Below are 56,539 nucleotides of genomic sequence, written 5' to 3'. Positions count from 1 at the left end.
GCGGCCATCCGGCGCGATGGTCACCCCATGATCGAACCCGCGCAGTTCCTCGGCCATCGCCTGCGCGAACACGGCATCGTCCTCGACCAGCAGAATGTTAAGGCTCATCACGGTCTCACTCGGGCAAGCCTCCGTCCTATCGTGGATCGTCGCGCGTACAAGCGTCTTGCGGGCTCAGCCGGAGGTTACAACGCCGTCCGTCGCCTAGCGAGAGCGTCGCATTGGTTCACGCGAAGGCACGAAGGCGCGAAGAGATGAGAAGAATGGGTTCACGCGGAGACGCGGAGACGCGGAGAGTTCTCCCGGACCAACGGTCCCCTATCATCGCCGCAAGATGATGAACGACACGCCCGTACCGCCCGCAACACCTCCGCGTCTCCGCGTCTCCGCGTCTCCGCGCGAACAAACCTTCTCCACGCCTTCGCGCCTTCGCGTGAACACACCTTCTTAAACCCGCCCACCCGTTACGGCAGCAGGATCGTGCTCCCCGAAGTCTCACCCGCCTCGATCGCGCGATGGGCGGCGGCAGCCTCTTCGAGCGGAAAGGTCCGGCCGATCTCCGGCGTGACCGCGCCGTTGTCGAGCATCGCGAACAGGCGGGCGATGCCGGCCTGCCTTTCCTCAGACGTGACGTAATAATCGAACAGCGTCGGCCGCGTTACGAAAAGCGAGCCTTTCCGCGCGAGGACGCCGATGTTGACACCGTCGACCACGCCGCCTGCATTGCCGTAGCTGACGATCAGGCCACGCTTCGCCGCGCTGTCGAGCGACGCCTCCCAAGTCGCGCGACCGACACCATCGAGGACAACCGGCACGCCCTTGCCATCGGTGATCTCGCGAACGCGCGCGGCAATGTCGTCGGACTTGTGGAGGATGACGTGATCGGCGCCAGCCTTGCGGGTGCGTGCCGCCTTATCCTCGCTGCCAACGCTGGCGATGACGGTCGCGCCGATCGCCTTCAGCCAGCCGACCAGGATGTGGCCGACTCCGCCCGCCGCCGCGTGGACGAGGACGGTCTGGCCCGCCTGGACCTTGGCGCAGCGCTCGACCAGGAACTCGGCGGTGCAGCCCTTGAGCAGGATCGCCGCGGCGGTCTGGTCGTCGAGCGTATCGGGCAGCTTGAACAGCTGGTTCGCGGGTACGTTGCGCTCGGTCGCGTAGGCGCCGCGCGAGGGGCCGAAGGTGCCGACCCGATCGCCGGGCGCGAAATCGGTGACGCCCTCGCCGACCGCCATCACCACGCCCGCCGCCTCGCTGCCGAGCCCCGAGGGCAGGTCGACCGGGTACACGCCGCTGCGGTGGTACGTGTCGATATAGTTCAGCCCGACCGCGGTGTTGCGCATCCACACCTCGCCCTTGCCCGGCGGCGGCAATTCGACGTCGCGCCACTGGATGACCTCGGGGCCGCCGGTCTTCTCGATGAATGCCACTCTCGCCATGCCGGCCTCCTGATGAATTTCCCGGTCAACCTACGGCATGCGTTTCGGGTTGCAACCGATCTCCGGCGAGCCCATTCCTTGGCAAGACAAGATGCGGAGAGGCACGATGAAAAGCTATTTGCAGCAGTATATTGACGGCGCTTGGGTCGATAGCGAGGGCGGCACCGTCTATCAGGTGATCGACCCGTCGACGGAGCAGCCCTGTACCGAGATCACGCTGGGCACCGCCGCCGACGTCGACAAGGCCGTAGCTGCAGCCCGCTCGGCGTTCGAGAACTGGAGCCAGACGAGCGTGCAGGAGCGGCTCGACGTGCTCGGCCGGATCATGACCGAATACAAGGCGCGGATGCCGGATCTCGCCAAGGCGATGTCGCAGGAAATGGGCGCACCGATGGCACTCGCCTCAATGGCGCAGGCACCGACCGGGCTCGCGCACTTCTCGGCGACCGCGAAGGCGCTGGCGGCGTTCGAGTTCTCGGAGGTCATCGGCAAGGCGACCGTCGTGCACGAGCCGCTCGGCGTCGTCGCGATGATCACGCCGTGGAACTGGCCACTGAACCAGATTTGCGCGAAGGTCGCCCCTGCCCTCGCGGCGGGCGACACGATGATCCTGAAGCCGTCCGAGGAAGCGCCGTCGTGCGCGGTGATCCTCGCGGAGATCATGGATGCGGCGGGCGTTCCGGCGGGGGTGTTCAACCTCGTTAACGGTGACGGTCCAGGCGTCGGCGCGGCGCTGTGCGCGCACCGCGACGTCGACATGGTGAGCTTCACCGGCTCGACGCGCGCCGGGATCGCGGTCGCGTTGGCGGCGGCCCCTACCGTGAAGCGCGTGCATCAGGAGCTTGGCGGCAAGGCGGCGAACCTCGTGCTCGAAGGCTCCGACCTCGCGACCGTCCTGCCACCGACAGTGGCGGGCGTACTCGCCAATTCCGGCCAGAGCTGCATCGCGCCGACCCGACTGCTCGTGCATGCGAGCCAGGTCGCGGAGGCGACGGCGATCGTGAAGTCGATGATGGAGCAGACCAAGGTCGGCGATCCCGCCGAGATGGGCCAGCACATCGGCCCGGTCGTCAACAAGGCGCAGTTCGACAAGATCCAGGGGCTGATCCAGTCCGCGATCGACGAAGGCGCGACGCTGGTGACGGGTGGTGTCGGGCGGCCCGACGGACGCAACGCTGGCTATTACATTCAGCCGACGCTGTTCACCGACGTGCGGCCCGACATGCGGATCGCGCAGGAGGAAACGTTCGGGCCTGTCGCGACGATTACGTCGTACGCCGATCAGGACGAGGGCATCCGCATCGCCAACGCGACCGAATACGGGCTGTCGGCGACGATCTCGGGTGATCCGGCAGCGGCAGCGAAGGTCGCACCGAGATTGCGCGCGGGGCTGGTGACGATCAACTCGTGGAGCCCGGACATCGGCGCGCCGTTCGGGGGGTACAAGCATTCGGGGAATGGTCGTGAGAACGGGCGCTATGGGCTGACCGACTTCATGGAGGTGAAGACGATCACCGGCCTGCCGGGTGACACCCGCCAAGGGAAGCCGGCCGAAGCTGGGGCTTAAGGATCAGGAGGGGAATGCCAGCTCCTGGGGGCTCGTCAGGCACGAGCCCCTCCCCGTCATCCTGACGAAAGTCAGGACCCAGAGCCACGAAGGTTGCCTGTCGTAACCCTGGGTCCTGACGTTCGTCAGGATGACGGACGGGGTGACGGGCGCGCCAGCCTAGTCGAGGTTCGGCCGAAGCCAGCGTTCGGCGGTCTTTAGGTCCGCACCACGTCGTGCCGCGTAGTCCTCGAGCTGATCTCGACCAACGCGCGCTACACCGAAATACTCCGCCTGCGGGTGGCCGAAATAGAACCCCGACACCGCTGCGGTCGGGAACATAGCGAAACTCTCCGTCAGTTCGAGGCCGGTCGCAGTCTCGGCATCGAGCAGGTCGAACAGGATCGGCTTGAGGCTGTGGTCGGGGCATGCGGGGTAGCCCGGCGCGGGGCGGATGCCGCGATACTGCTCCTTGATCATCGCTTCGTTGGTGAGTTGCTCGTCCGGCGCATAGCCCCAGAGATCGGTGCGGACATGCTTGTGGAGGCGTTCGGCGAAGGCTTCGGCGAAGCGGTCGGCGAGCGCCTTCAGCAGGATGTCGTTGTAATCGTCGTTGTCCGCCTTGAAGCGCGCGATGTGCGGGTCGATGCCGTGGATGCCGACCGCGAAGCCGCCGAACCAGTCGTTCTCAGTATCGACGAAATCGGCGAGACACATGTTCGCGCGCCCCTCGCGCTTGGCGATCTGCTGACGCAGCATGGGGAGCCTTACCTCCTTCTGCTCCCTCTCCCCTGCGGGGAGAGGGTCGGGGTGAGGGGCTGTTCCGGGCGCTGCACTGCTTGGCTGCCCCTCACCCCAGCCCTCTCCCCGCAGGGGAGAGGGAGCAGTCACGACCACATCATCACCCTCGCGCCGCGCGGGCCACAACCCAGCTACCCCGCGCGGGGTCAGCCACTTCTTCGCGACGATCGTGTCGAGCATCGCCTGCGCATCCGCATACAGCGAACTCGCGCTCTCGCCGACGACCTCGTCGGTCAGGATCGCCGGGAAATTCCCTGCCAGTTCCCACGCGCGGAAGAACGGCGTCCAGTCGATATAGTCGCGCAGGTCCGACAGGTCCCAGTCCGCGAACACATGCACGCCCGGCTTCACCGGCGCAGGCGGCTTCATCGCGAAGTCCGCCACGAACCCGCGAGCGCGAGCCGTCTCCAGCGGCAAAAGCTCACTCTGTCCCTTGTTCGCGCGCGAGATCCGTACCGCCTCATATTCGTCCGCGGTCTTCGTCACGAACTCGTCGCGGATCGTGTCCGACACCAGCGTCGACGCAACACCCACCGCACGGCTCGCATCGAGCACATGCACGACTGGCCCGTCATACGCCGGCGCAATCCGTAGCGCGGTATGCACCTTCGAGGTCGTCGCGCCGCCGATCAGCAGCGGCATCGTCATGCCCGCGCGCTTCATCTCCTCGGCGACCGTCACCATCTCGTCGAGGCTCGGCGTGATGAGCCCGGACAGCCCGATCATGTCCGCGTCGTTCTCGTTTGCGGATTCGAGGATCTTCGACCACGGCACCATCACGCCGAGATCGACCACGTCGAAGCCGTTGCACTGGAGCACCACGCCGACGATGTTCTTGCCGATGTCATGCACGTCGCCCTTGACGGTCGCCATGATGATCTTGCCCTTGCCGCGCGCGCCGGGCTCCTTCGCCGCCTCGATATACGGCAGCAGATGCGCGACCGCCTTCTTCATCACGCGCGCCGACTTCACGACCTGCGGCAGGAACATCTTGCCCGATCCGAACAGGTCGCCGACCACGTTCATGCCGTCCATCAGCGGTCCTTCGATGACCTCGATCGGGCGGCCGCCATTGCCCGCGATGATCAGCCGTGCTTCCTCGGTATCCTCGACGACGTGGAGGTCGATGCCTTTCACGAGCGCATATTCGAGCCGCTTGTTGACGCCCAGCGAGCGCCATTCCGCCGCCGCCTTCTCCGCGACCACGTCGGTGCCGCGATAGCGTTCGGCGAGCGCAACCAGCCGATCGCCCGCCTCGGGATCGGTGTTGAGCACGACGTCCTCGACCGCCTGGCGCAGCTCGGGATCGATGTCGTCGTAGATGTCGAGCTGGCCGGCGTTGACGATCGCCATGTCCATGCCCGCGGGGATCGCGTAATACAGGAACACGCTGTGCATCGCGCGCCGCACCGGCTCGTTGCCGCGGAACGAGAAGCTGAAGTTCGAGAGCCCGCCCGAGATATGGACGTGCGGGCAGCGTGCCTTGATCTCCTTGCACGCCTCGATGAAGTCGACGCCGTAGTTGTTGTGCTCCTCGATCCCCGTCGCGACCGCGAACACGTTGGGATCGAAGATGATGTCCTCGGGCGGGAAGCCGATCCCGACGAGCAGCTTGTACGCGCGCTCGCAGATCTCGACCTTCCGGTCCTTGGTATCCGCCTGCCCGACCTCGTCGAACGCCATCACGACGACGGCCGCACCGTACGCCATGCACTTGCGTGCCTGCGCCAGGAACTGCTCCTCGCCCTCCTTCATGCTGATCGAATTGACGATCGGCTTGCCGCTGACGCACTTCAGCCCGGCCTCGATCACGCTCCATTTCGAGCTGTCGACCATGAACGGGATGCGCGCGATGTCGGGTTCGGCGGCGATCAGTTTCAGGAACGTCGTCATCGCGTGATGCGCGTCGAGCAGCCCCTCGTCCATGTTGACGTCGAGCACCTGCGCGCCGCTCTCGACCTGCTGGCGTGCGACCTCGACCGCGGCGGGATAGTCGCCCGCCATGATCAGCTTCTTGAAGCGCGCCGAGCCGGTGACGTTGGTGCGCTCTCCGATGTTGACGAAAGAGGTGGAGGAGGAGGTGGTCATCGGATTCACTTTTTGAGAAGCTTTGCAAGGAGATCTATTCGCGATGGTCCGCTACTCACAAACGACTCACGGACTGCTGCCAATGCCGCAGTATCGCGCATGGCATCCAGCAGTTCGAGCAACCTTAACTCGGCGGCAGGATCTTCGTGGTTGACGGCGTCGACAAAGCTTTCGATCGCGACATAAAGATCACGATTTCCGTCAATTACGAGTTTGGTGATCTCACTGAAAATCTCATGCTTCTTTGGAGATCCCGTCCGCCAGAATTCGACCAACCTGCCCGCGATAGCTGCATAGCTAACACGACGTGCAGCAGCGATCGTCGCAATGCGTGCCAGCATCATTGCCAAGAGTGCGACGCCAATTGCAGCAAGAATTTTCCAGAAAACGTCCTCCACGGTCAGGCGGCCATCGTGAACGGTTCGAGACCAGCGAGCTTGGTCCGCACTTCAGGCCGCGCCACCGCACGCGGCTCAAGCCCGCGCACACCATCCGCCATCGCCTTGATATGCGCTGGGGTCGACCCGCAGCAGCCGCCGAGCACGTTGACCTGCTTGGCCACCGCCCACTCGCCGACCAACCCGGCCGTCGTCGCCGGCTGCTCGTCATACTCGCCGAGTTCATTCGGAAGCCCCGCGTTCGGATACACCATGATCAACGTGTCCGCGATCGCCGACAACGTCTTAACGTGCGGCCGCAACTGCTCCGCACCGAACGAGCAGTTGAGCCCGATCGTGATCGGTTTGGCGTGCCGCACCGCATGCCAGAACGCCTCGACCGTATGCCCCGACAGGTTGCGCCCGCTGAGATCGGTCAACGTCATCGACATCATGATCGGCACGTCGCGCCCGAGCGCGTCGCCCGCCTCGATCGCTGCCATGATCCCCGCCTTGGCGTTGAGCGTATCGAATACCGTCTCGATCAGGATGAAGTCGACGCCGACCCCCTCGCCGCCTTCGAGCAGCGCATCGATCTGCTCGCGGTACACGCCCTTGAGATAATCGAAGTCGATCTCGCGGAAGCCCGGATCGTTGACGTCGGGCGACAGCGACAGCGTCTTGTTGGTAGGCCCGATCGCGCCAGCGACGAAGCGCGGGCGGCCGTCTTTCGCCTGATATTCATTGGCGAGCGCGCGCGCGATCCGCGCGGACTCGACGTTGATCTCGCGCACGAGATGCTCGGCGCCATAGTCCGCCTGCGAAATGACGTTCGCGCTGAAGGTGTTGGTCGAGACGATGTCCGACCCCGCCTCGAGATATTCGCGCGTGATCGTCTCGGGGACGTCCGGCTTGGTGATCGCCAGGATGTCGTTGTTGCCCTTCTGGTCGTGGCTCAGGCCGAGCGACCCTGCATAGGCGGCCTCGTCGAGCTTCCAGTTCTGGATCTCGGTGCCGAACGCGCCGTCGGTGATCAGGATGCGCTTGGCGGCTTCCGCGTTGAAACGTTCACGTGGTGTCATCATCAATCTCCTCCCCTCCCGCTCGCGGGAGGGGTCGGGGGAGGGAAGTGCCGCAAACGAGACGGTCGGGTTGGGCCAGCCCCTCCCCTAACCCCTCCCGCAGGCGGGAGGGGAATTACGCCGCGGCGACCCTGTCGACCGGCTTCGCCCGCACGCCGAGCATGTGGCAGATCGCGTAGGCCAGTTCCGCGCGGTTGAGCGTGTAGAAGTGGAAATCCTTCACGCCGCCCGCGTACAGCCGCCGGCACATCTCGGCCGCGATCGTCGCCGCGACGAGCTGCCGTGCCGAGGGGTGATCGTCGAGCCCCTCGAACAGCCGGTCCATCCACGCCGGGATCTCAGCGCCACACAGCCCCGCGAATTTCCGCGTCTGCGCGACGTTCGACACCGGCAGGATCCCCGGCAGGATCTGCGCGGTGATGCCAGCCGCCGCAACCCGGTCGCGGAACCGGAAATACGCTTCGGGCGAGAAGAAGAACTGCGTGATCGCGCGGGTCGCACCGGCATCGATCTTGCGCTTCAGATTGTCGATGTCGGCATCATGCCCACCCGATTCCGGATGGCATTCGGGATACGCCGCGACCGAAATCTCGAACGGGTGCAGTTTCCGCAAACCAGCGACCAGGGCCGCCGCGTTCTCATAACCGCCGGGATGCGCCTGATACGGCTGGCCCAGCGTCGGCATGTCGCCGCGTAGCGCAACGATGTGCCGCACGCCCGCCGCCCAATATTCCTCGGCGACCTGGTCGATCTCCGCCTTGGTCGCCTCGACGCAGGTCAGGTGCGCGGCGGCGTTCATCGACGTCTCGCGCTGGATTCGCGCCACCGTCGCATGCGTCCGCTCCCGCGTCGATCCGCCAGCGCCGTACGTCACCGACACGAAATCGGGGCCGAGCGGCTCCAGCGTGCGGATCGCGTCCCAGAGCTGCGCATCCATCTTCTCGCTCTTCGGCGGGAAGAACTCGAAGCTGATGCCGACATCGCCCGCCAGATCCGCGAAGAGCGGTTCTTCGAGCGCGCAGCGCGCTTCGGCCAGTTGGGGGATCGAAATGTTCGTCATGCCGCCTTCACCTCACGCAAGCTCGTGCCGATCTTCCGACCGAGCCATAATTTCACCGTCAACTCACCGCCCTCGAGCGTTTCCACGCGCGCCGTCTGCAGGCCCGCCGCCTCGAACCACGCCGCCATCTGCTCGTCCGCGAACCCGAGACGCGTATGCGCATCGCGCAACCGCAGTTCCTCGCGGTCGTGACTCGCAAAGTCGGCGATCAGCAACCGTCCGCCGGGCGCGAGCACCCGCGCCGCCTCGCTCACCGCAGCGCCAGGCTGCTGCGCGAAGTGCAACACGTGATGCAGGATCGCGACGTCCGCTGCGGCATCCGCCATCGGCAGCGCGTACAGATCGGCCTGCCGGAGTTCGGCGTGAGTCATGTCGTGCAGCTTGGCACGCGCGAGCCGCAGCATCTCCGAACTGCGATCGATCCCGAGCGCGACCGTAGCGCGACCGCCGAACAGTTCGAGCATCCGCCCGGTGCCCGTACCGATGTCGATCAGTGTGCCGACCGGCGCATCGCCGAGCACGGCCGCCATAGCCGCCTCGACCTCGCTGTCGGCGACGTGAAGCGACCGGATCGCGTCCCATTCGTCGGCATGCCCTTCGAACCACGCCGCTGCACTCGCCGCCCGGTCCGCACGCACCGCCGCAAGCCGTGCCGCATCCGCGACCGCCCAATGGTCCGGCTCGGCCTTCGCCCATACATCGAGCGCACCCGCGACCGGCTCGACCACGTCCGGAGACCCGAGCGCGACGAACACCCAGCTGCCTTCCTTGCGACGTTCGGCAAGGCCGGCATCGCACAGGATCTTCACATGGCGCGAAACGCGAGGCTGGCTCTGGCCGAGCACCTGCGCGAGCTCGCCGACCGACAGCTCCATCCGCCGCAACAGCGCAAGGATCCGCAACCGGGTCGCGTCCGCCAAAGCACGGAAGATTTCGAGCGCCATCGTCATACGAGGACATATAAAGAATTCTTTATATGAGGTCAACGCGGGCGTGTGCGTCTCGAACATTACCGATCGGCACCCGCGACTTATCGCATCGCGGCCGATCGTGACGGATCGGAAACGCTTCGTCCGCGTTCGATTGCGCTATGGGCTGGGCATTCCCCGGTCCACAAGACGACATCCACGGGAGTAGATACCTATGAAGAAGTTCCTGATCCCCGCCCTGGCGCTTACCGCCGGTCTCGCCGCCTGCAGCAACAATGCGCAGGACCAGACCGCACAGGCTGCCAACGCAATCGCCGCCGATGCGAGCGCGACCACCGCCAATGCCGTCGACGACGTCAGCGCCGCCAGCGATCGCGCGCTGGGTTCTGCCGAGCGCTCGCTCGACAACGCCGGTGCCCGCATCGACAACTCGACCGACCATCTCGACGCCAAGGCCGACCACGCCGGCGACCGGATCGAAGCCGGTGCAGACCGGGCAGGCGCGTCGATCAGCAACGGTGCGGACCGTGCGGCCGACGCGACCGGTAACGCGCTGACCCGCGCCGGCAATGCGATCAAGGACTAACATCTGAATGGACCGCCGCCCGCCTCCCCTCGTCATCTCAGTGAAAGCTGGGATCTCCCGCTTCGTTTCCCAGCGACCTAAGCGGACAGATGCCAGCATTCGCCGGCATGGCGTGCTAGGTTTGGCGGCGGTCCTGCTCCCTGCTTTGCTCGCGGCGTGTTCGCCCGCGAGCGAACCCGGCGCGGTCACCGCCGACGAAGCGCACCAGTTGAACGAAGCCGCCGCGATGCTCGATGCGAACAGCGTCGACCTGAATGCGGTCGCCGCCGCTCCTGAAGATACCGAACTCCCCTCGAATCAAAGCGATCAGACCCGATGACCCTCCGCCGCCTCGGCTCGACCGATCTAAAGATCGCCCCCCTCGTCCTCGGCGGCAACGTGTTCGGCTGGACTGCCGACCGCGCCGCCAGCTTCGCCGTGCTCGATGCATTCGTCGCGGGCGGCGGCACGATGATCGACACCGCGGACGTGTATTCGGCTTGGGTCGATGGCCATCAGGGCGGCGAATCCGAGAGCATGATCGGCGAATGGCTGAAGGCCAGCGGCAAGCGCGACGGCGTGTTGATCGCGACCAAGGTCGGCATGCTCCCCGGCGAAGGCGGCGAGAAGCTCGCCCCCGCGCGCATCGCCGCCGCTGCCGAAGCCTCGCTCAAGCGTCTCGGGACCGATCGCATCGACCTGTATTATGCGCACCAGGACGACGACACGCAGACGCAGGAGGCTGTCCTCGAAGCATTCGGCAAACTGGTCGATGCGGGGAAAGTCCGCGTGATCGGCGCGTCGAACTTCCACGCCGCTCGCCTCAAGTCCGCGGTCGAGGCTGCCAAGACGTCGGACCTGCCACGCTATCATGTGCTCCAGCCCGAATATAACCTCGTCAGCCGCACCAAGTTCGAGGGCGAATTGCAGGATTACTGTGTCACCGAGAACATCGGCGTGCTGCCTTATTACGGGCTCGCCTCGGGTTTCCTCACCGGCAAGTACCGGACGAAGGACGACCTGGGCCAGAGCGTTCGCGGTGGTCGGATGGGCGAATTGCTCGAAGGTACCGGCAAGGCTGTCCTCGATGCGATGGACTCGGTCGTCGAGGCTACTGGCGCGACCCACGCGCAGGTCGCGCTGGCGTGGCTGATCGCGCAGCCGGGCGTCACCGCGCCGATTGCGAGCGCCACCAGCGTGAAGCAGGTCGAAGACCTGTTGCCTGCGATGACGCTGGAACTGTCGAAGGATCAGCTGGACGCGCTGATGGTCGCTGGCGCCTGACCACTTGATGCTCCCCCGCCAGGGGGAGGTGTCGCCGAAGGTGACGGAGGGGGAGGACCGGGGAACAGCGGTTTCGCCTTCCTCCCCCTCCGTCAGGCAAGCGCCTGCCACCTCCCCCTTGCGGGGGAGGATTGTTTAATCCCCGGCGAACGTAAGCGCGGACGTCTTTCGCTCCCGCTCGTTGATCAGCAGCGCCCGCCCGGCCGGCGCGACCGACCGTTGCGGGCAATCGTTGCGGAAACAGGCGCGGCAGCCGAGCCCGATCGGCATCGCCCTCCCCGCCAGATCGAAGCCGCTCGCCGCCGCCAGCACACCCGCCTGCGCCGCCGCGACGCCGAGGCCGATCGCGAACTCCGCGTGCACTGCGCCAAAGCGGCTGCCCTGCGGCGTCACGGTGCGCGCCATCGTCAGCCAGCGCGCGCCGTCCTCCAGTTCGACGAGCTGCACCATCAGGCTGCCGGGCCGGTCGAATGCATGATGCAACCGCCACAATGGGCAGCGCCCATCCGCCTCGACTAGCGCCGCGCCGCTGGCGCCGGGATAGCGCTTCGATGCCTGCCCCGCCCGATCGATGCGGATCATGAAGAAGGGCAAGCCGCGCGCGCCGACGCGCTGCAACGTCGTCAGCCGGTGCGCGACCTGTTCGAAGCCAGCGCCGAACCGGCGTTGCAGCAACTCGATATCGTACCCCGTCGTCTCGCATCCACGGAGGAACCGGGCGTAGGGCATCATCAGCGCGGCGGCGAAATAGCCGAGAAGGTGGCGGCGATAGAGCCGTTCCGCCGCGCGATCGGTGAACCCGGCGCCTTTCGCCAGCGCATCGATCTCCGCCTTCGCCTCGATCTGCCCGAGCTGAAACGCGACCGCGAACGTGCGCGAGGCCGGGTCGAGCATCTCGCTCAACTGCAACTGCCGCGCGTGCAGGTCGAGGCGGCGCAGCGTGTCGGGCAGCACGTCGGCAGGCAGCACCCGGATCGTCAGGCCGTGTTTGGCGCGCAACCGCTCGGCAATCGCGCCGTAAAGGTCGCCCGCACCGAGCCGCAATTCATCCGCGAGCGCTTCGGCCGCCGCATCAAGATCGGCGAAATGATTGCGCCAACGCTCGATCTCGCGACGGACGAGCGTGACCGGATCGTCGCCCGCCTCGATCACCGCGCCGCCGCCGATCCGATCGAACACGCGGGCGAACGCCGCCGCGCCGCCGGGCGCACTGGCGAGCCACTCCTCGACTTCGTTGCGGTCGATCTCGAGGTCGGCGAACATCGGATCGGCCAGCCGCCGCCGGATCGCATCCGCACCGCCGCCCGGTTCACCCGCCGCCAGCGAGCGCGGATCGAAGTCGAAGCTCTCGGCGAGCTTGATCAGCAACGTCGCGGAGATCGGCCTCTGGTTGCGCTCGACGAGGTTGAGATAGCTCGGGCTGATCGCGAGCATGTCGGCCATCGCCGCCTGCGTCAGCCCCGCCCCGCGCCGCAAGCGACGGATCGCATGCCCCGCCAGCAATTTCCGTTCCGCCACCAGCAAACCCTCCTGTCACGATGTTTACAGAACGACACGTGTTCCACAAGCTGGACGGACACCGCGACGTTGCGGCGGCGTGGGACGGTCTTCCAACGTGCCGGCTTCGAACGCTATTGCCTGTGCATCGCCTCTCTCGGCGCACGATCGGTGTAAAGAGAGAGACAGACGATCATCGAAGGAGGCAAGCCATGCAGACGACTACCGAACAACCCCGCGCCCGCGCCGTCTTCTCGACCAACGATTTCGCGCTGATGAAGGAGGTGCTCGGGGAGATGATCAGCAAGACGTCGATCGACGACGAGCGGCTGACGCGGATGAGTGCGCTGTACCACCGCCTCGGCCGGCTCGGCTAAACCGCTTCACACAGTTTCCTGGGGAGGAAAGGATCCCGCTGGTGGCTCGTCCATCGGCGGGTATTCCTGTTTAAAAGGACGGTGCGCTCCCGAAGCCCGTCATCCTGACGAAAGTCAGGATCCAGGGTAACGGGCGCTGGAGCTTGTGGCTCTGGATCCTGACTTTCGTCAGGATGACGGAGTGGGGGTGGCGGGTGCGTCCGCCTACCAGGGCACCGTCGAGTTCACGCCGGACTAAGCATCCCCTTGCGAAAGCCGCCCTTTCCAACCCAGTCCCCTCGTGTAGGACGGCGGGATGGCCAAGACACTGACCGCTCGCATCAAGGACGACATCGTCCTCTACGGCGCCCTCGCCGCCAATCTCGGGATCGGCGTGGCCAAATTCGTCGCGGCCGGAATGACCGGATCGTCGTCGATGCTGACCGAGGGCTTCCACTCGGTGGTCGACAGTGGCAACCAGGTGTTGCTGCTCTACGGCCAGAAAAAGGCCAAGCGCCCCGCCGACGAAGCGCACCCGTTCGGCTATGGTCGCGAGCTGTATTTCTGGGCGTTCGTCGTCGCGATCCTGATCTTCGCGATCGGCGCTGGCGTGTCGATCTTCGAGGGCTGGCGACATATCCGGCAGCCCGAACCGCTTACCAGCCCGACCATCAACTACGTCGTCCTCGCGATCTCGTTCGCGCTCGAGGGCAGCAGCTGGACGATCGCGGTGCGCGAATTCTCGAAGGCCAAGGGTGACATGGGCTGGTGGGCGGCAATCCACCGGTCGAAGGACCCCGCCGGTTTCATCGTGCTGTTCGAAGATTCCGCGGCGCTGGCGGGTCTCGTCATTGCCGGGATCGGCATCTGGGCGAGCCATGCGTTCAACGATCCGCGGATCGACGGCGCCGCCTCGATCGCGATCGGCCTGATCCTCGCGCTGGTCGCGGTGCTGCTCGCGCGCGAATCGAAGGGCCTCTTGATCGGCGAGCGTGCCGATCCGGCGGTGATCGCGACGATCCGCAAGATCGTGTCCGCGCATCCGGCGATCGTCTCGGTCAATCACGTCCGCACGATCCACACCGCGCCCGAGAGCATCTTCGCGGCGATCAGCGCGGACTTCGACGATTCGGTGACGATGGGCGACGGCGAGACGGTGATCGAGGCGATGGAGAGCGAATTGCGGGTGGCTATCCCGATGCTCTCGTCGATCTATATCCGTCCGGAGAAGCGCGAGAATGCGACGCTGACGTCGTCCGCTTCGCCTGCCCCGGCGACCGTACAAAATACCACGCAAATCTGATCTAAATCAGACTCATCACACTGGTAAGGCTCGACATTCCAAAATAATATTGGGGGATGAGACCGCTACTTCGGCTGATCGCCCTGTTCTGCCTGTGCCTGGGATACGCGCTTCCCGCACAGGCGGCCGTCACCATCACCTTCTGGAGCCACGAGCTTGGCAACAGCTTCCCGCACGCGTTCTTCACGTTGCGGGGCATACCCGACGCCGGCGGCCCGCCGGTCGACGCCAACGCCGGCTTCACCGCAAAATCGGTTTCGCCGGCGCTGTTGATGGGGCCCGTGCCAGGCAAGCTCGACATCGCCAGGCCGGGATATGTCGCGAGCAGCGATGCGCAATTCTCGGTCGTGATGAGCGACACGCAATACAACGCGGTACTGCGGCTGGTCGACGCCTGGAGCGAGGGCAAGCCCGACAGCGTCTACCGCCTTTCGGATCACAATTGCGTGACGTTCGTGAAGGAAGCAGCGCGGATCGTCGGGCTGTCGGGGCTCGACCAGCCCAAGCTGATGAAGAAGCCACGTTCGTACCTGAAGGCCGTTGGCGCCGCGAATGCCGGTCGCGTCATTCCGGTCGGGCTGCACGGGAAGGACTATCTCGCTAGCCTGCCGCCGATCTCACCGTCACAAGCAACCGCCTCCAACACAACGGCGGTCGTTGCCACGGCGGCACCAGTACCCGCCCACTAAGGCGCGGGTATCAGTTCGACCACGTCGAGGACCGACTCAAAATGCGGATAGGGGAGGACGACGCGCCACCGCCGCGTGCCGATCCGTTCGATCAAGCCGGCCATGTCGCGATTGGCGTCTCGACCATAGCGCATCGGGCGCTTTTCATCGCCAAGCTCCATCGTCCCCAGGAATATCGCGCGCGACGCGGTGTCGACGAAGACCGTGCCGACAGGGCGTTGCGATCCATCGACCTTGACCAGGCTGACGACATCGGTGTCGCCGTTCGAGTCTATCCGGCAAGCGAACCAGGCGGATGCGCTGTATGTCGGGCCGATCCCACCACGCGCGCCGAGCTTGAACGTGCGGCACTGATAACTTCCGGCGGGCGGCAGGGCGTCGGCGAGCGCATGGTCCGGATCGAACAATATCGGCTCGGCAGCAAGGTCCTTCGCGTCGACCTGTGCCAGCGCGTCCATCCATGCACCACGCCAGCCCCGCAAACGCGCGCGATCAGCGACCGTGGCGACACGCCGCCAGTCGGAGTCGCGATCGGTATCGAGCGGCGACACGGCGCCCGAGCCGATCAACGCCGCGCGCGATGCGCTCGAACAGTATCCGGCCAGTATGAGACAGGCCCCGGTGGCCAACCATGTCCGCTTCGTCGTCGACCGCGTGTGCATATCCGAAGCTAACCCTCTAACATGCCGTATTACAATCATATTCTCGCACCACGGGGCACCATCACGCTGCCGTCCAGCCGCCGTCCATCGACAAATTCGCGCCGGTGATAGCCTTGGCCTCGTCGCGACACAGGAACAGCGCGAACGCCGCGACCTGCTCGGGGGTGACGAACTCCTTGGTCGGTTGCGCGGCGAGCAGCACGTCGTTCATCACCTGGTCGCGCGTCAGCCCGCGGGCCGCCATCGTGTCGGGGATCTGGTTCTCGACCAGCGGCGTCCAGACATAGCCCGGCGAGATGCAGTTGACGGTGATGCCGTCGGTCGCGGTCTCCAGCGCGATCGTCTTGGTGAGCCCTGCGATCGCGTGCTTCGCCATCACGTAAGCCGACTTGTTCGGGCTCGCGACCAGCGAGTGCGCGGACGCGGTCGAGATGATCCGCCCCCAGCCCTTGGCGCGCATGTGCGGCACCGCGGCGCGCATCATGTGCCAGGCGGACGACAGGTTGATCGCGATAATCGCGTCGAACTTGTCGACCGGGAAATCGGCGATGCCCGCGACATGCTGGATGCCCGCGTTGTTGACGACGATGTCGAGGCTGCCGGTCTCGGCCGCTGCCCGCTCGACCATTGCGGCGATCTGGTCGGGCTTGGTCATGTCCGCCGGGTCGTAGAGCGCGATCGCGCCGCTGGTCTGCGCCAACGCCGCCCGCTCACGTTCGATCGCATCGGCATCGCCGAACCCGTTGAGCACCACTGCTGCGCCTTCGGCTGCAAACGCCTTGGCGTAGGCGAGCCCGATCCCCGACGTGGATCCGGTGATGACCGCGGTCTTGCCCTTCAGGAACATGCATACTCCCCCATCTTGGCGCAGCGTATTCTGCGGCCGTGCAACCCTAGCGCCACCTTGCGCATTTCGTTCCCGAGAAGAAACGAAAAGGGGCATATCCATGCGGCTCGACGATTACGATCCGAACATCAACGTCGAGGACCAGCGCGGGTCGGGCGGCGGAGGCGGCGGCTTTGGCGGCGGCGGTGGCGGCCTGCTGATGGGGCTGTTGCCGATGATCGGCAGCCGCTTCGGGTGCGGCGGGATAGTCGTGGTGCTGATCCTGATGGCAGTGTTTGGCGGCATGGGTGGCCTCGGCGGACTGCTCGGTGGCGGACAGACGTCGACACCGACAACGCAGAGCGGACCGCGCTCGGGCACCGATACCAAGTCGAGCTGTTCGCTGAACGCCGAAAGCAAGGCTGCCTGCAACGCCTTCAGCTCGGCCGACAATACCTGGGAGGCCATCTTCCAGAAGAACGGCCAGCGGTTCGAAGCACCGAAGCTGGTGTTCTTCGACGGCAATGGCCGCTCGGGTTGCGGTGCGGCGCAGTCGGCGATGGGGCCATTCTATTGCCCGACCGACCAGGGCATCTATCTCGACACCAGCTTTTTTAACGAACTGTCGACTCGCTTCAAGGCGAACGGCGACTTCGCGCAGGATTACGTGATCGCGCACGAGTTCGGCCATCACATCCAGAAGCTGCTCGGTACCAACGCGCAGGTCCAGCAGGCGCAGCGCCAGGCGAGCGAGACCGAGGGCAATGCGCTGTCGGTGCGGCTCGAACTGCAGGCGGATTGCTACGCCGGTGTGTGGGCGGCGGCGAACAAGACGCGGCTCGAGGCCGGGGATATCCAGGAGGGCATGACCGCGGCGCAGGCGATCGGCGACGATACGTTGCAGAAGCAGTCGCAGGGTCGCGTGGTACCGGACAGCTTTACGCACGGCACCTCGGCACAGCGCCAGTCGTGGCTGAAGCGCGGGTTGGACAGCGGCGATCCGCAGCAGTGCGACACGTTTTCGGGCGCGATCTGAGCTGACGCCGACTCGTTCCTTCCCCGCCAGGGGGAGGACTTCGGTAGGCGGCGCGCATTTGTAAAAGCCGTCACCCCAGCGAAAGCTGGGGTATACCTCGTGGTTCGCGACGCCCGCCCAACAGGGAGATCCCAGCTTTCGCTGGGATGACGGCGCGTTGTGACGGCAATCGCGAGCGTCGCGCCGACTTACTCCACCGTCACGCCCTTCCAGAACGCATAGCGATCCTTGATCTCGGCGGCCGCGGACTTGGGATCGGGATAATACCAGACCGCATCGACGTTCCGCTTCCCCTCGACGACGAGAGTCTTGTAGCTCGCCACACCTTTCCACGGGCAGTTCGAGTGCGTCGCGCTATCCTCCAGCAACGCCGGATCGACGCTGTCGGCGGGAAAATAATGATTGCCCTCGACGACGACGGTATCGTCCGCTCGTGCGATCTCGTGGCCATTCCAACTTGCAACCGGCATACTGATCTCCTTCAGGCGTGCCCCAGCCCCACCGCCTCATACGCCTCGGGCTTGAACCCGACCAGCAGCGTCTTGCCGGTATCGAGCACAGGCCGCTTGATCATCGACGGTTGCGTCAGCATCAGCGCGGTGGCCTTCCCGGCATCGAGATCCGCTCGGTCCGCTTCGGTAAGTTTGCGGAACGTCGTCCCCGCACGATTGAGCAGCACCTCCCAGCCAACCCGGCCGATCCAGTCGTCCAGATGCGCAGCGTCTATTCCGGCGGTCTTATAGTCGTGGAACGCATAGTACACGTCGTGCGCATCCAACCACGTCCGCGCCTTCTTGATCGTGTCGCAATTCTTGATGCCGAACATCGTGATCGTCAAAATAGCCTCCGAAGCAAAATTGGAATCAGTCCAGGCGCATCCGTTTGATAGCAAGCTACGGGACGCACATGCACCCGGTCCAGGACATGAAGCTCGCTCATACCCAAGAGGAGCGATCATGTCCTTCCGCGTTCAGGGGCTCGACCCCAACCAGTTCCGACACCTTTTCGGCGCCTCCGATGCAAGCCTCGCGCTTGTCGGCGCACGGCGATACGTGGTCGACGCCGAGCCCGGCTTTCCCGATCGCATCGCGGTGCGCGATCTGGAGATCGGCGAGACGGCGATCCTGATCAACTACGAACATCAGCCGGCCGACACGCCCTACCGCTCACGCCACGCGATCTTCGTGTCCGAGACCGAGACGGAACCGCTGGACCTGCTCGACGCGCTCCCCGAGGCGATCCGCATCCGGCCGATATCCCTGCGCGCCTTCGGATCCTACGACGAGATGATCGACGCAGACCTGGTCGCCGGCACGGACCTGATCCCGCTGATCGAGCGGTTCCTCGCGGTGCCGGACGTGGCGTATCTCCAGGCCCACTACGCCAAGCGCGGATGTTATGCGGCGCGCATCGTTCGCGCCTGACCTGCGCAAGCCGGTGGCGTGACCGGCTCGGGGCGTTTATCGGTGCGCCATGACGCATCCATTCTACGCGATCCATAGTCACGGGCTGATCCGGGTCGCCTCCGCTACGCCGCGCGCCTCGGTAGGGGATACCGGCGCCAATGCCGAGGCTACGATCGCCTTGGCACGCGAGGCAGATGCGAAGGGCGTCGACCTCGTCGTGTTCCCGGAGCTGAACCTCACCTCCTACGCGATCGACGATCTGCATCTCCAGACCGCGCAGCAACGCGCGACGCTGACCGCGATCGCGACGGTGGTCGAGGCGAGTGTTACCTTGCGGCCGGCGCTGCTGGTCGGCGCAGCGCTGGTGCGGAACGGGCGGCTGTATAACTGCGCGCTGGCGATCGCGCGCGGGCGCGTGCTCGGCGTGGTCCCGAAGACGTTCCTGCCGAATTACCGCGAGTTCTACGAGAAGCGGTGGTTCGCGAGTGGCGTGGGAATGACCGGACTGACGATCGACCTAAACGGTGAGGGCGTGCCGTTCGGGACCGACCTGATCTTCGCCGCGCGCGATCTGCCCGGCTTCGTGTTCCATGCCGAGATTTGCGAGGATTACTGGGCCCCTACCCCGCCCTCGACCGCGGGCGCGCTCGCGGGCGCGCTGATCTGCTGCAACCTGTCGGCGTCGAACATCGTCATCGGCAAGGCGCGCGATCGGGCGATGCTGGCGGCGGCGCAATCGGCCCGAGCGGTCTGCGCCTATGTCTATTCCGCCGCGGGGCCGGGTGAAAGCACTACAGAGGTTGCCTGGGACGGCCAGGGACTGGTTCACGAACTTGGCGAACAGATCGCGGAGTCGGCGCGGTTCTCGACCGAGCCCGAACTGGTCGTCGCCGACGTCGACTGCGAACGGATCACGCAGGAACGCCTACGGACCGGCACGTTCAACGATGCGGCCATGTTCGCCGGTAATCCCGAGACACGCTTCCGACGGATCGCGTTCGATCACGCGCCGGTAGTTGAGGACACTGGCCTCGAACGCGCCATTCGCCGCTTCCCGTTCGTGCCGAATGATCCGGCGCGGCGCGACGACGATTGCTACGAAGCGTTCAACATCCAGGTAGAGGCGCTGTCGAAGCGCCTCGTCTCAGCACACGCCGAGACGGTCGTGATCGGCGTATCCGGCGGGCTCGACTCGACCCACGCGCTGATCGTGGCGGCGAAGGCGATGGACCGCCTCGGCCGCCCCCGCAGCGCGATCCTCGGCTTCACGATGCCCGGCTTCGCAACTGGCGAAGGCACCAAGGCGAACGCGTGGGCGCTCATGCGCGCGCTCGGCATCACCGCCGAAGAGATCGACATCCGCCCCGCCGCCACGCGCATGCTGGAGGACATCGGCCACCCGTTCAGCGAAGGCGAGCCCGTCTACGACATCACCTTCGAGAACGTGCAGGCGGGTCTGCGCACCGACTATCTCTTCCGCCTCGCCAACCAGCGGCGCGGGATCGTACTTGGCACCGGCGATCTCAGCGAGATGGCACTCGGCTGGTGCACCTACGGGGTCGGCGACCAGATGAGCCACTATGCCGTGAACAGCGGCGTGCCGAAGACGCTGATCCAGTTCCTGATCCGCTGGTGCATCCGCACCGATCAGTATGATGCGGCGACCGACGCGATCCTCTCGACGATCCTGGCGCAAGAGATTTCGCCCGAGCTCGTTCCGGCGGGCGCGGATGGCGCGTTGCAGAGCACCGAGTCGATGATCGGGCCCTATGCGCTGAACGATTTCTTCGCGCATTACGTGATCCGTTATGGTCTCGCGCCATCGAAGATCGCCTTTCTCGCCTGGCACGCATGGCGCGATGCGAGCGTCGGCGCGTGGCCGGAGGACCTGCCGGCGGACGCGCACGTCGCCTACGACCTGCCGACGATCCGCCATTGGCTGGAGAAATTCCTCTTCCGCTTCTTCACGACCAGCCAGTTCAAGCGGTCGGCGATGCCCAACGGGCCGAAGGTCTCGGCAGGCGGCGCGCTATCGCCGCGTGGCGACTGGCGTGCGCCGTCGGATGGAACTGCCGAGATCTGGCTCGAGGAATTGCGGTCAAGCGTTCCGTAAGGTCAGCCGCGCCGCCTTGCATAAATCGCCCATCCGGCGCATTATGAAAATCCTATGACAGTGGCTCCACCGGATGGATCGCGCGATCGCCGGATCGAGATCCCATCTAATCTTTGGCTGATTCACCCGGCAGGCCGTGCGCTTTTGCCGATCGCGTTGTCGCGTGGAATCTCGGCCAATTCGGTGTCGGTGGCGGGGCTTTGCCTCGGCGGAGCAGCGGCGCTCGCCTACACGCAATGGGGAAACTGGGCGCTCGCGCTGGTCGGCCTGGTGCTGTCGATGGGATGGCTGATCGCCGACGGACTCGACGGCATGGTCGCCCGCGCGACCAAGACTGCGAGCCCACTCGGTCGCATGCTCGACGGATTGTGCGATCACGGCGTCTTCGCGCTGATCTACATCTCGCTCGCGCTGACGATCGACACGCCCGAGGCCTGGGTCCTCGCAGTCGCGGCTGGTGGCGCGCATGCCGTTCAGTCGAACATGTACGAAGGCGAGCGCTCGCGCTTCCATCGCCGGATCAAAGGCGTGGCGCTCGAAGCGCTCCCCGTTCCGACCGGCAACGCGCTCGTCCGCTTCTATGATGGCGTCGCGAGCAGCATCGACCGGATTGCCATGCCGTTCGAACGCACGCTCGGTCAGTCCGCGGATCCGGTCGCGCTCGGGGCCCTGTACGGTGCCCGCGCCGTCGCACCGTTGCGCTTCATGGCCTTGCTTACCGCGAATGTCCGGGTATGGGCGATCTTCGTCGCCTGCTTCGCGGGCAACCCACGCATCTTCTGGTGGTTCGAAATCGTCCCTTTGACGCTCGTGGCCATCGTCGGGCTCGTCTGGCACCGTCGTGTCGAGCGGGCTTTCGTTCGTAATACTTCCGCAACGCGACCAAAGACCGCGTCGCGCATGCATCTTTCGTAAGGAACAGGGTCAGTAATGAATAGCATTCGGATCGCCGTGGTCGGCATCGGCAACTGCGCGAGCTCGCTCGTCCAGGGCCTCGAGCATTATCGCGAGGGGGCAAACGACCAGGTTGGCCTGATGCATTTCGACATGGGTGGCTACAAGCCGAGCGACATCAAGGTCGTCGCGGCCTGGGACGTCGATCGCCGCAAGGTCGGCAAGGACGTCGCCGAGGCGATCTTCGCCAAGCCGAACTGCACCGCTGTGTTCGCACCCAATGTCGGCAACACCGGCACGATCGTGAAGATGGGCAAGAAGCTGGACGGCGTCGCGGACCACATGGCCGACTTCAAGGACGACCGTACGTTCCTGGTCTCCGACGCCGCCGAGCCGACGCGTGAAGAGGTCATCGCCGAGCTGAAGGCATCGGGCGCCGATGTGCTGATGAACTACCTGCCGGTCGGTTCGCAGGAAGCGACCGAATTCTACGCCGAATGCGCGATTGAAGCAGGCGTTGCGTTCGTCAACAACATCCCCGTGTTCATCGCATCGAACCCGGTCTGGGCGAAGAAGTTCGAAGACGCAGGCGTCGCGATCATCGGCGACGACATCAAGGCACAGCTCGGCGCGACGATCGTCCACCGCGTGCTGACCGACCTGTTCGCCAAGCGCGGCGTGAAGCTGGATCGCACCTACCAGCTCAACACCGGCGGCAACACCGACTTCCTTAACATGTCGAACCATCGCCGGCTCGAGTCGAAGAAGATCTCGAAGACCGAAGCCGTCCAGTCGGTTGCGGCCGAGCGGATGGACGACGACAACGTCCATATCGGCCCGTCGGACTATGTGCCCTGGCAGAACGACAACAAGGTCTGCTTCCTGCGCATGGAAGGCCAGCTGTTCGGCGGCGTGCCGATGAACATCGAGCTGCGTCTCTCGGTCGAGGACAGTCCCAACTCGGCGGGTGTCGCGATCGACATGATCCGCTGCGCCAAGATCGCCAAGGATCGCGGCATCGCCGGCGTGATCGACCCTGCATCGGCCTATTTCTGCAAGCACCCGCGCACGCAGATGACCGACGATCTCGCGCAGATCGAAGTCGAGCGGTTCATCAAGGCCGCCTGACATGATCGATACGCCCCGGATTCAAACGGCGATCATCCTCGCCGCCGGGGAAGGCAGCCGCCTCCGCACCTCCGCCCCGTACAAGCCGCTCTGCGCGGTCGCGGGGCGGCCGTTGATCGCTCACGCGCTCGAAGGACTGGCCGAGGCCGGCTTTGCGCGCGCGATCGTGACGGTGAGTTACGGGCGTGAGGCGATCGAGGCGTATCTCGCGAGCCGGCGTTGGCCGTTGAAGGTCGAGACGGTTCTCGCCGATCACCGCGAACCGAACGGCGTTTCGGTACTGGCGGCGCGCGATGCGCTGGCGGGCAGCGACGCGATCCTCGCGATGTGCGATCACCTCGTCAGCCCCGAACTCTACGCCCGCATGGCGAAAGCCGGCGCTGGCGGTGGTCTGCGCCTCGGCATCGACCGGCGCCTCGGCCACGATTGGGTCGATCCCGAGGACGTCACCTGCGTCGCCACCGAAGGCGACCGCATCGTCGCGATCGGCAAGGGCCTCGAACCACACGACTGCTACGACACCGGCGTCTTCGCGATCGGCCCTGCGCTGTCGGACGCGCTGGTCACGCTCGTGAGCCCCTCGCTCACCGAAGGCGTCCGCCTGCTTGCCGCGCAAGGCTTGGCCCGGATCGTGGACTGCAGCGACATCGACTGGATCGACGTTGACGACGCCCCCGCCCTGGCAAAGGCCGAAGCGTGGATGGCGACCAAGGCAGATGCCGTCGCGGCGTAAGCCACCGTTCTCCTGCGAACGCAGGAGCCCAGGGTCACGATCGTCACGCTTCATTACCCTGGACTCCTGCGTTCGCAGGAGAACGATAAACCCCGTCATCCTGACGAAAGTCAGGATCCAGTGTTACGAGTGGAGCTCTCTGGGCTCTGGGTCCTGACTTTCGTCAGGATGACGGAGTATCGTTAGGACGCCGAGGCTTCCTCGACCCGAGGATCAGGCACGTCCAGCGTCGCGCATGTCCCCAGCTCAGCATTCTCGATCGTCACCGTCCCGCGCAACTGCCGCGCGAGGCTGCCGATCATCCGCATTCCGAGGCTTTTCCGCGATGCCGTCTTCAAGTCGAAGTCGGCCGGCAACCCATCGCCCTCGTCGGACACGGTCAACACGATCCGCCCGTCCGCACTGCGCACCGTGACCAGGATCACGCCGCCGTCGTCGCCATACGCGTACTTGATCGCGTTGGTGACCAGTTCGGTGACCAGCAACCCCATCGGGATCGCCACGTCCGCGCTGATAAGGATCGCCTCGATATCGCAGTCGATCCGGTGGGTGAGCGATTGCTCGCCCAGCCCCGTCGCGATCCCGCAGACCAGATCGTTGAGCGCGACGATGCCGACCTGATCGCCACGCCAGAGCTGGTCGTGCGTCTGTGCGATCGCAGTGATCCGCGCCTGCGCATCGCCCAGCAGCCGCCGGATCCGCGGATCGTCGTCCTCCTGCATCTGGAGGTTGAGCATCGCCGACACCAGAGCCAGGCTGTTCTTCACCCGGTGGCTAGCCTCCCGCGTGAGAAGCTCCTGATGCTCCATCGCCTCGCTCAGCCGCTGCTCCGCCTGCTGCCGCTCGATCGCCACGCCTATGAGGTTCGCAAACCCCTGCATGAACGCGAAGTCGGCGGGCTCGAACTTGCCCTCGTCGGGGCTGTCGACCTCGAGCACGCCGAAGCGCTTGCCCGAGGTCTCGACCAGCACATTGATCGCGCGGCGGATATTGTGCTGCGCCATGAACTCCGGCGTCCGGAAGCGCTGTTCGTTCTCAAGGTGGTTCGAGATCACCGGCAGCCCGGTCTCCAGCGCGAACCCCGCCGGCGAGCCGAGGTCGGTACGCATTTCGGTCGATCCGACCACCCCCGGCGCCCAGCCGATCCCGGCGCGGACCAACAAGGTGTTCTGTTCGGGACGGTATTCGAGGAACTTGCAGTATTTCGACCGCATCCCCTCGCCGCACAACTCGGTCGCGCGCTGCAACATCGGCTGCAGATCCCGCGCCCGCAGCGCCTCGATCCCGAAGTCGGCCAGGATCGACTGCTGGCGAAGACGATATTCGAGTTCGCCTGCGCCAGGGGGCCGATCGCCGCCGGGAGATTGTTCGATAACCGTCATACTCACTCGATGTTACTGGCAATAAGTCTCGTCACGCCTGCCGCATCCAGCAGGCTCAATCGCCCACCCTGGAATCGCGGATCATGCGTGACTTCCGCGATTGCCCATTCGGGGCTGACGATCGACGTCAAAGTGGCCGCGTCGTCCTGCTCGATCTCGGCGCGTTCGAGCCCGGCGAGCGCTCCTTCGAACAGGTCGATGCCGAAATCAGCACCCACCCGATACCGGCGTTTCCTCAACGATCGTGCCGGCAGTTTCGCCAGCAGGTCATACTCGTCCCGATCAAGATACGTCGTGACCGTCGGCCTGCTCAGCACGTCGGCAACGTCGTGTTTCTTGCCGATCTTCAGGACCACACGCCCCGAGCCGCTATCGGTCATGGCGCGCAGCCTTAGCCGCGTGCCCTCAATGTACCGGTCCTCGATCAGGATATACGGCGCGTCGGCAAGATCGGGCCGACGCGCCGGATCGACGGGAAACCGGCGCTCGCGCTCTACCTGCGCGTATTTGTGAGCGACCAGTTCCTCGTCGAGCCCCCGCAACATCGGGTCAGCGCGTCAGCTTCTTATAGGACAGCGCGGTAGGACGATCCGCCGCATCGCCCAGACGGCGGCGCTTGTCCTCTTCGTAGGATTCGAAATTGCCCTCGAACCATTCGACATGGCTGTTGCCCTCGAACGCCAGGATGTGCGTGGCGAGACGATCCAGGAAGAAGCGGTCGTGGCTGATCACCACCGCGCACCCGGCGAAGTTCTCGATCGCTTCCTCGAGCGCGCCCAAGGTCTCGACATCGAGATCGTTGGTGGGCTCGTCGAGCAGCAGCACGTTGCCGCCGCGCTTCAACATCTTGGCGATGTTGACGCGGTTGCGCTCGCCGCCCGACAGCTTGCCGACGTTCTTCTGCTGGTCCTGGCCCTTGAAGTTGAACGCCCCGACATAGGCGCGCGTCGACTGGTCGAACCCGTTCACCTTCATCGAATCGAGACCGTCGGAAATCTCCTCCCAGACGTTCTTCTTGTCGTCGAGATGGTCGCGGCTCTGGTCGACATAGCCGAGCCGCACGGTCGAACCCTTGTCGATCGTGCCGCTGTCCGGCGTCTCCTGCCCAGTGATCAGCTTGAACAGCGTCGACTTGCCGGCGCCGTTGGGACCGATGACACCAACGATACCGCCCGCGGGCAGCGTGAACGAGAGGTTCTCGAACAGCAGCTTGTCGCCGTAAGCCTTGGAGACGTTGTCGAGCTCGATGACCTTGCCGCCGAGACGCTCGGGCACCTGGATGACAATCTGCGCCTTGCCCGGCGAGCGGTTCTCCTGTGCGGAGACGAGGCGTTCGAAGTTGGCGATACGCGCCTTGGACTTGGTCTGGCGCGCCTTGGCACCCTGACGAATCCATTCGAGCTCGTTCTTGATCGCGGTCTGACGACCGGATTCCTCGCGATCCTCCTGCTCAAGGCGCTTGGCCTTCTTCTCGAGATAGGTCGAGTAATTGCCCTCGTACGGGAAATACTTGCCACGATCGAGTTCGAGCACCCAGCCGACGACGTTGTCGAGGAAATAGCGGTCATGGGTGATCATCAGCACCGCGCCCGCATAATCCTTCAGATGGTTCTCCAGCCACTGGACGCTTTCCGCGTCGAGATGGTTGGTGGGCTCGTCCAGCAACAGGATACCCGGCTTCTGGATCAGCAGGCGGGTCAGCGCGACGCGGCGCTTCTCACCACCCGACAGCTTGTCGACCGGCCAGTCGCCCGGCGGGCAACGCAGCGCCTCCATCGCGACCTCGAGCTGGTTGTCGAGCGTCCAGCCGTCGATCGCGTCGATCTGCTCCTGAAGCGTCCCCATCTCCTCGAGCAGCGCGTCGAAGTCGGTGTCGTCCTGGGGATCGCCCATCTCGGCGGAGATTGCGTTGAAGCGATCGACCATGTCCGCGACACCGCGCGCGCCGTCCTTGACGTTCTCCAGCACGGTCTTGGTGGCGTCGAGCTGCGGCTCCTGCTCCAGATAGCCGACGGTAACGTTCTCGCCCGGCCAGGCTTCGCCGGTATAGTCCTTGTCGATGCCGGCCATGATCTTGATCAGCGTCGACTTGCCCGCGCCGTTGGGGCCGACGATGCCGATCTTGGCGCCATGATAGAATTGCAGATTGATGTTCGACAGCACCGGCTTGGGCGCGCCGGGGAAGGTCTTCGTCATGTCCTTCATGACATAGGCGTATTGGCCGGCCACGGGGGTCTCCGTTCGGGTGTTCGTGAGGGAGGGATTGATCTGCGCATGTAAGGGCAGCCGCGAAGGTTGGCAACGCGCGAGCTGGGACCTAACGAAGGAGGCCGACACCAAGGGGAATTGCTGATGACGCGTATCGCACCATTTCTGGCGGCCTGTGCCGCAATCACCGCCGTTCCTCTTGCGGCGCAGCGTACCGCCGCCCCGGCAACCGCGGTCGACGCGAGGGTTGCAGCACTTCGTGACAAGGCGCTGACCGACGATACGGCGTACAAGATCGTCGAGGGCATCACGACCGAGGTCGGCCCGCGGATGACCGGCACCGAGGCGGCACCGCGGGCGCGCGCCTGGTCGGTCGCCAAGCTGAAGGCGCTCGGGTTCAAGAACGTGCGGATCGAGCCATACCAGCTGCCGGTCTGGTCGCGCGGCACGGAGAGTGGTGAGCTGGTCGCGCCCTATGCGCAGAAGCTGCATCTGGTCGGCCTCGGCAATTCGGGCGCGACGCCGCCGGGCGGGCTGACCCTGCCGATCGTGTATTTCCCGACGTACAACGACCTCGCGCTCGCCGCCGACGGTAGCCTGAAGGGCAAGATCGCCTTCGTGTCGAACGCGATGCAGCCGACCCAAGACGGGTCGAGCTATGGATCGCAGGGCACCGCGCGCTTCGTCGGACCGAACGTCGCCGCCAAGAAGGGCGCGGCGGCGATCGTGATCCGGTCGATCGGTACCGATCACGGCCGCGGGCCGCACGCGGGCAACACCAATTTCGATGCGGGCGTGACGCCGATCCCCGCGGCCGCGCTGTCGGTCGCGGACGCCGAGCATGTCGAGCGGCTGGTGAAGCTCGGCAAGCCGGTGACGCTGAAACTGGTGCTCGAAGACAAGCAGGTCGGCATGCGCGAATCGGGCAACGTCGTCGCCGAAGTCCCCGGCACCGACCCCAAGGCCGGGATCGTGCTGGTCGGTGGCCATCTCGACAGCTGGGACCTCGGCACCGGCGCGATCGATGACGGCGCGGGCATCGCGATCACCGCGGCGGCCGCCAAGATCGTCATGGACGGCGGCCAGCGCCCACGCCGCACCATCCGCGTCGTCTGGTTCGGCGACGAGGAGAGCGGCGGCTTCGGCGGAGCCGCCTACGCCAAGGCGCACGCCGGCGAACGCCATGCGACTGCCGCCGAATCGGATTTCGGTGCCGATCGCGTCTGGCGGTTCGAGAGCAGCCTGCCCGACGCTGCCAAGCCGATCGAGGATCGCCTGGCGGTCGCGCTCGCCCCGCTCGGGATCGTTCGCGGCGCCGATGCCCCGCATGGCGGCACCGATGTCGGCCCGGTGATCGCCACGGGGGTCGCGGGAATCGACCTCAACCAGTCGGGCCTGCGCTACTTCGACTACCACCATACGCCCGAGGACACGCTGGATCTGATAGACCCCGAACAGCTCCGCCAGAACGTCGCGGCTTGGACCACGGTGATCGCGACAGTGGCCAATGCGCCCGAGGAAATCGGGTCAATTGTGCCCCAGAAGTGACGAATTGCATGAACCAATCTGTCATCGTTCTGCCGCAAACCTTGCGGACAGATGAATTTAGCGGATTGACCGCCCGCCGGGGGCCGCTATTTGACGTGACTTCGCGACGGCAATCGGGTCGGCCGCGAGTGAAACTATGCTTGGGAGCATTCGAATGAAGAAGATCGTTCTGATCGCTGCTGCCGCCGGCCTGATGTCCGTCGCAGCCTGCAGCAAGTCGCCAGAAGCCGCCGCAGTTGAGAACAACGCGGACATGCTGGCTGACAACATGGAAATGCAGGCTGACAACATGGACGCCATGGCGGACAACACCTCGAACGCAGTCGCTACCGACGTGCTCGAGAACGCTGCTGACAACATGAACGCAGCTGCCGACAACGTCCGTGACGCTGCCGACGAGAAGACCGACAACATGAACTAAGACCCTGTCGGGCGTTCGCGCTCGATAGAGTATTAGTGTCGGAAAGGGCGTTCCTTCGGGAGCGCCCTTTTTCTTTGCCGTTTTGCTTGTGCGCCCTTTTGCGGGCCGATCGCTTGCGCTAACGCAGGCGCCGGTGGGGCCTGTAGCTCAACGGTTAGAGCTGGCCGCTCATAACGGCTAGGTTGCGGGTTCGATTCCTGCCGGGCCCACCAACCTCTCGCCCTGTCATCGAGCCAAGCGCTTGAAAGCCGATGTCGGGTTCGAGCGCTTCACGACGTGCAGTGCATGACGACGTTGCCGAAACCGCAGAGCGCCGGTGTCCCGGTAAATCAGATTTCCGTCATCACGCCCTGATAGACAGGCTCTTCCATCGCGCGGCCCGCACCGATCGCGACGCAGGTCAGCGCGTTCTCGGCGACCGTGACGGGCAGCCCCGTCGCGTCCGACAACACTTCGTCGATCCGCGCGAGCAGCGATCCGCCGCCCGTCATGACGATGCCCTGATCACAGATATCGGCGGCCAGTTCGGGTTCGGTCTTTTCCAGCGCAGTCAGCACGGTTTCGACGATCTGGCCGATCAGATCCGCCAACGACGCCGCGATATCAGCCTGCGTCACCTCGATCTCGCGTGGCACCCCTGCACGCAAGTCGCGTCCCTTGACGCGCATGACCTCGCCGATTCCATCCTCCGGCATTCGCGCCATGCCGACCGCCAGCTTGACGCGTTCTGCGGTGGCTTCGCCGATCATCAGATTGTGCTTGCGACGAATCATCGAACTGATCGCCTCGTCCATCTTGTCGCCGCCGACCCGCGCCGACGTGCTGTAGGCAAGTCCTCGCAGCGACAGCACCGCCACTTCGGTCGTGCCACCGCCGATATCGACGACCATCGCCCCGACCGGTTCGGTCACCGGCAGTCCGGCACCGATCGCCGCCGCCATCGGCTCTTCGATCAGATATACCTTGCGCGCGCCGGCATTGGATGCCGCCTGGCGTATCGCGCGACGCTCGACCAGGGTCGCGCCGGACGGGATGCAGATCGCGATCTCGGGATGGCGTGGCAGTCGGCTGGGCCCGCCGTGCGCCTTTTCGATGAAGAACTTGATCATCTGCTCGGCGACGTCGAGATCGGCGATCACGCCGTCACGCATCGGCCGGATGGTCTCGATCCCGTCGGGCGTCTTGCCCATCATCAATTTCGCTTCGGCACCGACCGCGCGCACCTGCTGGACGCCATTGCGCGTTTCGATCGCCACCACCGACGGTTCGTTCAGGACGATGCCCTGACCGCGCAGGTAGACGACGGTGTTCACCGTTCCGAGATCGATCGCCATGTCGTTCGACGGGCGGCTGAACAGGCGAGGAAGACGCATGGGCTATGACAATCTGAAAGCGTGCGCCCGTTACCGTGGCCACTGTATGAAACCATACGCTGTCGGCGTAGTGCGATCCGCGTCAATCGCTCTGCGCCCGGACGGGCGAACCCAACGACGATCACGACGGTGTTCTCCGTACGGTGTCGTCGAATAGTGTCGCGAGGGCCGCGAACGGCGTACTGCGCCGGGCGAGACATGCCCCTCGCCGCCCGTGCCGATGAACGGATCGACCACGGGATATGCGTTACGTGCACCCGCCTGCCGTCATCCGATCGGCAGGTCGAACAGCAGTTCGCGGACGTAGCGCACTGGCGGCGAACCATGGGCGAGCAACGCGTCGTTGTAGCGCTTGAGATCGAACGCCGCGCCCTGCCGCTTCTTGGCCTCTTCCCGCAACGCCATGTGCTCCGAATAGCCGGTGAAATAGCTCAGCAGCTGAGTCGAACCCAGCGAGGCGCGGACCCATTTGCCCGCCGCCTCGCGCTCCTGCTGGAACGCGGTGTGCGTCATCAGCTGCATCGCCTGCTCGCGAGTCATGCCCTCGGTGTGGATACCGATGTCGAGCAGCGAGTTCGAGATCGAGCGCAGCCGCATCTTGAGCACCGTCAGCTTGAACAGCGGATCGCCATTCAGATAGCCCTCGTCCGCCATCATGCCCTCCGCATACACCGCCCAGCCCTCGACGAACGGCCCCGAGCCGAGCACCGCGCGCAACGTCGACTGAGTCGCGTTGGCGTGCGCGAGCTGGAGGTAATGCCCCGGCATCGCCTCGTGCACCGCGAGGTCGTGGATCATGTAGTCGTTATATTCACTCAGGAACGAGGTCGCCTGCGCCTCGGTCCAGTCGTCGGGGATCGGCGAGACGGCGAAGAACGTGCCGAGGTTCTTTTCCAGCGGGCCGGGGGAATCGCAGTAGGCAACCGCGACGCCCTGCTGGAACTTGGGCATGGTGATGATCTTCACCGGGCTGTCGGGCATGCCGACCAGCCCCTTGTCGCGGACAAAGGCGGTCGCCTGCGCCAGAGCCTTGGTCGAGGCGTCAATCATGCCGTCGCGTGCTGGGCGCTTGGCGTAGGTGAGTTCGAGTGCGAGCTGGATCGCGGCCTGTTGCTGCGCTTCGGACGGCTTGTCGGGAAGCAGCAGCGCGCCCTTCTTGGCGCCAAATATCTGGCGTGCGATCGCGTACATCTGCGCGCGCGTGTCGACGATCGCGGCCTGCGCGCGGCGCTTGATCTCGGCCCGGGTGAGGTCGGATTGCAGCGCGAAGCCGAGCTTCTTGTCGTAGAGCGCCGCGCCGAGGCGGAAGTCGCCCTTCGCACCGGGCACGAGCGTCTTGTCGAGCCAGACCTGATGCTCGGCAACCGCCGCCTTCAGTCTCGCGAGCGCGGCGTCGAACCGCTTGGCGTCCGCTGCGGACAATTCGCCCTTGTGTGGCGCGAGCATGCTTTCGGCGATGTCGACGATGCCGCTGTTCTGCTTGGCCACGGTCGTCGCGTAGATCGACGGTACGCGGGCCACCACGATGTTGGCGCGCGCCTGCGCCAGCAACGCGGGGAGCGCCGCCATCCGCGCGGTCGCCGCGTTCAGCCGCTGCGGCCACGGCGCGAAGTCCCGCGCGGCGAGCGAATAGAGCGAGCTGCCGGCGATGTCGTTATAGACCTGCGGATCCCACGCCCACCCGCCGAGCGTCTCGGTATCCCAGATGTCGTAGCGCAGCGCATTGTCGAGCAGCGCCGCATCGACCTGCTCCTCGCGCGACAGGGCTTTGCGGTCGATCCGCTGGAGATCGACGAGCATCGCCTTCGAGAACGCCTCACGCTTGGCACGCCCTGCGGCGGACATGTCGGTGACCTGTGCGTCGAAGCGGTGATCGCCGAGCGATGTCGCCGACGACGGATTGAGGCGGGCGAGGCCATCGACGTAGCGCTTCGAGAGCGACGCGAACGCCGAATTCTCGTTCGCTTGCGCGGCCAGTACGGGCGCAGGGATAGATGAAACCGGCAGCGCGAGCATCGCGGCGCTGAGCAACAGACGGAAATTACGCATCATGGATTCCTGACGATCAGCGCTGTGGCGCGAGTTGCGCGTTCAGATAGACGGTGACGAGCGCGGCGCGCTTGGCGTCCTCGATCTTGTCGGCGCCCGCCGCATGGCCGCCTTCCGGGTTCTCGTAATAAAAGAACGGATCGCCATACGCCTCCAGCCGCGCGGCGAATTTGCGCGCGTGGCCGGGGTGGACGCGGTCGTCTTCGGTCGAGGTGTAGATGAACGGCGTCGGGTATTGCACGCCGCGTTTCAGGTTCTGGTACGGCGAATATTTCGAGATGAACGCCCAGTCCGCAGGCTTGTCCGGGTCGCCATATTCGCCGATCCACGACGCGCCCGCCGACAGATGCGAATAGCGCTGCATGTCGAGCAGCGGCGATCCCATCACGATCGCGCCGTAAAGGTCGGGACGTTGCTCCATCGCGACGCCGACCAGCAGGCCACCGTTCGACCGGCCGGATACCGCGATCTTGCGCTTGGCACTGACCCCGGTCCGGACAAGATCGTCGCCGACCGCGTGGAGATCATCATACGCCTTTTGCCGGTTCTCGCGCAGCGGCATCTGGTGCCAGCGCGGCCCGTATTCGCCACCGCCACGGATGTTGGCGAGCACGAACGCGTTGCCCTCCTCGACCCAGAACAGCCCGGCCGGGCCCGAACGATAGGGCTGGTCAACGAGGTAGGTCGGCGTCTGCGCATTGCGGAACCCGCCGTACGCGTGGACCAGCGCGGGCACTGGCCCGGTCGTGCCTTTCTTCCGAACCAGGAAATACGGGATCTTCGTCCCGTCCTTCGACGTCGCGAACCGCTGTTCGACCTGCATCGTCGAGGCATCGAACCGCGCGGGCAGTGTGTCGACCGCCACCGGCTTCGCATTGGGGCGGACGGCATAAAGCGCGGGCGGGCTGAGGAAGCTTTCGACAACCGCGAACGCGACGTCGTCCTTGCCCGCGGTCGCATCGAGGTGGATCGTCGACGCGGTCGGCAGCGTCGCGACGCCTTGCGTCCAGATGCCATCCGCACCGCGCGTCAGCGACACGAGCCGGCCAGAGACGTCGTCGAGCATTTTCACCCACAGCACCGACTTGCTCGAATCGACCTGCTCCACCGCCTGCGTCGCGGTCGGTACCAGCACGCGCTCGATCGTCGGCGCGTGGCCTGCCAGCACGTCGGCAATCGAATACGCCACGACCGACCCGCTCGGAATCCCCTTCCAGTCGGACGCCAGTGTCGCGATCAACCGGCCATCGAGGACGGCGTTGATCTCGGCATCATCTGGCAACGGCGACGGCACCAGCCGGCCATTCTCGGCGATGTGACTACGCTTCGAATGGAAGAAATCGACGTTGCGCGACACTAGCGGATAGCGCCGGTCGCCATCGGTGAAGACGCTGGTTTCGATCCCGACATCGTCCGGCGTCGCGCTCGTCACGGTGGCCGCGGCCGAGAGCGGCGTGCCGCGCTGCCACCGCTTCACGGTCCGCGGATAGCCCGACTTTGTAAGGCTGCCAGCGCCGAAATTCGTCGCCACGTACAGCGCGTTCGGGCCCGCCCAGTTCAGCCCGGTCTTGAAGCTCGGCACGACGAAACCGTCCGCGACGAACTTGCCCGTGGGGATGTCGAACTCACGCTCGTCGACCGCATCGCCGCCGCCGTTCGACAGCGCGACCATGCAGCGATCGTAGGACGGCGAGCGGCAGGTCGCGCCCTTCCACACCCAGCTCTTGCCCTCCGCCTTGCCGAGCGCATCGACGTCGATCAGCGTCCGCCACACCGGCTTGCCGCTGGTGAACGAGGCCAGCGACGCGACCCGCCAAAGCCCGCGCACGTTCGTCTTGTCCTGCCACAGGTTCAGCACCTGATCGCCGAGGATCTGGTCGGGCGTCGCGATCTGGCGGTCCGCCTGCAACAGGTCGAGCGCGCGCTGGCGGTAGCGGGCATAGCCGGGCTTTGCTTCGAGCGCGGCCAGCGACTGCGTGTTCCACCGCTTGACCGTATCGAGCGCACGCGTGCCGTGGATGTCCTCGAGATACGCATTCGGATCGGCGGCGGGCGGCGGAGCCGACGTCTGGGCCAACGCAGTCGTGGAAAGGGCCAGCAAGGCCAGGAACGGCAGGCGTCTTTGCATCATCACTCTCTTATCGTTCAGTGATGCGACTTTAGGCAGCGCAGTTCGCTACGCCAGCCCCTCTCTTCAGATCATTCAGTCTCCAGCGCGAGGAGTGCGAACGTCGCCAGCCAATGCTCGCCCATGTAATCGTCCGCGAGATGCGGCAGCGCTTCGGCGAGGTGCGCATCGGCGATCGCGCGCGCGGCGGCAGGATCGGGCAGCGCGTCGGCTATCGTCCGCCAGCACCACGCGCGCGACAGGTTGACCCCGTCGAGATGCGCGAGCCGGCCGTCCGACCGGTCGCTGACGATCGCGGGGGAGCGCAGGCACGCCGTCACGGCACCGAACGGATCGGGCAGGAACCCCGCCAGCCACGGCGCGAACTCGGCCCCGAGCACGTCCTTCATCAACGCCGCCTCGCACAGCGTTGCCGACAGGAAATCCTCCCCGCTCGGCTCGAACGGCCGGCAGTCGCGGTCGTCCCCGTACCAGTCCCGCGTGCGCGCCTCGATCAGTGCGGCGAGCGACTCGTCATGCGTCCGCGCCCAGCGCAGCGCGTGGACGAGCGCGAACGCGGTGCAGTCATGCTTCCCGCTACGCACCGGGTAGATCAGTTTTGGCAGATACGCCGCGAACCGGGCTGCGAAAGCCCACGCTAACGGCTCGACCGCCGCCGCCCAAGGCCGATCGGGACGCAGCGCGAGTTCGTCATGCAGCGCCAGCAGCCACCCCCAGCCATAGGGCCGCTCGAACCCGCCCGTGCCCGGTCGGTCGAGATACGCCACCTCGCCCGCGATCAGCGCGGGCACCAGCATCCGGTCCGCCAGCGCTTCGACAGCGGCGGCCTCCGCCATGCCGGGAAAAAGTCGCGCGAGGCGCATCACCTGCCACCAGCCATGGACGCAGCTATGCCAGTCGAAACTGCCGTGAAACACCGGATGCAGCGTCTTCGGCAGCGCCAGGTCACCGGGCCCGTCGAGCACCTGGTCGAGCTTGTACGGCCATTCGCGGGTCAGATGCCCGAGCGTCAGCCCGGCAAATCGTGCCGCGGTCGCGTGGTCGAGCCGCTGTGTCATCGTGTCATCCCACATCGTTCGTTGGACATTCAGCTGCTGTGATCCGAAATGATCTTCCACGCTGTACCCCGCCGTTCGAACACCAAAGTCGTCATGCCCGATTCGCTGGTCGACGCCCCGGTCAGCGTCCACCGTGCGAACAGCATCGCATGCGCCGGATCCAGGCCGCGCATCTCCAGGAACGCGAACGACAGCTTGCCTCGCACATTGCCCGTGCCGCTGAAGCTGGCCCGGTATTTGTCCGCAATCGCCGGTTTGCCGCGAAGCAGTCCCTTCGGCGTCACGAACACCGCGTCCTCGGCATAGATGTCCATGAACCGCGCGAGATCGCCCGCGTTCCAGCCCGCCGCGCTCGCTTCCATGCCCTTGCGGATCGCGATTTCGGCGGGCGTCTGCGCGATTGCGGGTGCTGCGATCGCGACGATCGCGAGGGGTATCATCACGGTACGCATCATTCTCTCGCCATCAGTTCGAGCAAAGCCGCCTCGCCGACCGGTTCGGACAGCAGGAAGCCCTGGTACAGGCTGCATCCACCCGCGGCGAGCAGTTCGAGCTGCGACGGCCGTTCGACCCCCTCGGCGATCACCGCGAGCCCCAGCGAACGCGCCATCGTTATCGCGCCGGCGACCACCACGCGGTCGCGCGCGCTGCCGTCGATGTCCCGGACCAGCGACTTGTCGATCTTCACGTAATCGAGCGGCAGCGACTTCAGATAGGCGAGACTGGAATACCCCGTCCCGAAATCGTCGATCGCCACCCGGCACCCCGCCCCGCGCAGTTCCGCCAACAACGCCGATGCCGCCGCCAGATCCTCGATCAACCCCGTCTCGGTAATCTCGACCGTCAGCCGCCCGCGGGGGAAGCCACTCTCGTCGATTCGCGCCAGGAACAGCGCGGCAAACCCCGGCCGCGTGATATCCGCCGCCGTCAGGTTCAGCGACACGCGCAACGTCCCCAAAACCTCCGGCCATGCGACCGCACGCGCCAGCACCAGCCGCTGGATATGGTCCGACAACGCGATGCCCAGGTCGGCCCGGTCGGCGGCATCGAACAGCGTGTCCGCTCCGAGCGGCCCCAACGCCCTGTGGTTCCAGCGTGCCAGCGCCTCGACCCCCGTGATCTTGCCGCTCGCGATCTCGACCTGTGGCTGCCAGCGCAGGTCGATCTCGTCGCGCTCGATCGCATGGTGCAGGTCGATCGCCAGCGCATCGATCGGCGCGACCCCGTCGGGCAGCGCGACGTGCAGCACCGATCCGTCGCTCGCCTTCGCCTCGGCCAGCGCCTCGCTCGCGCGGCGCAACAATGCCGCCGCGTCGTCGCCGGGCTGGCGCTGCGCCACGCCGAAGCGACAGCCGAGCACGGCACGCGTATCCGCCACCGCGAACGGCCGCGCGAGGGCGGCATCCAACGCGGTGATCGCCGCCGTCACCGCGGCCCCGGCCGCCTCGATCACCAGCACGAACTCCGACCCGCCGAGCCGCGCGACCATCGCATCCACGCCGATCGCCTGGCGCGCGACCGTCTCCGCGCGCAACACGGCCGCTTCGATCAGGCCATCAACCGCGGGACGGCCATGCGCCGCATTGACGATGTCGAGGCGCGACAGCGCGACCAGCACCACCGCCACCGGCCGCTCCTCCGCGATACGGCTGACGATCCAGCGCCGCGCTTCGCCGGTCTCCCTGTCATAGTGCGACGCGCCCGGTATCCCGCGCCGATCGATCGCGCCGCCGGATGCGCGTGCGGCATGGCGCCCCGCGAACCGCAGCGCCTGGACCAGTTCGCCTTCGCTCGCCGGACTGGCGAGGAATTGCGTCGCACCGGCATCGAAGAACTCGCCGATCGCCTCGACATCGCCGCGCGACACCAGCACCAGCAACGCCGCACCGTTGGTGGCGACCAACCCGCCCAGCCTGCGCGTCGCCGATAGTCCGTCGTCGAGCGCACCGCGCGCATCGATCAACGCGACCGCGGCACCACTCCCCAGGAACCGGCTTTCCAACCCTTCGGCATCGCCCACGACCGCCGCCTGCCACCCCGCACCGGCGCCTGCGCTTGCCAAAATCTCCGCGATCTCATCACGTTGACGGAACGATACCGCGAACAGCGTCGTTGCGATCTGCATGTCTTCCATATCCGTCGCACCTCGCTCGATCGGTGCGAGCCTAGCCGCCGTATCGCCGCGCGCCAATCCAATACCAGCCGATCCGGCCTTGTTAGTGGGACAGTCAGGTCTTAGCTCGGAGGAGATGACGATCGCGCCCACCCTCGAGCAAAAGCCGCTGCGCGATACGCATGGTCGCACGATCAAGTATCTGCGGATTTCGGTGACCGATCGCTGCGACCTGCGCTGCCGGTACTGCATGTCCGAAAAGATGACGTTCCTGCCGCGCAGCAAGCTGCTGAGCCTCGAAGAGATCGCGATCATCGCCGAGCGCTTCATCGCGCGCGGCGTGACAAAGATCCGTCTTTCGGGTGGCGAGCCGCTCGTGCGTCGCGACGTTGCCGAACTGGTACAGCGCTTGGGTCACAACATCGGCGCCAATGGACGAGGGGGTGGCCTGGAAGAGCTGACGATGACGACCAACGGCACGCGCCTAGCGCAGCATGCCGAGGCGATGGTCGACGCTGGCATCCGCCGCGTCAACGTCAGCATGGACAGCCGCGATCCCGAGCGGTTCCGCTACATCACCCGCCACGGCGACGTGTCGCAGGTGATCGGCGGGATCTACGCCGCACGCGACGCGGGGCTCGCGATCAAGATTAACATGGTCGCGCTGAAGGGTTTCAACGAGGACGAGATCGCACCGATGCTCGCCTGGTGTCGCGACGAGGGCTTCGACCTGTCGCTGATCGAGACGATGCCGCTCGGCGCGATCGATGAGGACCGTACTGATCGCTTCCTACCCCTCACCAAGGTGTTCGACGACCTCGGACAGCAGTTCACGCTTGCCCGCGACGCGCACAAGACCGGCGGCCCCGCACGCTATTGGAACGTCGATGGCACGCGCACGCGTCTTGGCCTGATCTCGCCGCTGACCGCCAATTTCTGCGAAGGTTGCAACCGGGTGCGCCTGACCACCGAGGGCAAGCTGTACATGTGCCTGGGCCATGACGATCAGGTCGACCTGAAGGCGGCATTGCGCGAAGGTGGCACCGCTGGTCTCGACGAAGCGATCGACGCTGGTCTGTTCGCCAAGCCGAAGGCGCATGACTTCCGCATCGGCCAGGGCGAAGGACCCGCGGTCGCACGCCACATGAGCGTCACCGGCGGATGAGCCTGTACGAGCGGCGGGCGCTGGTCGCGTCCAATACCCCGCCTGCTCGTGCCGCCGAAGCGGAACTTGCCGACATGGGCGAGTGGGTGCCTGTCGAGGAGGCGGACGTCATCATCGCGCTCGGCGGCGACGGGTTCATGCTGCAGACGCTGCACACGATGCTGGAGCGCCGCAAGCCGCCCGTCCCCGTGTTCGGCATGAACCTGGGCACCGTCGGCTTCCTGATGAACGAATGGCGCCACCACGGCCTTACCGACCGGCTGGAGCGGGCGAAACCGTTCAAGGTCATCCCGCTCAGTATGACCGCGATCGGCGTCGATGGCCGGACGCACACGCTGCCCGCGATCAACGAAGTCTCGTTCCTGCGCGAGACCCGCCAGACGGCCAATCTCGAAGTGACGGTGAACGACCGCGTCGTCCTCGCCGAACTCGCCTGCGACGGTATCCTCGTCGCGACACCGGCCGGCTCGACCGCATACAACCTCTCCGCGCATGGCCCGATCCTGCCGCTCGGCTCGGGCATGGTCGCACTGACCCCGATCAGCCCGTTCCGCCCCCGGCGCTGGCGTGGCGCGATCCTGCCAGACAAGGCACGCATTCGCATCCGCGTGCTCGACCCCGGCAAACGCCCCGTCTCCGCAGTCGCCGACCAGCGCGAGATCCGCGACGTGGCGCAGGTCGACATCTGCATGGACCGCGCCCGCGAGCTCACGCTGCTGTTCGATCCCGAGCACGCGCTCGACGACCGCATCACCATGGAACAGTTCGTCGCCTGAACACGGTTTATCGCCGACTTTGCATTTTTGCGGCGAAACCCGCTTGCATCGTCCGACCGGCCGTTTATAGAGCCGCCTCCGGCAACGTTCCCTGATAGCTCAGCGGTAGAGCTCTCGACTGTTAATCGAGTGGCCGTAGGTTCGAATCCTACTCAGGGAGCCATTTTCCAGCCGGACAAGTCCTCGCTTACCTGCGAGATGCCGGTAGGCCGGACCTCTCTTCGTCGACCTGCCCAGCGCTTCGCACTCATCCTGCGACAGTGTCGGACCTGCCCTTCCCCAGAGGTCCAGGACTTCGAGCTCAACACCAAAGCTAGGTGAGACACGTTCGCGATAATCGCGATTTGGCGAGGTATTTTCGGAACTTCTCCGGTGCGATCGACACCGAGACATAACGAACATTTATTACTTTATGAAAGTTATGTCATGTTAAGACACTTTATGGTCTAAGATGAAGCTTCCCTCAAACATTGGAGATTTCATGTTTCTTAAGTCACTTGCCACGGCATCGGCTGGCCTCATGCTGCTCGCCGCACCGGTTGCAGCGAACGCGGCTTCGGCCAACCCGGCATCGAGTCTCTCGACGATCAAGTCGGCACGCGCCGGCACGCCGACCGTCAAGAAGTCCAAGGTCGCCGACGGTGGCTTCATCATCATCGCTCTTGCCGCCGTTGCGGTCGGTGGTGGTCTGTATCTCGCGATCGACGATGGCGACGATTCCGACAGCAACTAATCTGTTGGACCGGTGTCATGCACCGGTCCAATCGACTTGGGCTCGGCTGAAGCCACATCGAAACGCACGCTTGAGTGTCGCTGGTTCTTAAATGCACTGAACTACCGATAATCGTCGCCGACTTACCGCGCTCCCTGCTCAATCCGATGACGCTCCCCGATAGCTTTATTCGTGCGTCGCGCGCCGATTTGAGACTATGCGATCCTGCACGCGAAAATGGAGCGGAGGGTTCGGAATGGTCGATGCAGTGATAGTCCGCGCAGGCGACGGCGTCGCGACCCTGCTACGCGACGGCGATATCGGCGACCGGATCGATACCGGCGACACCATGCTCACCCTGTCTCAAGCTATTCCGCGCAACCTGCCGCGGCACTCGCCCGGCTTCCCCGTGCCGACGATCAAGATCGCGTCGAACAGTAACCTTGCCCAGCGCAAGCAAAGCTGGATCGATTTCGACGCCGGACGGGTGCTCGACCAGGGGTTCGCCTCGGCCGAAGCTGCGTTGCTCGACTGCATCGCCGCGATCGCATCGGGCCGCGAGACTGCCGCCGAGCGCAATGGCGAACGCGAGATCGCGATCTGGAAACGTGGAGTAACGCTTTGACACGACTGACCCATGCGACGCTCGACCAGCTTGCAGCGACGATCGAGAGCCCGCGAGGCCGCCCCCTCCCCTCGATCGGCATCGTCCATTTCGGGCCTGGCGCATTCCACCGCGCGCATCAGGCGGCGTATATCGACGCGCTGCTGGACCATGATCCACGCTGGGGCATCGCGGCGGTCTCGATGCGCAGCAAGCGAACGGTCGCAGCACTTGCCGAGCAGGACGGGCTCTACACGCTCGCGATCCGCGACGCCGAATCGTCGAACCGCGTGATCGGTGCGCATCGCCGGTTCCTCGGGCCCGACGACGCGACCGAAACGCACGCACTGCTCGCCGATCCCGCGGTCCGACTGGTGACGTCGACCGTGACCGAGAAGGGCTATTGCCTCGCCGCCGACGGCACGCTCGACCTGTCGCATGCCGATATCGTCCATGATCTTGCTGGGACTGACACCCCGCGCAGCCTGGTGGGATGGCTGGTCGCAGGCCTCGCCGCGCGCCGGAATGCGGGCGTCGCCCCGTTCGTGCCGATGCCGTGCGACAATCTCGCCAGCAACGGCGCCAAGCTCCACGCGGCCCTGGTCGCCTTCGCCCGCGTGGGCGACACGGATCTGGCGGACTGGATCGCCGGCGAAGTGCGGGTGCCGTCGACGATGGTCGATTCGATCACGCCGGCGTCCGACGCCGCTCTATACGACGACGTCGCCGAAGCGATCGGGCTCGAAGACCTTGCCGCCGTCCAGCGTGAATCCTTCGTGCAGTGGGTGATCGAGGACATCGGCACGCCGCTCGGCCCCGATCTCGCGTCGGTCGGCGCCACGATCACGACCGACGTCGCCAGCTACGAGAAGGCGAAGCTGCGGATCCTCAACGGGGCGCATTCGACGCTCGCTTATATCGGCCTGCTCCGTGGCGCAGCGAGCGTGGCGGCCGCAATGAACGACGTGGCGCTCGCCGGGTTCGTCGATGCGATGATTCGCGACGACATCATCCCGATGCTAGCCCACACCCCCGGCCTCGACCTGGATGCCTATCGCGCCGCCGTGCTCCAGCGGTTCCGCAACCCGGTCATCGTCCACCGGCTCGACCAGATCGCGCAGGACGGATCGCAGAAGCTGCCCTACCGGCTGGGCGATACACTTGTCGCAAACCGCCGCGCGGGTCGCATGCCCACCGGCGTCGTCACCGCGCTCGGCGCATGGGTAACGTTCCTGATGCAACGTGCCCGCGACGATATTTCGATCGTCGATCCCGCCGGCGATCGCCTGGCGGACGCGGCACGCCACGGAACGCCCGCCGAGGTCGTCGCGCGCCTGATCGACGCCGGACTGGGCTTCCCACCCGAACTCCGCGAGGACGCAGCCGCCCGGTCCGCGATCGCCGAAGCAGCCGAACGGATCAGCCGCGGCGACTGGTCAGGCGTGAACCTCTAGACCCTGTACGCCGCCCGAGCATTGCCGCCGAAGATCGCGTCCCGCGCCTCCGGGCAAGCGCGCGTGACGAACCCGTCGATCAGGTCGACGATCTGGCGATACTCGGCGGCAAGGCGGCAGACCGGCCAGTCGGAGCCGAAGATCAGGCGGTCAGGGCCGAAGCACGCAAGCAGGTGATCGAGATACCGCGCGATTTGGTCCGCCGTCCACGTCGCGTGATCCGCCTCCGTGACGAGCCCGGATATCTTGCAATAAAGCGACGGCACCTGCGCCATCTCGACGATCGCATCCGCCCAACGCTGCCAGCCACCATGCGCGATCTCGGGCTTCGCGCCATGATCGAGGATCAGCCGCGGTGCCGTCGAACGCCCCGCCGCGACCAGATCGCAGAATCGACGAACATGAATCGCCTGATGAGGTTTGACGAGAATGTCGTAGCTGAAACCGCGCTCGACCGTCGCCCGGACCCCGCGCACGAACTCGGGTGTCAGCAGGAAATCGTCGTCCGGCTCGTCCTGAACGATATGCCGAAAGCCAACCAGCTTGGACGATCCCGACCAGGTCTTCAGCCGCTCGGCAATGTCGCCGGCCCGCAGATCGATCCAGCCGACCACACCGATGATCCGCGGATGCGCAGCCGCGAGCTCCAGCAGCCAGTCGGTCTCGGCTTCGGTCTGCCGCGCCTGCACCGCGATACAGCCATCGATCGCGGCGCCGTCCAACAATGGCATTAGATCGGGAGGCAAAAAGTCCTGGGCGAGCACGCTGTCGCGATCGATCCAGTCGAACACAGACGTCGAATAGGACCAGAAATGCTGGTGCGCGTCGATACGAGTCACGCCGCGATTCTCTCTCGGCTGGTCGGCTGTGTCTGCATCCAAAGAACGTACCGCGTGCTCGCCAGCGCGGCAATCGGATCGACCTGTCGCCGTGACCGAACGCTGTTTCGCGACGACCGCCGGCATGAAGATATAACCGTTGCTGCGGACCGTCCGGATGATCTCCGTTTTTTAAATACCACCACCATCGAAGCCTTTCCCGGCACGATGGTTGTACCGGACATCAGTCGGCGCTAGCGGCATTCCCCATGTCGACGCCCGCCAAACCGCACGTTAAACCCTTGAACTGGCTCCAGCCTTTGGAGGGCCTGCGGATACTGAAGCGGGGCGACGTGCCGATCACGCGAGTCCAGGTTTACGGCCAGCGATGCAGCGGTACCAACCTCGTCACGCGCGCGATCGAGGCGAACATGCCGAGCGTGACGATCACCGAGGATTTCGGCTTCAAGCACTGGTTCGTGCCGCCGCAAACGTTGTTCGTGAAGGATACGCTGGTGCTGGTCATCGCGCGCGATGCGTTCGACTGGACCCGTAGCCTTCACCGCCAGCCCTGGCACGCGCACCCGGACCTCAAGGCACAGCCGTTCGACGAGTTCATCCGCAGCCAGTGGCACAGTTATTGGGACGATCATTTCGGCCCCATCGAGCCGGGGCATCCGATGCAGGGCGACGAGATGCTGCACGAGCGCGATCCGGAAACCGGCGAACGCTTCGCCAATTGCATCGCCAAGCGTACCGCGAAGCTGCGCCACTGGGCGTCGTTGACCAACCGGACGCACAACGTTGCGTTGCTCGGCTATGATGCGTTCGCGCGTGCGCCGTCGGCGTTCGTCGAGGCGTTGTCCGAGGCGACCGGGATTGCACGGCGCAAAGAATATGTGCCGATCACCAGCTACAAGGGGCAAGGCTATGCGCCCTATGTTCCGACGGCTTATCCCGAACTCGCGCCTGCTGATGCCGAACACATCACCGCGTGGCTCGATCCCGAGGTCGAGGCGGCATTCGGGTTGAGCGCCGACTATGCTGATCGATATCAATCGCCATCGGAGGCCGAATCGGTACAACGTTCGGCATGACCAAGCCGATCACGTTCTTCATCCATCACCAGGGTCGCGGCCACGCCAACCGTGCGATGGCGATCATCCGCGAGCTGCCGGCCGAGCGCGCGGTGACGATCCTGACCGCCAAGCCTTCGCTGTTCGACGGGTTCGAGCGGCCGATCACGATCGCCGCGCTGCCCGACATGATTGGCGCGCCGGTGCCGACGCCGGGCCTGTTCGCGCAGGCGACGCCCGAGGTGATGCACTGCGTTCCGCTCGGTGTCGCGAAGACCCGCGCGACGATGCGGACGATCATCGACCATCTCGACGACGTCGATCCGGCGCTGTTCGTGGTCGACGTCTCCGCCGAGATCGCATTGCTCGCCCGGATCGCGAGCGTGCCCGCGATCAGCATCCGAATGCACGGCGACCGGCTCGATCCGGGTCATCTGGGCGCATATCAGGCAAGCGTCGGCCTGCTCGCACCGTTCGGCGAGGCGCTCGAGCAGGCGGATACGCCGGACTGGGTACGCGCCAACACGTGCTACGCCGGCGGCCTGTGCACCACCGTCGACCCCGTCCCGACCAGGGCCGAGGCGCGCGCGAAACTCGGCCTCGATCCGACCAAGGAAATCATCGTGGTCCTCACCGGTGGCGGCGGCGCGGGCACGCCCTACGCGCCGCTGACGATGGCAGCGCGCGCGGTGCCGGATGCGCTGTGGCTGGTGCTCGGGCCGGTCCACCGCGAGGGGCATGAGACCGATTTCGGCAATCTCGTCGAGCTCGGCTGGGTCCCCGGCGTCACCGACCACATCGCCGCCGCCGACGTCGTCATCGCATCGGCCGGTGACAATACCGTACACGAGATCGCACGCGTCGGCCGGCCTTATGTCTGCGCACCCGAATGGCGGTATTTCGGTGAGCAGACCCGGAAGGCGGAGCGTCTCGCGGAGCTTGGCGCTGCGGTCGCGCTGCCGTCATGGCCCGGCGCGTTGGCACCGTGGCGCGGTATCCTCGACGCGGCGAAGGCGCTCGGTCCGGCCGCGCTCGCCGACCTGTACGACGCGGATGCGGCCAAGGTTGCCGCTGACTATCTGGAAGGACTGGCGGTCTCGCTTTGGGCGCCCGCTTCGAAATAGAGCGCTAGTCGATCCTCCCCCGCCAGGGGAGGATCGACACGTTGCGCAGCATCTCAGCTGAACAAAACCTCCGGCGGCATCTTTGACGCGGCCACCTCTTCCGCAGTCGGACCTCGCAACACCGTAATCGTTTCCGCATCCCAGGCGATCAACCCGCGCTCGGCGAAATGCCCCAGCCAATAGTCCATGCACCACCGCCCCCACGTTGTGCGAAACAACCGCGCGTTGCGAATGATCGCGTCGAAATGCTGATAGGCCGGCGTGTGGACGACATGATGCTGGTGATACGCCCGCGCACCACCGACCCACCACATCGGCACCCCGGCGTGCTCGAGCCGCGCGGCAAAGTCGGTTTCCTCGCCGCCATAGCCGACATAGCGCTCGTCCATCCCCCCTGCCCGCGCCCAGTCCGCAGCGGAGATCGCGAACGACAGGCCCCAAAGCTCACCATGGCTAGGTGTCGGCCGTATTTCATCAGATGCGATCGGCGGCTTGGCCGGGTGACGCACGCCGACCCGGTCGAGCATGTCCCAGTCCAGCCCGGCATCCAGCGCGCCGGCGGGGAGATACAGCACCTCGCCCAAGCGAATACCGCCCGGCTCGACCGCCGTAGCCGCATAGCGCTCGACCAACGTCGGCGCAGGGACGCAATCGACGTCCAGGAAAATCAACTGATCCCCACGCGCAGCCGCCGCCGCGCGGTTACGCGCCGCCGTCAACGGCATCGCCTCCCCCTCGACCAACACCGCGCGCACCGGAAAGTCGGTCGGCGGGAGATCGGCGTGCGGCGCATCCTGCATGTACGCGATCACCAATTCGTCAGGCTTGCGCGTCGATGCGTTGAGGCCGGCGATCAGGTTCACCAGATGCGCGCGGCGACCGCGTACCAGCGTCAGGACGCTGACCATCGAGGACGTCACGATGCCTTCCTGATACCCTCGACGTCGATCCCGGCCGCGGCATCGCGGAAGAACGCGACGCCTTCGATCACACCGCGCGCGTGATGGCCGATTGCGACATAGCCGTGCGCCAAGTCCGCCCGCGATCCCAGGCCGTCCGAATAATTGCCGACGATGATCGCGTGGCGTGACGATCGCAGCATCTCGATATCGTTGCCGCTGTCGCCAGCGACGATCACCTGTCGCGGTTCGAGACCGAGGCGGCGGCGGACATGCTCGACCGCGGTACCCTTCGACGCGGCATGCGGCAGGATGTCGAGATAGCGGCCGTGGCTCTGAATGATCGAACAGCTGTGACCGTGTTCCGCGAGCAAAGCCCGCACCCGCTCGGCCGCCGCCATGTCGCCATCCGCGAAATAGCTGAGCTTGAACCGGCGCTGCTCGAGCGGACTCTGCGGCGTCAGTCCGGCATGTTGACCGATCAGTGCAGCAACCGCCTCGCGGTCCCAACCGGCGGCGATGATCCCGTCCCATTCGGTATCGCGGTCGTACACCGCCCCGCGCACCGTCCGGTAATAGATCTCCGAGCCGACCGAGGTGATCAGGATTTCGGGGCGCGGTGCATCATGCTGCCCGAGCACCGCCATCGCGCTGTGGAAGCTGCGCCCGGTGGCGATAGCGAACGCGACATCGGTCTGCGCGTCGTGCCACGCGGTGAAATCGTCGACGCCTTTTGCACAGCCGATCAACGTTCCGTCGATATCCGACACCAGCAACAATTCCGGCTTCCGATCCGTGACCACAGGCGCGGCGTTCACGACCTCTGCGAGCAACCCGGTATAAAGCTGTACGTGCCGGTCCCAGTCATAGGCGCGGATCGCTACCGACCCCGCCGCTGAGTAGCGCGACCACAGCGCCGGATCGTCTAGTATCTTCAGGATCGCATCGGTGATGGCGCTAGGCGAACGCGGATCGACGAGAATGCCGTTGCCGCAGGTCTCGACGATATCGTTCGGACCACCGCTGTCGGTCGCAACCACGGGCAGGCCGCTCGCCGCCGCTTCGAGCAAGGTCAGCCCGAACGGTTCGTTGAGCGCCGGATTAACGAAGACGCCGCGCCGGGTACGGGCATGGGCATAGACGGCGGCGATATCGTCCGGTCGGTGCTGCTTCGGATAGGCGACCTTGCCGTACAGGTCATAACGGTCGATCAACTGGAGCAGTTCGGCGATGTTGTCGCGAATCTCGGGCTCCAGCGTCGCACTGTCGTCACGCGTGCCCGCCAGGATCACGAGGTTCGCCGCGGCCTGAAGCGCGGGTGACCGGCCGTACGCGTGGACAAGTGCCGCAAGGTTCTTCTTGGTCACCGGGCGCGCAATCGCGAGGATTACCGGCTTGGCGGGATCGTCGAGGAACCGGTTTATCAGCGCATCAACGCGAGCATCGGTGCCACAGTTCGCGAACTGCTTGAGATCGCTACCCGGCGCGAACACGCGAATGCGGCCGGGATCATATGCATCATAGTCGGCATACTGGACTTCGGCCTCGTCACGCGACGACGCGATGATCGCAGCCGCCCCGGCGATGGCTTCTTCCTCGATCGCGATCCGGCGATCGAGACCCGCGGTTTCCGCGCACTCACGATCGAACGCGGCCAGCTTCACCCGACCGAGCGAATGTGCGGTGAACACATAGGGGATGCCGGTGCGCGCGGACACACGCGCCGCGATCAGTCCGGCATCGGCATAATGCGCGTGCATGACGTCGGGCGTGCGATCGAGCGTCGCGATATGCGCCACCAAAGCCTCGACCAGGCTGCCATGCTCGGTCCACAGGTCTTCCTTGACGAGATACGCATCGGACGCGGTCAGCAATCGGACGATACGCGTTGTGCCGTCGATCGTCTCGATCGGCTCGGCATAGCATTCCGCATACGCCGCATGATGGAATGCCCGGGTAACGATTTCCATCCGGTCGATCGCCGAATTGCGGCCGCTGGCAGCGACGAGATCGAGAAGGTACCGGATATGGCCCCCGGTATCCGCGGTGATTCCGTATTCGACGTCGGTTGCGCGTAAACACCCCTGCAACGCGATATGTAGTACGAACACCCTTCCCCCGTTCATCTGCAATTCACGTAAGGAACCGCTCACGGGGTTGCCGAGTTCCGGGCCGATGATACTTTACATGCCGGTATTGACGCAGGTTATTACGTTCCCTGCGACGCCTCGTTCGCTCGGTGATCGATCGCTGTGAGAATCGCTCTACTCACCTGGGCCTATCCTCCTGAAAAGAGCGGACTTACTCGCGCCGCGCGCGAAATCGCGCAGTCATTGGCACAGTCTGGCAACGACGTCCGTGTCTTCACTATGGACCGTCGCGAAGACAGCCACGACGGCCGGGTTACGGTCATCGGTTGCGGTCTGCGCGAGGGATCGTTCGCCGCGCGCCTCCGGAAGATTGCGGGTATCGGGCACCTCGTCGCGCCGTTCGCGTTCCGCCGAGCGGTTGCTCGCGAGCACCGACGCGAGCCGTTCGACGTGGTCGAGGCGACCAACTGGTATGCGCCAGGACTGGCGATCGCACTTACCGGCCCCGCGCCGTTGGTGACGCGAAACTCGACCCCGGCAGCGACCTCGGCCGAAACGGTAACGAGTCTGCGCGACCGGTTGGATCGGCGCGCGGCGATGCTTGCGGAGCGGGTCGCAGCGCGCTTCAGCAAGGCACTGATCTCGAACACGCAGCTTCACGGCGAGAAGATCGCCCGGTTGTATGGCGTCGAAGCGCCGGGACCAACCGGGCATCACGCGGTCATCGGCCTCAGCCTGCCGCCGGAGATCGTGGCCCGAGGAACGGCCGCAGCCTATCCCGACGATATCCCCGAGGACCAGTCGATCGAACTGCTGTTCGTCGGGCGGGACGAACATCGGAAGGGATTCGATGCGCTCATCATGGCGCTGCGGATCCTCGCCCGGCGCGCAGATGCCGGGATGCGCAATTTCCGCCTCACGATCGTTGGTGTCCACGCGGACGATTTGAAGGCGCTTCCGTCCACCGCACGCACCAGGCTGCGCTGCCATCACCGTGTCGACGAACCGACGTTGCACGACCTGATGAGTGCGGCCCACGTCATCGTCGCACCCTCGCGCTACGAGAGCTTCGGGCTGGTGTACCAGGAGGCGATGATGTTCGGCCGACCGGTCGTCGCCTGCGCCGAGGACCCGAGCGCGCGGCTGTTCATTGGCGAGAGCGGTGCCGGATTACTGGCCAAGGCCTGCACCGGCGACGACCTCGCCACGCAGATCCAGCGGCTGATCGAGGACCCGGCCTTGCGCGCGCATTACGCCGCGGCGAGCCGGCGTGCGTCGGGGATGTTCACGCGCGATACCCTGTCCGCGCAGACGAGCGCGGTCTATCGCACCGCGATCGGATCGAAGGGGGCGAGCAGCAACGCCTCGTCCTCCGGCCTGCCCGCGCCGGTCGACATCGCCTCGTAGATCCGCGTCCGCTCGCGCACCCGCTCGCCATCAAGCCGGTGTTCGAGCACACCGGCCAGTGCCAGCGAACTCTCGACGAACGGCACGACCGGGCGCTCGTGGACGCGGCCGGCAAAGCGGATATCGCTGCGATTGAGGCGGTACTGGATGTCCGGATAGGACGCGGACTGCACCCCGTCGACGAGGTTGCGGCGCGACACGCCGAGCGAGCGCAACTCGTCGCGATCCGCCGCCGCGACCAGCCAGCCAAGCGCGTCGAGCAAAGCGCCGTCGAGGCGCTCGTCGGTATCGATCTGCAACACCCAGCGGGTCTGCAACGCGTCCTGGAGCCTGTTCCGCTGTGCGGCAAAATTGTCGGCGAGAGGGTGATGGGCGACCTCCACCCAAGGAATACGCGCTGCGAGATCGCTTGCTTCGTTTGCCGAGCCGTCGAGCAGGACGACGATCTGGGCAAACGCGGTGCGATAATCGGTCGCGATCTCGACGATGTCGTTGGCGTCGGCGGGCCGCGCCATGATGCCGAGCCCTATCGCGTGCGGCACAGTCGTCGCGGGAGCCGAATGCGCTTGGGCAGGACGGTAATCGGGGGGAAAGCGCACGTCGCCCTTCGCAACAGCGACCGGCTCCACCTCGAACCCGAACCGCCACGCCGCGTTCCGCAAACCGGCTGGGTCGAGCATCCAGCGCTCCGCAGGATCGCGCTGTAGGTCGACAAGCCCGCTTCCCAACCGCGCGACGATCTCGTCGGCAACCGCACCGACCTCGCTCACGTCGCGGACAAGCAGGCGGCAGTGGCTACACTCGAACCAATCCTCGCGCACGAGCCAGTCCCAGTTCCCACAGATCGAGCATCGCAATCGCATGGCTCCGGCAACCCGCGGCGCCAAGGACCGGTTCCCCCGCTGCGACCGGCACCCTTCCGATCTAACCTACCGCCGTCATCCCGACTTTCGTCAGGATGACGGCCGAGCCGCTCAATACCCGAACGTATGCGCCAGCGTCAGCAGCAGCCAATACAGCCCACCCGACAGCAGCATCGCCACCGGCAGCGTCATCACCCATGCAAGCGCCATGTTCATGACCGTGCGACGCTGCAGCCCGGCGCCATTCGCAACGCTCGCGCCCGCGACACCCGACGACAGGATGTGCGTGGTCGACACCGGCATGCCGTATTTCACCGCCAGCAGGATCGTCGCCGCCGCGACCAGTTCGGCCGACGCGCCCATGCCGTAGGTCAAATGCGTCTTGCCGATCCGCTCACCCACAGTGACGACGATCCGCTTCCACCCGACCATCGTCCCGAGCCCGAGCGCCAGCGCGACGGTCACCTTCACCCAGGTCGGGATATAGCGAGTGCCCTGTTCGAGCCCGCTATTATAGCTCTTGAGCGTCGTGATCTCCTGCGCGGTGAAGCGGCTCTGCGCGGACTTGTCCTCGGCGATCAGCTTGGTCGTATCGAGCACGAGGTACATGTCGTTGCGCAGGTTCGGCGTCGCGGCAGCCGGCACCTTGCCCAGCGACCCATAGCTTTCGATCCGGCTCGACACGTCGTCCGACAGCGTCGCCAGCGCGCCATAGATGACCGGGTCGGCGACATGCTTACTCTTCAGCGCCTTGGTGACCTGCGCACGCGAAGTCGCAACGTCGGCGGGCGCGCCGTCGGCATGCGCGCGGTAGGCGGCCGATGCAGCCTGCGCCGACTGCACGAATGCGGGCATCGCGCTCTCGGGCATCGTCCGGTTCAGTGCATATGCGGTCGGTGCGCAGCCGATCAGGATGAGCATGATCAGCCCCATCCCCTTCTGCCCGTCATTGCTGCCATGCGCGAAGCTGACCGCTGTGCAGGTGCCGATCAGCAGCGCGCGGATGCCGCGCGGTGGCGGCGTCTGGCCCTCGGGCGCCTCGTACAGCTTCTTGTCGCGCAGGAACCGCTTCATCACGAGCAGCAGCAACAGCGCGCCGACGAACCCGACGATCGGGCTGAACGCGAGTGCGGAGAGCACCTTCCAGACCTGCACCATGTCGACGCCCGACGTGCCGTCCGCGCCGCCGCCATTGATGATCTGGTTGGCAAGGCCGACGCCGAGGATCGAGCCGATCAGCGCATGGCTCGACGAATTGGGCAGCCCGACCGCCCAGGTCGCGAGGTTCCACAGGATCGCCGCGAGCAGCAGCGCGAAGATCATCGCGAACCCGCCGACGCTGCCGACGTTCAGGATCAGGTCGACCGGCAACAACGTGACGATCGAATACGCCACCGCGCCCGACGACAGCATCACGCCGAGGAAGTTGAAGAACCCCGACCACACGACCGCGAGCGGCGCGGGCATCGAATGCGTGTAGATGACGGTGGCGACCGCGTTGGCGGTGTCGTGGAACCCGTTCACGAACTCGAACCCGAGCGCGATCAGCAGCGCGAGCGCGAGAAACGCGAACGCCCCGCCCGCCAGGCTCTCGCCGACCTGCGCGGTATCGAAGGCGATGCTGAACCCGGCATAGGCAAGCCCGCCGATCAGCACGGCGAGGAATATCCAGCGCCCGGACGGATGCAGCGCATGATCGAGCTTGGGACCGGTATGCGGCGCAGCGGTAGCGCTCGAATCAGCCGTCACCGCATCGGGTGCAAATGTGGAGGTTGCCATAGGAATGTGCAGTCGGCCCTTACGATGACAATCTTATGACAGATGTAAATCAAGCGATCGTTCGACCCTATTTGGGACGTCGCTCTCTACAATCCTCCCCCGCCAGGGGGAGGTGGCTGGCCCTCGCCAGACGGAGGGGGAGGCAGAGGACAACGTGCGTTCCGTGTCCTCCCCCTCCGTCGCTTCGCGCCACCTCCCCCTTGCGGGGGAGGATGTTCGGAACCGACTTCGTCGGACGTGAGTAAGTTAATTCACCGAGCTTCACCGATGCTCGCGAGCTGCATGCCATTGCGGCCGAACAAAGTGACCATCTTCACGTCCGCATCCGCGGTCATCTCCTTGCGGCATTGCTGCGCGTCGGCGAGCGCCGCGAGGCCAACACCGTGCGATTGGCAGGCGCCGACGATTGCCGAACGCAGCCGGCGCTGGAACGCGGTGCGCCCGACATCGCTGGTCAGGTCGAGCCCGGCGCGCGACACGCGCACCGATACCGGGTCGCGCCCGGAACTCGCGGAAGCACCCGTGGAAAACAGGCAAGCGCCGACGATCGCCGCCGAAGCGACGCTGATGAAAAGCTTCATGATGATGTTCCTCAAATGGTCCTGCGGTCCGCAAGGCTATGCCTGCGGGCGACGGCGCCAGCGCGTCGGGACACCTTTCTGGGTGCGGCATCTCCGACGACGAACCACGTCGCTGCGCATCCCCTACCCGTGATTCGTTACGCTCGCGCGACGGTTTGGCGACGGTCCGACGACGCGCCGAAACTCTAGATGAGGCGTTAGGTCACATCCCCGGATATCGCTCGAACGCAGGCAGAGCGGCCACATCCGCCATCCACGCCAATCGGTCGGCCACCTGGATATGCGCACCCGGCGCGACCGCCTCGGGATCGTCCAGCGTACAGGATTGCACGTCAATGATCCCCGGCAGATACGCCGCATTGGTATAGAATAGTCCCGTCCCGCACCGTCCGCAGAATTGACGCCGACCGCTTGCCGACGATTCATACGTCACCGGATCGCCCGAGATGGTCACCTGTTCGGATCTGAATGCGATCCAGCCTACCATCGGCGCTCCCGCGCTTCGCCGGCAATCGCCGCAATGGCACAGCGCGTGATGCTCGGGCTCGCCCTCCGCGACATAGCTGATCGATCCGCAATGACATCGTCCCGCCAGCATGCCCGCCTCCCTCTATGTTCTCAACTTGTTCCACGTATCGTCGAACCGCGCAAGTCATACCCGCTTGCCCCATCGCCCCCCGTTCCCTACCTGTTCACCGGTGAACCAGATCGCCCAAACGTCCGCGCCGCAAGCAGAGCCTCCCTATCTGCGCGGTCTCAACCCGCCGCAGCGCGAGGCGGTGCTGACCACCGACGGGCCCGTCCTGATCATCGCCGGCGCCGGCACGGGCAAGACCGCGGCGCTGACCGCACGGCTCGCGCACTTGATCTTCACCAAGAAGGCGTGGCCGTCGGAGATCCTCAGCGTCACCTTCACCAACAAGGCCGCGCGCGAGATGCGCGAGCGCGTCGGTCGCCTGGTCGGCGATGCGGTCGAAGGGATGCCGTGGCTCGGTACCTTCCACGCGATCGCGGCCAAGATGCTGCGCCGCCATGCGGAACTGGTCGGGCTCCAATCGAACTTCACGATCCTCGATACCGACGACCAGCTGCGGTTGTTAAAGCAACTGATCCTCGCCGCCGACATCGACGAGAAGCGCTTTCCGACGCGCAGCCTCGCCGGGCTGATCGACCAGTGGAAGAACAAGGGCCTCGTCCCCGCGGACATCGATGCGGGCGAGAGCGAACGCTATGCCAACGGTCGCGGCGGCGAACTGTACCAGCAATACCAGGCGCGGCTGATCGCGCTCAACGCGTGCGATTTTGGCGACCTGCTGCTCCACATGCTGGTGATCCTGAAGACGCACCGCGACGTGCTCGCGCAGTATCAGCAGCGCTTCAAATACATCATGGTTGACGAGTATCAGGACACCAACTCGTCGCAGTATCTCTGGCTGCGGTTGCTCGCGCAAGAACGCAAGAACATCGCCTGCGTCGGCGACGACGACCAGTCGATCTACTCGTGGCGCGGTGCGCAGGTCGAGAACATCCTGAAGTTCGAACGCGACTTCCCGGGCGCGAAGGTGATCCGCCTCGAACAGAATTACCGCAGCACGCCGCACATCCTCGGCGCCGCGTCGGGCGTGATCGCCAACAATGGCGGACGGCTCGGCAAGCAGCTCTGGACCGAGCGCGACGTCGGCGAGAAGGTCAAGGTCATTGGCGTCTGGGACGGCCCCGAGGAAGCGCGGCGGGTCGGCGAGGAGATCGACATCGTCCGCCGCTCCGGCAAGTCCTTGGACGAGGTCGCGATTCTGGTCCGCGCGCAGCACCAGACGCGCGAGTTCGAGGACCGCTTCATCGCGATCGGCATGCCGTACAAGATCGTCGGCGGCTTCCGCTTCTACGAACGCGCCGAAATTCGCGATGCACTGGCGTACCTCCGCGTGGTCAACCAGCCCGCGGACGACCTCGCCTTCGAACGCATCGTCAACGTTCCCAAGCGCGGCCTCGGCGACAAGGCGGTCGCGCGCATCCATCAGCTCGCCCGCGCCACCGGCACGCCGCTCACGACCGCCGCCGCGCGCATCCTCGACACCGACGAATTGACCGGCGCGGCGAAGAAGTCGCTCGGCCGACTGGTCGGCGACATCGCCCGCTGGCGCGACATGGCGACCAGCCTGCCGCACGCCGAACTCGCCCGCCAGTTGCTCGACGAGAGCGGCTACACCGCGATGTACCAGGCCGAGAAGTCGGTCGAGGCGACCGGCCGCCTGGAGAACCTCAGCGAGCTCGTCCGCGCGATGGAGGAGTACGACTCGCTCGGCGCTTTCCTAGAGCATGTCAGCCTCGTGATGGACAACGAGGGCGGCGCGCAGGACCCGCAGGTCACGATCATGACGATTCACGCCGCCAAGGGCCTCGAATACGACACGGTCTTCCTGGTCGGCTGGGAGGAAGGCCTGTTCCCGTCGCAGCGCTCTTTGGACGAAGGCGGCGTGAAGAGCCTCGAGGAGGAACGTCGTCTCGCCTATGTCGCGATCACGCGTGCACGCCGACTTGCGGTGATCATCCACGCTGCCAATCGCCGCATCTACGGCCAGTGGAACTCGTCGATCCCCTCGCGTTTCGTCGCCGAACTCCCCGCCGAACACATCGACACGGAAACCACGATGTCCGGCGGCGCGAGCCTCTGGCAGGCCAATTGGTCCGACCGCGCCGATCCGTTCGCGGACGTCGCGCGCGGCACCGGTCGCGGTCCCGGCTGGCAGCGCGCATCAGGCACCGGCAGCACCTTCTCCACCAAACCCGCACGCGTCGTCGAAAGCCGCTCCAGCGCGATCAGCCTCGGCAACAAGGGCCGCGACGACCTGTCGCTCGGCATGCGCGTGTTCCACCAGAAGTTCGGCTACGGGCTGATCGCCGAGATCGAAGGCAACAAGCTGGAGATCGATTTCGAACAGTCGGGCCGCAAGCGCGTAATGGACAGCTTCGTGACGCTCACGCCCTAACGACCTGAGGAGAAGGACGGATCAGCCGGCGGTCTGATCGGCGAGCGAGAATATCCGCTCCATCACCGCCCATTTCGGCCCGGTCGCGTCGATCGGCTTCTGATACA

53 protein-coding genes, 2 tRNA genes and 1 pseudogene (2 of these 56 cut by a window edge) are annotated in these 56,539 nt (G+C 65.5%); 27 read left to right on the top strand and 29 right to left on the bottom strand.

Features of this window, described 5'->3' with window-relative positions; translation table 11 throughout:
- Together AC59GX_RS06295 and AC59GX_RS06290 are read right to left on the bottom strand one after the other, a co-directional pair.
- Nucleotides 1-108 carry the 5' portion of a response regulator transcription factor gene (locus AC59GX_RS06295; protein WP_426280489.1) on the bottom strand. 573 nt of this gene lie to the left of the window's left edge, so 108 of the gene's 681 nt are visible here — the first part of the coding sequence; its start codon is at nt 106-108; the stop codon falls past the left edge of the window.
- A 356-nt stretch (nt 109-464) separates the two neighbouring features.
- Complete coding sequence (locus AC59GX_RS06290) at nt 465-1,439, bottom strand: quinone oxidoreductase family protein (RefSeq protein WP_426280490.1); 975 nt, start codon at nt 1,437-1,439, stop codon at nt 465-467.
- A 106-nt stretch (nt 1,440-1,545) separates the two neighbouring features.
- Here AC59GX_RS06290 and AC59GX_RS06285 point away from each other — a divergent pair, with 106 nt between their 5' ends.
- Nucleotides 1,546-3,006, top strand: coding sequence for an aldehyde dehydrogenase family protein (locus tag AC59GX_RS06285; protein WP_426280491.1), 1,461 nt, complete (start codon nt 1,546-1,548; stop codon nt 3,004-3,006).
- A gap of 159 nt (nt 3,007-3,165) precedes the next feature.
- On the opposite strand, the gene metH is transcribed toward AC59GX_RS06285, so the two are convergent.
- From metH to AC59GX_RS06260, 5 genes are all read right to left on the bottom strand, one after another.
- Nucleotides 3,166-5,874: a methionine synthase gene (gene metH / locus AC59GX_RS06280; RefSeq protein WP_497301244.1), complete on the bottom strand. Its 2,709-nt coding sequence runs from the start codon at nt 5,872-5,874 to the stop codon at nt 3,166-3,168.
- A 5-nt stretch (nt 5,875-5,879) separates the two neighbouring features.
- Entirely contained in the window at nt 5,880-6,272 is a 393-nt protein-coding gene (locus tag AC59GX_RS06275; RefSeq protein ID WP_426280494.1) for a hypothetical protein, read from the bottom strand.
- A 2-nt stretch (nt 6,273-6,274) separates the two neighbouring features.
- Nucleotides 6,275-7,333 carry a homocysteine S-methyltransferase family protein gene (locus AC59GX_RS06270; RefSeq protein ID WP_253072254.1) on the bottom strand — a complete coding sequence of 353 codons (1,059 nt, stop codon included), beginning with the start codon at nt 7,331-7,333 and terminating at the stop codon, nt 6,275-6,277.
- Nucleotides 7,334-7,448: 115 nt separating this feature from the next.
- Complete coding sequence (gene metF, locus AC59GX_RS06265; protein WP_426280495.1) at nt 7,449-8,393, bottom strand: methylenetetrahydrofolate reductase; 945 nt, start codon at nt 8,391-8,393, stop codon at nt 7,449-7,451.
- Complete coding sequence (locus AC59GX_RS06260) at nt 8,390-9,343, bottom strand: ArsR/SmtB family transcription factor (protein ID WP_426280496.1); 954 nt, start codon at nt 9,341-9,343, stop codon at nt 8,390-8,392. The genes metF and AC59GX_RS06260 overlap by 4 nt, the downstream gene beginning before the upstream one ends.
- A 193-nt stretch (nt 9,344-9,536) precedes the next feature.
- Between AC59GX_RS06260 and AC59GX_RS06255 the strand changes: the two genes are divergently transcribed.
- The 3 genes from AC59GX_RS06255 (at nt 9,537) to AC59GX_RS06245 (ending at nt 11,171) form a co-directional block, all read left to right on the top strand.
- Nucleotides 9,537-9,908: a hypothetical protein gene (locus tag AC59GX_RS06255; protein WP_426280498.1), complete on the top strand. Its 372-nt coding sequence runs from the start codon at nt 9,537-9,539 to the stop codon at nt 9,906-9,908.
- Nucleotides 9,909-10,029: 121 nt separating this feature from the next.
- Entirely contained in the window at nt 10,030-10,227 is a 198-nt protein-coding gene (locus tag AC59GX_RS06250) for a hypothetical protein (RefSeq protein WP_497301240.1), read from the top strand.
- Nucleotides 10,224-11,171 carry an aldo/keto reductase gene (locus AC59GX_RS06245; protein WP_426280501.1) on the top strand — a complete coding sequence of 316 codons (948 nt, stop codon included), beginning with the start codon at nt 10,224-10,226 and terminating at the stop codon, nt 11,169-11,171. The genes AC59GX_RS06250 and AC59GX_RS06245 overlap by 4 nt, the downstream gene beginning before the upstream one ends.
- Nucleotides 11,172-11,306: 135 nt before the next feature.
- Here the strand turns inward: AC59GX_RS06245 and AC59GX_RS06240 are convergent, their stop codons facing one another.
- Nucleotides 11,307-12,689, bottom strand: a complete 1,383-nt coding sequence (locus AC59GX_RS06240) for a helix-turn-helix domain-containing protein (RefSeq protein ID WP_426280502.1) — start codon at nt 12,687-12,689, stop codon at nt 11,307-11,309.
- A gap of 191 nt (nt 12,690-12,880) precedes the next feature.
- On the opposite strand from AC59GX_RS06240, the gene AC59GX_RS06235 reads away from it, so the two are divergent.
- The 3 genes from AC59GX_RS06235 (at nt 12,881) to AC59GX_RS06225 (ending at nt 15,016) form a co-directional block, all read left to right on the top strand.
- Nucleotides 12,881-13,045: a hypothetical protein gene (locus tag AC59GX_RS06235; RefSeq protein WP_164913371.1), complete on the top strand. Its 165-nt coding sequence runs from the start codon at nt 12,881-12,883 to the stop codon at nt 13,043-13,045.
- 295 nt (nt 13,046-13,340) lie between these two features.
- Nucleotides 13,341-14,327, top strand: coding sequence for a cation diffusion facilitator family transporter (locus tag AC59GX_RS06230; RefSeq protein WP_426280504.1), 987 nt, complete (start codon nt 13,341-13,343; stop codon nt 14,325-14,327).
- Between the two features lie 56 nt (nt 14,328-14,383).
- The gene (locus tag AC59GX_RS06225; RefSeq protein WP_426280505.1) at nt 14,384-15,016 is read left to right on the top strand and encodes a hypothetical protein; all 633 of its coding nucleotides are present in this window, start codon (nt 14,384-14,386) and stop codon (nt 15,014-15,016) included.
- Here AC59GX_RS06225 and AC59GX_RS06220 read toward each other — a convergent pair.
- Both AC59GX_RS06220 and AC59GX_RS06215 read right to left on the bottom strand, forming a co-directional pair.
- A complete protein-coding gene (locus tag AC59GX_RS06220; RefSeq protein WP_497301238.1) occupies nt 15,013-15,678 on the bottom strand; it encodes a DUF4893 domain-containing protein in 666 nt (221 codons plus the stop codon). The two genes, AC59GX_RS06225 and AC59GX_RS06220, sit on opposite strands and share 4 nt — an antisense overlap.
- A 61-nt stretch (nt 15,679-15,739) precedes the next feature.
- A complete protein-coding gene (locus AC59GX_RS06215) occupies nt 15,740-16,525 on the bottom strand; it encodes a 3-hydroxybutyrate dehydrogenase (protein WP_426280508.1) in 786 nt (261 codons plus the stop codon).
- 100 nt (nt 16,526-16,625) lie between these two features.
- Between AC59GX_RS06215 and ypfJ the strand changes: the two genes are divergently transcribed.
- Nucleotides 16,626-17,540, top strand: a complete 915-nt coding sequence (gene ypfJ, locus AC59GX_RS06210; protein WP_426280510.1) for a KPN_02809 family neutral zinc metallopeptidase — start codon at nt 16,626-16,628, stop codon at nt 17,538-17,540.
- A 188-nt stretch (nt 17,541-17,728) separates the two neighbouring features.
- Here ypfJ and AC59GX_RS06205 read toward each other — a convergent pair whose 3' ends face one another.
- Both AC59GX_RS06205 and AC59GX_RS06200 read right to left on the bottom strand, forming a co-directional pair.
- Nucleotides 17,729-18,010, bottom strand: coding sequence for a DUF427 domain-containing protein (locus tag AC59GX_RS06205; protein WP_426280511.1), 282 nt, complete (start codon nt 18,008-18,010; stop codon nt 17,729-17,731).
- Nucleotides 18,011-18,021: 11 nt separating this feature from the next.
- Nucleotides 18,022-18,366, bottom strand: a complete 345-nt coding sequence (locus tag AC59GX_RS06200) for an ArsC family reductase (protein ID WP_426281099.1) — start codon at nt 18,364-18,366, stop codon at nt 18,022-18,024.
- A 130-nt stretch (nt 18,367-18,496) separates the two neighbouring features.
- Between AC59GX_RS06200 and AC59GX_RS06195 the strand changes: the two genes are divergently transcribed.
- The 5 genes from AC59GX_RS06195 to AC59GX_RS06175 are packed head-to-tail and all read left to right on the top strand — an operon-like array spanning nt 18,497 to nt 23,814.
- Entirely contained in the window at nt 18,497-18,964 is a 468-nt protein-coding gene (locus tag AC59GX_RS06195) for a DUF1203 domain-containing protein (protein WP_426280512.1), read from the top strand.
- A gap of 49 nt (nt 18,965-19,013) precedes the next feature.
- A complete protein-coding gene (locus AC59GX_RS06190) occupies nt 19,014-21,059 on the top strand; it encodes an NAD(+) synthase (RefSeq protein WP_426280513.1) in 2,046 nt (681 codons plus the stop codon).
- A 54-nt stretch (nt 21,060-21,113) separates the two neighbouring features.
- Nucleotides 21,114-21,974 (top strand): CDP-alcohol phosphatidyltransferase family protein, encoded by an 861-nt coding sequence (locus AC59GX_RS06185; RefSeq protein ID WP_426280514.1) that lies wholly within the window; start codon nt 21,114-21,116, stop codon nt 21,972-21,974.
- A 15-nt stretch (nt 21,975-21,989) separates the two neighbouring features.
- Entirely contained in the window at nt 21,990-23,081 is a 1,092-nt protein-coding gene (locus tag AC59GX_RS06180; protein ID WP_056050788.1) for an inositol-3-phosphate synthase, read from the top strand.
- Nucleotide 23,082: 1 nt separating this feature from the next.
- On the top strand, nt 23,083-23,814 hold the full coding sequence (locus AC59GX_RS06175) for a phosphocholine cytidylyltransferase family protein (protein ID WP_426280517.1): 732 nt from the start codon (nt 23,083-23,085) through the stop codon (nt 23,812-23,814).
- 182 nt (nt 23,815-23,996) lie between these two features.
- On the opposite strand, the gene AC59GX_RS06170 is transcribed toward AC59GX_RS06175, so the two are convergent.
- Genes AC59GX_RS06170 through ettA form a run of 3 tightly spaced genes read right to left on the bottom strand, consistent with a single transcriptional unit; the run spans nt 23,997 to nt 27,425 of the window.
- Nucleotides 23,997-25,196 (bottom strand): sensor histidine kinase, encoded by a 1,200-nt coding sequence (locus AC59GX_RS06170; protein WP_426280519.1) that lies wholly within the window; start codon nt 25,194-25,196, stop codon nt 23,997-23,999.
- Between the two features lie 2 nt (nt 25,197-25,198).
- Nucleotides 25,199-25,741, bottom strand: coding sequence for a CYTH domain-containing protein (locus AC59GX_RS06165; RefSeq protein WP_426280521.1), 543 nt, complete (start codon nt 25,739-25,741; stop codon nt 25,199-25,201).
- 4 nt (nt 25,742-25,745) lie between these two features.
- Nucleotides 25,746-27,425: an energy-dependent translational throttle protein EttA gene (gene ettA / locus AC59GX_RS06160; RefSeq protein WP_426280522.1), complete on the bottom strand. Its 1,680-nt coding sequence runs from the start codon at nt 27,423-27,425 to the stop codon at nt 25,746-25,748.
- Between the two features lie 123 nt (nt 27,426-27,548).
- Here ettA and AC59GX_RS06155 point away from each other — a divergent pair, with 123 nt between their 5' ends.
- From AC59GX_RS06155 to AC59GX_RS06145, 3 genes are all read left to right on the top strand, one after another.
- Nucleotides 27,549-28,952, top strand: coding sequence for a M20/M25/M40 family metallo-hydrolase (locus AC59GX_RS06155; protein WP_426280523.1), 1,404 nt, complete (start codon nt 27,549-27,551; stop codon nt 28,950-28,952).
- 154 nt (nt 28,953-29,106) lie between these two features.
- Nucleotides 29,107-29,373, top strand: a complete 267-nt coding sequence (locus AC59GX_RS06150; RefSeq protein WP_031393308.1) for a hypothetical protein — start codon at nt 29,107-29,109, stop codon at nt 29,371-29,373.
- A gap of 136 nt (nt 29,374-29,509) precedes the next feature.
- Nucleotides 29,510-29,585, top strand: a tRNA-Ile gene (locus tag AC59GX_RS06145).
- Between the two features lie 117 nt (nt 29,586-29,702).
- On the opposite strand, the gene AC59GX_RS06140 is transcribed toward AC59GX_RS06145, so the two are convergent.
- The 6 genes from AC59GX_RS06140 to AC59GX_RS06115 form a co-directional block, all read right to left on the bottom strand.
- Nucleotides 29,703-30,746 (bottom strand): rod shape-determining protein, encoded by a 1,044-nt coding sequence (locus AC59GX_RS06140; protein WP_056490679.1) that lies wholly within the window; start codon nt 30,744-30,746, stop codon nt 29,703-29,705.
- Between the two features lie 267 nt (nt 30,747-31,013).
- On the bottom strand, nt 31,014-32,795 hold the full coding sequence (locus AC59GX_RS06135; protein ID WP_497301232.1) for a DUF885 domain-containing protein: 1,782 nt from the start codon (nt 32,793-32,795) through the stop codon (nt 31,014-31,016).
- A 16-nt stretch (nt 32,796-32,811) separates the two neighbouring features.
- Nucleotides 32,812-34,923 carry a prolyl oligopeptidase family serine peptidase gene (locus AC59GX_RS06130; RefSeq protein WP_497301230.1) on the bottom strand — a complete coding sequence of 704 codons (2,112 nt, stop codon included), beginning with the start codon at nt 34,921-34,923 and terminating at the stop codon, nt 32,812-32,814.
- Between the two features lie 71 nt (nt 34,924-34,994).
- Nucleotides 34,995-35,981, bottom strand: coding sequence for a DUF2891 domain-containing protein (locus AC59GX_RS06125; RefSeq protein ID WP_426280527.1), 987 nt, complete (start codon nt 35,979-35,981; stop codon nt 34,995-34,997).
- Between the two features lie 29 nt (nt 35,982-36,010).
- Nucleotides 36,011-36,433, bottom strand: a complete 423-nt coding sequence (locus AC59GX_RS06120; protein WP_497301229.1) for a YybH family protein — start codon at nt 36,431-36,433, stop codon at nt 36,011-36,013.
- On the bottom strand, nt 36,433-38,106 hold the full coding sequence (locus AC59GX_RS06115; RefSeq protein WP_426280529.1) for an EAL domain-containing protein: 1,674 nt from the start codon (nt 38,104-38,106) through the stop codon (nt 36,433-36,435). Before AC59GX_RS06115 ends, AC59GX_RS06120 begins: the two co-directional genes overlap by 1 nt.
- 124 nt (nt 38,107-38,230) lie before the next feature.
- On the opposite strand from AC59GX_RS06115, the gene moaA reads away from it, so the two are divergent.
- From moaA to AC59GX_RS06085, 6 genes and pseudogenes are all read left to right on the top strand, one after another.
- Nucleotides 38,231-39,259, top strand: a complete 1,029-nt coding sequence (moaA, locus tag AC59GX_RS06110; RefSeq protein WP_426280530.1) for a GTP 3',8-cyclase MoaA — start codon at nt 38,231-38,233, stop codon at nt 39,257-39,259.
- Entirely contained in the window at nt 39,256-40,035 is a 780-nt protein-coding gene (locus AC59GX_RS06105) for an NAD kinase (protein WP_056490697.1), read from the top strand. Before moaA ends, AC59GX_RS06105 begins: the two co-directional genes overlap by 4 nt.
- Nucleotides 40,036-40,123: 88 nt before the next feature.
- Nucleotides 40,124-40,198 (top strand) — tRNA-Asn (locus AC59GX_RS06100).
- 318 nt (nt 40,199-40,516) lie between these two features.
- Nucleotides 40,517-40,768 carry a hypothetical protein gene (locus AC59GX_RS06095; RefSeq protein ID WP_426280533.1) on the top strand — a complete coding sequence of 84 codons (252 nt, stop codon included), beginning with the start codon at nt 40,517-40,519 and terminating at the stop codon, nt 40,766-40,768.
- 379 nt (nt 40,769-41,147) lie between these two features.
- A pseudogene (locus AC59GX_RS06090) lies at nt 41,148-41,372 on the top strand (altronate dehydratase); the annotation flags it as partial.
- Entirely contained in the window at nt 41,369-42,805 is a 1,437-nt protein-coding gene (locus AC59GX_RS06085) for a mannitol dehydrogenase family protein (RefSeq protein ID WP_426280534.1), read from the top strand. The pseudogene AC59GX_RS06090 and the gene AC59GX_RS06085, both read left to right, overlap by 4 nt.
- Here AC59GX_RS06085 and AC59GX_RS06080 read toward each other — a convergent pair.
- Nucleotides 42,802-43,644 (bottom strand): amidohydrolase family protein, encoded by an 843-nt coding sequence (locus AC59GX_RS06080; protein ID WP_426280535.1) that lies wholly within the window; start codon nt 43,642-43,644, stop codon nt 42,802-42,804. The two genes, AC59GX_RS06085 and AC59GX_RS06080, sit on opposite strands and share 4 nt — an antisense overlap.
- Between AC59GX_RS06080 and AC59GX_RS06075 the strand changes: the two genes are divergently transcribed.
- From AC59GX_RS06075 to AC59GX_RS06065, 3 genes are read left to right on the top strand one after another with little or no spacing between them, the layout of a single operon-like run.
- Nucleotides 43,618-43,881: a hypothetical protein gene (locus AC59GX_RS06075; protein WP_426280536.1), complete on the top strand. Its 264-nt coding sequence runs from the start codon at nt 43,618-43,620 to the stop codon at nt 43,879-43,881. The genes AC59GX_RS06080 and AC59GX_RS06075 overlap by 27 nt on opposite strands.
- A gap of 11 nt (nt 43,882-43,892) precedes the next feature.
- Complete coding sequence (locus AC59GX_RS06070; protein ID WP_426280537.1) at nt 43,893-44,720, top strand: hypothetical protein; 828 nt, start codon at nt 43,893-43,895, stop codon at nt 44,718-44,720.
- Nucleotides 44,717-45,823 carry a glycosyltransferase gene (locus AC59GX_RS06065; protein ID WP_426280539.1) on the top strand — a complete coding sequence of 369 codons (1,107 nt, stop codon included), beginning with the start codon at nt 44,717-44,719 and terminating at the stop codon, nt 45,821-45,823. Before AC59GX_RS06070 ends, AC59GX_RS06065 begins: the two co-directional genes overlap by 4 nt.
- Before the next feature lie 53 nt (nt 45,824-45,876).
- Here AC59GX_RS06065 and AC59GX_RS06060 read toward each other — a convergent pair whose 3' ends face one another.
- Both AC59GX_RS06060 and AC59GX_RS06055 read right to left on the bottom strand, forming a co-directional pair.
- Nucleotides 45,877-46,743, bottom strand: a complete 867-nt coding sequence (locus AC59GX_RS06060; RefSeq protein WP_497301226.1) for a glycosyltransferase family 2 protein — start codon at nt 46,741-46,743, stop codon at nt 45,877-45,879.
- Nucleotides 46,740-48,833 (bottom strand): HAD-IIB family hydrolase, encoded by a 2,094-nt coding sequence (locus tag AC59GX_RS06055; RefSeq protein ID WP_426280542.1) that lies wholly within the window; start codon nt 48,831-48,833, stop codon nt 46,740-46,742. Before AC59GX_RS06055 ends, AC59GX_RS06060 begins: the two co-directional genes overlap by 4 nt.
- A gap of 141 nt (nt 48,834-48,974) precedes the next feature.
- On the opposite strand from AC59GX_RS06055, the gene AC59GX_RS06050 reads away from it, so the two are divergent.
- Nucleotides 48,975-50,219: a glycosyltransferase family 4 protein gene (locus AC59GX_RS06050; protein WP_426280543.1), complete on the top strand. Its 1,245-nt coding sequence runs from the start codon at nt 48,975-48,977 to the stop codon at nt 50,217-50,219.
- Here the strand turns inward: AC59GX_RS06050 and AC59GX_RS06045 are convergent.
- From AC59GX_RS06045 to AC59GX_RS06030, 4 genes are all read right to left on the bottom strand, one after another.
- On the bottom strand, nt 50,135-51,082 hold the full coding sequence (locus tag AC59GX_RS06045) for a glycosyltransferase family protein (RefSeq protein ID WP_426280545.1): 948 nt from the start codon (nt 51,080-51,082) through the stop codon (nt 50,135-50,137). The genes AC59GX_RS06050 and AC59GX_RS06045 overlap by 85 nt on opposite strands.
- A 111-nt stretch (nt 51,083-51,193) precedes the next feature.
- Nucleotides 51,194-52,861 (bottom strand): inorganic phosphate transporter, encoded by a 1,668-nt coding sequence (locus tag AC59GX_RS06040; RefSeq protein ID WP_426280546.1) that lies wholly within the window; start codon nt 52,859-52,861, stop codon nt 51,194-51,196.
- Between the two features lie 251 nt (nt 52,862-53,112).
- Entirely contained in the window at nt 53,113-53,442 is a 330-nt protein-coding gene (locus tag AC59GX_RS06035) for a UrcA family protein (RefSeq protein WP_426280547.1), read from the bottom strand.
- Between the two features lie 202 nt (nt 53,443-53,644).
- The gene (locus AC59GX_RS06030; protein WP_426280548.1) at nt 53,645-54,040 is read right to left on the bottom strand and encodes a GFA family protein; all 396 of its coding nucleotides are present in this window, start codon (nt 54,038-54,040) and stop codon (nt 53,645-53,647) included.
- A 109-nt stretch (nt 54,041-54,149) separates the two neighbouring features.
- Here AC59GX_RS06030 and AC59GX_RS06025 point away from each other — a divergent pair, with 109 nt between their 5' ends.
- On the top strand, nt 54,150-56,432 hold the full coding sequence (locus AC59GX_RS06025; RefSeq protein WP_120299660.1) for an ATP-dependent helicase: 2,283 nt from the start codon (nt 54,150-54,152) through the stop codon (nt 56,430-56,432).
- A 21-nt stretch (nt 56,433-56,453) separates the two neighbouring features.
- Here AC59GX_RS06025 and AC59GX_RS06020 read toward each other — a convergent pair whose 3' ends face one another.
- Nucleotides 56,454-56,539 carry the 3' end of an L-rhamnose mutarotase gene (locus AC59GX_RS06020; protein ID WP_426280549.1) on the bottom strand. 256 nt of this gene lie beyond the right edge of the window, so only the last 86 of its 342 coding nucleotides appear in the window; the start codon falls outside the window, past its right edge; the stop codon is at nt 56,454-56,456.

The organism is Sphingomonas sp. 320_CC, from assembly GCF_059691795.1.
The sequence above is the reverse complement of the archived record's forward strand: the minus strand, read 5'-3'. Positions and strand labels throughout refer to the sequence as shown.

What these genes read in the sequence shown, in the direction of transcription:
- AC59GX_RS06215 (WP_426280508.1), bottom strand. Translation starts at nt 16,525, where the DNA reads ATGTTCCTGAAGGGCAAGACCGCGGTCATCACCGGATCCACGTCGGGG.
- AC59GX_RS06185 (WP_426280514.1), top strand. Translation starts at nt 21,114, where the DNA reads ATGACAGTGGCTCCACCGGATGGATCGCGCGATCGCCGGATCGAGATC.
- AC59GX_RS06235 (WP_164913371.1), top strand. Translation starts at nt 12,881, where the DNA reads ATGCAGACGACTACCGAACAACCCCGCGCCCGCGCCGTCTTCTCGACC.
- AC59GX_RS06095 (WP_426280533.1), top strand. Translation starts at nt 40,517, where the DNA reads ATGTTTCTTAAGTCACTTGCCACGGCATCGGCTGGCCTCATGCTGCTC.
- AC59GX_RS06030 (WP_426280548.1), bottom strand. Translation starts at nt 54,040, where the DNA reads ATGCTGGCGGGACGATGTCATTGCGGATCGATCAGCTATGTCGCGGAG.
- AC59GX_RS06175 (WP_426280517.1), top strand. Translation starts at nt 23,083, where the DNA reads ATGATCGATACGCCCCGGATTCAAACGGCGATCATCCTCGCCGCCGGG.
- AC59GX_RS06165 (WP_426280521.1), bottom strand. Translation starts at nt 25,741, where the DNA reads ATGTTGCGGGGGCTCGACGAGGAACTGGTCGCTCACAAATACGCGCAG.
- AC59GX_RS06205 (WP_426280511.1), bottom strand. Translation starts at nt 18,010, where the DNA reads ATGCCGGTTGCAAGTTGGAATGGCCACGAGATCGCACGAGCGGACGAT.
- AC59GX_RS06200 (WP_426281099.1), bottom strand. Translation starts at nt 18,366, where the DNA reads ATGTTCGGCATCAAGAATTGCGACACGATCAAGAAGGCGCGGACGTGG.
- AC59GX_RS06180 (WP_056050788.1), top strand. Translation starts at nt 21,990, where the DNA reads ATGAATAGCATTCGGATCGCCGTGGTCGGCATCGGCAACTGCGCGAGC.
- AC59GX_RS06285 (WP_426280491.1), top strand. Translation starts at nt 1,546, where the DNA reads ATGAAAAGCTATTTGCAGCAGTATATTGACGGCGCTTGGGTCGATAGC.
- AC59GX_RS06155 (WP_426280523.1), top strand. Translation starts at nt 27,549, where the DNA reads ATGACGCGTATCGCACCATTTCTGGCGGCCTGTGCCGCAATCACCGCC.
- AC59GX_RS06170 (WP_426280519.1), bottom strand. Translation starts at nt 25,196, where the DNA reads ATGACGGTTATCGAACAATCTCCCGGCGGCGATCGGCCCCCTGGCGCA.
- AC59GX_RS06220 (WP_497301238.1), bottom strand. Translation starts at nt 15,678, where the DNA reads ATGCACACGCGGTCGACGACGAAGCGGACATGGTTGGCCACCGGGGCC.
- AC59GX_RS06125 (WP_426280527.1), bottom strand. Translation starts at nt 35,981, where the DNA reads ATGACACAGCGGCTCGACCACGCGACCGCGGCACGATTTGCCGGGCTG.
- AC59GX_RS06115 (WP_426280529.1), bottom strand. Translation starts at nt 38,106, where the DNA reads ATGCAGATCGCAACGACGCTGTTCGCGGTATCGTTCCGTCAACGTGAT.
- moaA (WP_426280530.1), top strand. Translation starts at nt 38,231, where the DNA reads ATGACGATCGCGCCCACCCTCGAGCAAAAGCCGCTGCGCGATACGCAT.
- AC59GX_RS06040 (WP_426280546.1), bottom strand. Translation starts at nt 52,861, where the DNA reads ATGGCAACCTCCACATTTGCACCCGATGCGGTGACGGCTGATTCGAGC.
- AC59GX_RS06065 (WP_426280539.1), top strand. Translation starts at nt 44,717, where the DNA reads ATGACCAAGCCGATCACGTTCTTCATCCATCACCAGGGTCGCGGCCAC.
- metH (WP_497301244.1), bottom strand. Translation starts at nt 5,874, where the DNA reads ATGACCACCTCCTCCTCCACCTCTTTCGTCAACATCGGAGAGCGCACC.
- AC59GX_RS06255 (WP_426280498.1), top strand. Translation starts at nt 9,537, where the DNA reads ATGAAGAAGTTCCTGATCCCCGCCCTGGCGCTTACCGCCGGTCTCGCC.
- AC59GX_RS06035 (WP_426280547.1), bottom strand. Translation starts at nt 53,442, where the DNA reads ATGAAGCTTTTCATCAGCGTCGCTTCGGCGGCGATCGTCGGCGCTTGC.
- AC59GX_RS06075 (WP_426280536.1), top strand. Translation starts at nt 43,618, where the DNA reads ATGCTGGTGCGCGTCGATACGAGTCACGCCGCGATTCTCTCTCGGCTG.
- AC59GX_RS06150 (WP_031393308.1), top strand. Translation starts at nt 29,107, where the DNA reads ATGAAGAAGATCGTTCTGATCGCTGCTGCCGCCGGCCTGATGTCCGTC.
- AC59GX_RS06195 (WP_426280512.1), top strand. Translation starts at nt 18,497, where the DNA reads ATGTCCTTCCGCGTTCAGGGGCTCGACCCCAACCAGTTCCGACACCTT.
- AC59GX_RS06260 (WP_426280496.1), bottom strand. Translation starts at nt 9,343, where the DNA reads ATGACGATGGCGCTCGAAATCTTCCGTGCTTTGGCGGACGCGACCCGG.
- AC59GX_RS06070 (WP_426280537.1), top strand. Translation starts at nt 43,893, where the DNA reads ATGTCGACGCCCGCCAAACCGCACGTTAAACCCTTGAACTGGCTCCAG.
- AC59GX_RS06105 (WP_056490697.1), top strand. Translation starts at nt 39,256, where the DNA reads ATGAGCCTGTACGAGCGGCGGGCGCTGGTCGCGTCCAATACCCCGCCT.
- AC59GX_RS06230 (WP_426280504.1), top strand. Translation starts at nt 13,341, where the DNA reads ATGGCCAAGACACTGACCGCTCGCATCAAGGACGACATCGTCCTCTAC.
- AC59GX_RS06045 (WP_426280545.1), bottom strand. Translation starts at nt 51,082, where the DNA reads ATGCGATTGCGATGCTCGATCTGTGGGAACTGGGACTGGCTCGTGCGC.
- AC59GX_RS06130 (WP_497301230.1), bottom strand. Translation starts at nt 34,923, where the DNA reads ATGCAAAGACGCCTGCCGTTCCTGGCCTTGCTGGCCCTTTCCACGACT.
- AC59GX_RS06290 (WP_426280490.1), bottom strand. Translation starts at nt 1,439, where the DNA reads ATGGCGAGAGTGGCATTCATCGAGAAGACCGGCGGCCCCGAGGTCATC.
- AC59GX_RS06120 (WP_497301229.1), bottom strand. Translation starts at nt 36,433, where the DNA reads ATGCGTACCGTGATGATACCCCTCGCGATCGTCGCGATCGCAGCACCC.
- AC59GX_RS06135 (WP_497301232.1), bottom strand. Translation starts at nt 32,795, where the DNA reads ATGCGTAATTTCCGTCTGTTGCTCAGCGCCGCGATGCTCGCGCTGCCG.
- AC59GX_RS06225 (WP_426280505.1), top strand. Translation starts at nt 14,384, where the DNA reads ATGAGACCGCTACTTCGGCTGATCGCCCTGTTCTGCCTGTGCCTGGGA.
- AC59GX_RS06245 (WP_426280501.1), top strand. Translation starts at nt 10,224, where the DNA reads ATGACCCTCCGCCGCCTCGGCTCGACCGATCTAAAGATCGCCCCCCTC.
- AC59GX_RS06140 (WP_056490679.1), bottom strand. Translation starts at nt 30,746, where the DNA reads ATGCGTCTTCCTCGCCTGTTCAGCCGCCCGTCGAACGACATGGCGATC.
- ypfJ (WP_426280510.1), top strand. Translation starts at nt 16,626, where the DNA reads ATGCGGCTCGACGATTACGATCCGAACATCAACGTCGAGGACCAGCGC.
- metF (WP_426280495.1), bottom strand. Translation starts at nt 8,393, where the DNA reads ATGACGAACATTTCGATCCCCCAACTGGCCGAAGCGCGCTGCGCGCTC.
- AC59GX_RS06190 (WP_426280513.1), top strand. Translation starts at nt 19,014, where the DNA reads ATGACGCATCCATTCTACGCGATCCATAGTCACGGGCTGATCCGGGTC.
- AC59GX_RS06270 (WP_253072254.1), bottom strand. Translation starts at nt 7,333, where the DNA reads ATGACACCACGTGAACGTTTCAACGCGGAAGCCGCCAAGCGCATCCTG.